This window comes from Thermobifida halotolerans (assembly GCF_003574835.2).
GTDB lineage: Bacteria > Actinomycetota > Actinomycetes > Streptosporangiales > Streptosporangiaceae > Thermobifida > Thermobifida halotolerans.
Map to the genome: position 1 here is coordinate 2,176,350 of NZ_CP063196.1, position 57,118 is coordinate 2,233,467.

52 protein-coding genes, 4 pseudogenes and 1 other annotated feature (2 of these 57 only partly in view) are annotated in these 57,118 nt (G+C 68.4%); of the genes and pseudogenes, 28 read left to right on the top strand and 28 right to left on the bottom strand.

What is annotated here, in order from left to right; translation table 11 throughout:
- Together NI17_RS09790 and NI17_RS09795 are read right to left on the bottom strand one after the other, a co-directional pair.
- On the bottom strand, positions 1 to 392 hold the 5' portion of the coding sequence (locus tag NI17_RS09790) for a hypothetical protein (protein ID WP_234402183.1). Its footprint begins 61 nt before the window's first position; 392 of the gene's 453 nt are visible here — the first part of the coding sequence; the start codon lies at positions 390 to 392; its stop codon lies beyond the left edge, outside the window.
- Between the two features lie 253 nt (positions 393 to 645).
- A complete protein-coding gene (locus tag NI17_RS09795; RefSeq protein WP_199860222.1) occupies positions 646 to 1,053 on the bottom strand; it encodes a hypothetical protein in 408 nt (135 codons plus the stop codon).
- A 280-nt stretch (positions 1,054 to 1,333) separates the two neighbouring features.
- Here NI17_RS09795 and NI17_RS09800 point away from each other — a divergent pair.
- The 3 genes and pseudogenes from NI17_RS09800 to NI17_RS09810 all read left to right on the top strand — a co-directional run.
- Positions 1,334 to 1,777: pseudogene (locus NI17_RS09800) on the top strand (hypothetical protein); the annotation flags it as partial.
- Positions 1,729 to 2,364, top strand: coding sequence for an NAD(P)-dependent oxidoreductase (locus NI17_RS09805; RefSeq protein WP_234402184.1), 636 nt, complete (start codon positions 1,729 to 1,731; stop codon positions 2,362 to 2,364). The pseudogene NI17_RS09800 and the gene NI17_RS09805, both read left to right, overlap by 49 nt.
- Positions 2,361 to 2,627, top strand: coding sequence for a hypothetical protein (locus NI17_RS09810; protein ID WP_068694267.1), 267 nt, complete (start codon positions 2,361 to 2,363; stop codon positions 2,625 to 2,627). Before NI17_RS09805 ends, NI17_RS09810 begins: the two co-directional genes overlap by 4 nt.
- Positions 2,628 to 2,650: 23 nt before the next feature.
- Here the strand turns inward: NI17_RS09810 and NI17_RS09815 are convergent, their stop codons facing one another.
- Together NI17_RS09815 and NI17_RS09820 are read right to left on the bottom strand one after the other, a co-directional pair.
- Complete coding sequence (locus tag NI17_RS09815) at positions 2,651 to 3,028, bottom strand: hypothetical protein (protein ID WP_068694269.1); 378 nt, start codon at positions 3,026 to 3,028, stop codon at positions 2,651 to 2,653.
- A 17-nt stretch (positions 3,029 to 3,045) separates the two neighbouring features.
- Positions 3,046 to 4,605: a helix-turn-helix domain-containing protein gene (locus NI17_RS09820; RefSeq protein ID WP_199860224.1), complete on the bottom strand. Its 1,560-nt coding sequence runs from the start codon at positions 4,603 to 4,605 to the stop codon at positions 3,046 to 3,048.
- 195 nt (positions 4,606 to 4,800) lie between these two features.
- On the opposite strand from NI17_RS09820, the gene NI17_RS09825 reads away from it, so the two are divergent.
- Entirely contained in the window at positions 4,801 to 5,646 is an 846-nt protein-coding gene (locus NI17_RS09825) for an aminoglycoside phosphotransferase family protein (protein ID WP_243597672.1), read from the top strand.
- A gap of 392 nt (positions 5,647 to 6,038) precedes the next feature.
- On the opposite strand, the gene NI17_RS09830 is transcribed toward NI17_RS09825, so the two are convergent.
- The 3 genes and pseudogenes from NI17_RS09830 to NI17_RS24800 form a co-directional block, all read right to left on the bottom strand.
- On the bottom strand, positions 6,039 to 6,974 hold the full coding sequence (locus tag NI17_RS09830; protein ID WP_084012908.1) for an aminoglycoside phosphotransferase family protein: 936 nt from the start codon (positions 6,972 to 6,974) through the stop codon (positions 6,039 to 6,041).
- Positions 6,975 to 7,089: 115 nt separating this feature from the next.
- Entirely contained in the window at positions 7,090 to 7,974 is an 885-nt protein-coding gene (locus NI17_RS09835; protein ID WP_119268114.1) for a phosphotransferase family protein, read from the bottom strand.
- Between the two features lie 92 nt (positions 7,975 to 8,066).
- Positions 8,067 to 9,611, bottom strand: a pseudogene (locus NI17_RS24800) (NsdA family TPR-like regulatory protein); the annotation flags it as partial.
- A gap of 494 nt (positions 9,612 to 10,105) precedes the next feature.
- Between NI17_RS24800 and NI17_RS09845 the strand changes: the two are divergent.
- The 6 genes from NI17_RS09845 to NI17_RS09870 all read left to right on the top strand — a co-directional run bounded on the left by NI17_RS09845 (position 10,106) and on the right by NI17_RS09870 (position 18,315).
- On the top strand, positions 10,106 to 10,342 hold the full coding sequence (locus tag NI17_RS09845; protein WP_243597673.1) for an FxLD family lanthipeptide: 237 nt from the start codon (positions 10,106 to 10,108) through the stop codon (positions 10,340 to 10,342).
- Between the two features lie 79 nt (positions 10,343 to 10,421).
- Positions 10,422 to 13,469: a lantibiotic dehydratase gene (locus NI17_RS09850; protein ID WP_068693834.1), complete on the top strand. Its 3,048-nt coding sequence runs from the start codon at positions 10,422 to 10,424 to the stop codon at positions 13,467 to 13,469.
- Positions 13,466 to 14,695 carry a lanthionine synthetase C family protein gene (locus NI17_RS09855; RefSeq protein ID WP_068693832.1) on the top strand — a complete coding sequence of 410 codons (1,230 nt, stop codon included), beginning with the start codon at positions 13,466 to 13,468 and terminating at the stop codon, positions 14,693 to 14,695. Before NI17_RS09850 ends, NI17_RS09855 begins: the two co-directional genes overlap by 4 nt.
- A complete protein-coding gene (gene fxlM / locus NI17_RS09860) occupies positions 14,692 to 15,900 on the top strand; it encodes a methyltransferase, FxLD system (RefSeq protein ID WP_068693830.1) in 1,209 nt (402 codons plus the stop codon). The genes NI17_RS09855 and fxlM (NI17_RS09860) overlap by 4 nt, the downstream gene beginning before the upstream one ends.
- Positions 15,901 to 16,019: 119 nt before the next feature.
- Positions 16,020 to 17,273 (top strand): methyltransferase, FxLD system, encoded by a 1,254-nt coding sequence (gene fxlM / locus NI17_RS09865; RefSeq protein ID WP_119268117.1) that lies wholly within the window; start codon positions 16,020 to 16,022, stop codon positions 17,271 to 17,273.
- Between the two features lie 157 nt (positions 17,274 to 17,430).
- Entirely contained in the window at positions 17,431 to 18,315 is an 885-nt protein-coding gene (locus tag NI17_RS09870; RefSeq protein WP_068693828.1) for a phosphotransferase enzyme family protein, read from the top strand.
- Positions 18,316 to 18,317: 2 nt separating this feature from the next.
- On the opposite strand, the gene NI17_RS09875 is transcribed toward NI17_RS09870, so the two are convergent.
- Positions 18,318 to 19,865, bottom strand: a complete 1,548-nt coding sequence (locus NI17_RS09875) for a helix-turn-helix domain-containing protein (protein WP_119268118.1) — start codon at positions 19,863 to 19,865, stop codon at positions 18,318 to 18,320.
- A gap of 571 nt (positions 19,866 to 20,436) precedes the next feature.
- On the opposite strand from NI17_RS09875, the gene NI17_RS09880 reads away from it, so the two are divergent.
- Genes NI17_RS09880 through NI17_RS09895 form a run of 4 tightly spaced genes read left to right on the top strand, consistent with a single transcriptional unit; the run spans position 20,437 to position 23,569 of the window.
- Positions 20,437 to 21,042 carry a DNA glycosylase family protein gene (locus NI17_RS09880; RefSeq protein ID WP_147416993.1) on the top strand — a complete coding sequence of 202 codons (606 nt, stop codon included), beginning with the start codon at positions 20,437 to 20,439 and terminating at the stop codon, positions 21,040 to 21,042.
- A complete protein-coding gene (locus NI17_RS09885) occupies positions 21,017 to 22,480 on the top strand; it encodes a B12-binding domain-containing radical SAM protein (RefSeq protein ID WP_068693822.1) in 1,464 nt (487 codons plus the stop codon). The genes NI17_RS09880 and NI17_RS09885 overlap by 26 nt, the downstream gene beginning before the upstream one ends.
- Positions 22,477 to 23,094, top strand: a complete 618-nt coding sequence (tmk, locus tag NI17_RS09890; protein ID WP_068693820.1) for a dTMP kinase — start codon at positions 22,477 to 22,479, stop codon at positions 23,092 to 23,094. Before NI17_RS09885 ends, tmk begins: the two co-directional genes overlap by 4 nt.
- A gap of 22 nt (positions 23,095 to 23,116) precedes the next feature.
- Positions 23,117 to 23,569, top strand: coding sequence for an NUDIX hydrolase (locus tag NI17_RS09895; RefSeq protein WP_084012860.1), 453 nt, complete (start codon positions 23,117 to 23,119; stop codon positions 23,567 to 23,569).
- Between the two features lie 254 nt (positions 23,570 to 23,823).
- On the opposite strand, the pseudogene NI17_RS09900 reads toward NI17_RS09895, so the two are convergent.
- From NI17_RS09900 to NI17_RS09920, 5 genes and pseudogenes are all read right to left on the bottom strand, one after another.
- A pseudogene (locus NI17_RS09900) lies at positions 23,824 to 25,055 on the bottom strand (IS3 family transposase).
- Positions 24,664 to 24,777, bottom strand: a sequence feature (AL1L pseudoknot). It overlaps the preceding pseudogene by 114 nt.
- Positions 25,056 to 25,088: 33 nt before the next feature.
- Positions 25,089 to 25,415, bottom strand: coding sequence for a hypothetical protein (locus NI17_RS09905; RefSeq protein ID WP_147416994.1), 327 nt, complete (start codon positions 25,413 to 25,415; stop codon positions 25,089 to 25,091).
- 224 nt (positions 25,416 to 25,639) lie between these two features.
- Positions 25,640 to 26,941, bottom strand: coding sequence for a helix-turn-helix domain-containing protein (locus tag NI17_RS09910; RefSeq protein ID WP_084012859.1), 1,302 nt, complete (start codon positions 26,939 to 26,941; stop codon positions 25,640 to 25,642).
- 335 nt (positions 26,942 to 27,276) lie between these two features.
- Positions 27,277 to 28,152: a phosphotransferase enzyme family protein gene (locus NI17_RS09915; RefSeq protein WP_068693811.1), complete on the bottom strand. Its 876-nt coding sequence runs from the start codon at positions 28,150 to 28,152 to the stop codon at positions 27,277 to 27,279.
- The gene (locus tag NI17_RS09920; RefSeq protein WP_147416995.1) at positions 28,149 to 29,552 is read right to left on the bottom strand and encodes a helix-turn-helix domain-containing protein; all 1,404 of its coding nucleotides are present in this window, start codon (positions 29,550 to 29,552) and stop codon (positions 28,149 to 28,151) included. The genes NI17_RS09915 and NI17_RS09920 overlap by 4 nt, the downstream gene beginning before the upstream one ends.
- Positions 29,553 to 29,789: 237 nt before the next feature.
- On the opposite strand from NI17_RS09920, the pseudogene NI17_RS09925 reads away from it, so the two are divergent.
- Positions 29,790 to 30,559, top strand: a pseudogene (locus tag NI17_RS09925) (transposase family protein).
- A gap of 48 nt (positions 30,560 to 30,607) precedes the next feature.
- Here the strand turns inward: NI17_RS09925 and NI17_RS09930 are convergent.
- On the bottom strand, positions 30,608 to 31,039 hold the full coding sequence (locus NI17_RS09930) for an NUDIX domain-containing protein (protein WP_234402144.1): 432 nt from the start codon (positions 31,037 to 31,039) through the stop codon (positions 30,608 to 30,610).
- 620 nt (positions 31,040 to 31,659) lie between these two features.
- Here NI17_RS09930 and NI17_RS09935 point away from each other — a divergent pair.
- Complete coding sequence (locus NI17_RS09935) at positions 31,660 to 32,139, top strand: C40 family peptidase (RefSeq protein WP_234402143.1); 480 nt, start codon at positions 31,660 to 31,662, stop codon at positions 32,137 to 32,139.
- A gap of 82 nt (positions 32,140 to 32,221) precedes the next feature.
- On the opposite strand, the gene NI17_RS09940 is transcribed toward NI17_RS09935, so the two are convergent.
- Positions 32,222 to 32,803 (bottom strand): HD domain-containing protein, encoded by a 582-nt coding sequence (locus tag NI17_RS09940; protein ID WP_068693808.1) that lies wholly within the window; start codon positions 32,801 to 32,803, stop codon positions 32,222 to 32,224.
- Between the two features lie 229 nt (positions 32,804 to 33,032).
- Between NI17_RS09940 and NI17_RS09945 the strand changes: the two genes are divergently transcribed.
- The 10 genes from NI17_RS09945 to NI17_RS09985 all read left to right on the top strand — a co-directional run bounded on the left by NI17_RS09945 (position 33,033) and on the right by NI17_RS09985 (position 43,752).
- A complete protein-coding gene (locus NI17_RS09945; protein ID WP_119268121.1) occupies positions 33,033 to 34,238 on the top strand; it encodes a helix-turn-helix domain-containing protein in 1,206 nt (401 codons plus the stop codon).
- Positions 34,239 to 34,471: 233 nt separating this feature from the next.
- Positions 34,472 to 34,729: a roadblock/LC7 domain-containing protein gene (locus NI17_RS24545; protein WP_234402142.1), complete on the top strand. Its 258-nt coding sequence runs from the start codon at positions 34,472 to 34,474 to the stop codon at positions 34,727 to 34,729.
- The gene (locus NI17_RS24550; RefSeq protein ID WP_234402141.1) at positions 34,711 to 34,893 is read left to right on the top strand and encodes a roadblock/LC7 domain-containing protein; all 183 of its coding nucleotides are present in this window, start codon (positions 34,711 to 34,713) and stop codon (positions 34,891 to 34,893) included. Before NI17_RS24545 ends, NI17_RS24550 begins: the two co-directional genes overlap by 19 nt.
- Positions 34,890 to 35,759, top strand: a complete 870-nt coding sequence (locus NI17_RS09955) for a DUF742 domain-containing protein (RefSeq protein ID WP_147416996.1) — start codon at positions 34,890 to 34,892, stop codon at positions 35,757 to 35,759. Before NI17_RS24550 ends, NI17_RS09955 begins: the two co-directional genes overlap by 4 nt.
- A 5-nt stretch (positions 35,760 to 35,764) precedes the next feature.
- A complete protein-coding gene (locus NI17_RS09960) occupies positions 35,765 to 36,973 on the top strand; it encodes a styrene monooxygenase/indole monooxygenase family protein (protein ID WP_119268123.1) in 1,209 nt (402 codons plus the stop codon).
- A 53-nt stretch (positions 36,974 to 37,026) separates the two neighbouring features.
- Entirely contained in the window at positions 37,027 to 37,692 is a 666-nt protein-coding gene (locus NI17_RS09965) for a class I SAM-dependent methyltransferase (protein ID WP_068693803.1), read from the top strand.
- Positions 37,689 to 40,694, top strand: a complete 3,006-nt coding sequence (locus NI17_RS09970; protein ID WP_119268124.1) for a type I polyketide synthase — start codon at positions 37,689 to 37,691, stop codon at positions 40,692 to 40,694. The genes NI17_RS09965 and NI17_RS09970 overlap by 4 nt, the downstream gene beginning before the upstream one ends.
- A 344-nt stretch (positions 40,695 to 41,038) precedes the next feature.
- Entirely contained in the window at positions 41,039 to 42,160 is a 1,122-nt protein-coding gene (locus NI17_RS09975) for an IS630 family transposase (protein ID WP_068693801.1), read from the top strand.
- 57 nt (positions 42,161 to 42,217) lie between these two features.
- Positions 42,218 to 42,715, top strand: coding sequence for an ATP-binding protein (locus NI17_RS09980; protein WP_084012857.1), 498 nt, complete (start codon positions 42,218 to 42,220; stop codon positions 42,713 to 42,715).
- A gap of 566 nt (positions 42,716 to 43,281) precedes the next feature.
- Positions 43,282 to 43,752, top strand: a complete 471-nt coding sequence (locus tag NI17_RS09985) for a hypothetical protein (RefSeq protein WP_199860192.1) — start codon at positions 43,282 to 43,284, stop codon at positions 43,750 to 43,752.
- Positions 43,753 to 43,997: 245 nt separating this feature from the next.
- On the opposite strand, the gene NI17_RS09990 is transcribed toward NI17_RS09985, so the two are convergent.
- Complete coding sequence (locus tag NI17_RS09990; protein WP_068693797.1) at positions 43,998 to 44,249, bottom strand: hypothetical protein; 252 nt, start codon at positions 44,247 to 44,249, stop codon at positions 43,998 to 44,000.
- Between the two features lie 189 nt (positions 44,250 to 44,438).
- On the opposite strand from NI17_RS09990, the gene NI17_RS09995 reads away from it, so the two are divergent.
- Entirely contained in the window at positions 44,439 to 45,491 is a 1,053-nt protein-coding gene (locus NI17_RS09995) for a tyrosine-type recombinase/integrase (protein ID WP_068693795.1), read from the top strand.
- A gap of 18 nt (positions 45,492 to 45,509) precedes the next feature.
- On the opposite strand, the gene NI17_RS10000 is transcribed toward NI17_RS09995, so the two are convergent.
- The 6 genes from NI17_RS10000 to NI17_RS10025 all read right to left on the bottom strand — a co-directional run bounded on the left by NI17_RS10000 (position 45,510) and on the right by NI17_RS10025 (position 49,328).
- Positions 45,510 to 45,758, bottom strand: coding sequence for a hypothetical protein (locus NI17_RS10000; RefSeq protein ID WP_068693794.1), 249 nt, complete (start codon positions 45,756 to 45,758; stop codon positions 45,510 to 45,512).
- Between the two features lie 15 nt (positions 45,759 to 45,773).
- A complete protein-coding gene (locus NI17_RS10005) occupies positions 45,774 to 46,139 on the bottom strand; it encodes a VOC family protein (RefSeq protein ID WP_211329495.1) in 366 nt (121 codons plus the stop codon).
- 77 nt (positions 46,140 to 46,216) lie between these two features.
- Positions 46,217 to 47,293: a DUF4158 domain-containing protein gene (locus NI17_RS10010; RefSeq protein ID WP_068693792.1), complete on the bottom strand. Its 1,077-nt coding sequence runs from the start codon at positions 47,291 to 47,293 to the stop codon at positions 46,217 to 46,219.
- A 461-nt stretch (positions 47,294 to 47,754) separates the two neighbouring features.
- Complete coding sequence (locus NI17_RS10015; protein WP_147416997.1) at positions 47,755 to 48,288, bottom strand: hypothetical protein; 534 nt, start codon at positions 48,286 to 48,288, stop codon at positions 47,755 to 47,757.
- A gap of 183 nt (positions 48,289 to 48,471) precedes the next feature.
- Positions 48,472 to 48,903, bottom strand: a complete 432-nt coding sequence (locus NI17_RS10020; protein WP_199860199.1) for a transposase — start codon at positions 48,901 to 48,903, stop codon at positions 48,472 to 48,474.
- Complete coding sequence (locus NI17_RS10025; protein ID WP_084012856.1) at positions 48,813 to 49,328, bottom strand: winged helix-turn-helix domain-containing protein; 516 nt, start codon at positions 49,326 to 49,328, stop codon at positions 48,813 to 48,815. Before NI17_RS10025 ends, NI17_RS10020 begins: the two co-directional genes overlap by 91 nt.
- Positions 49,329 to 49,485: 157 nt before the next feature.
- On the opposite strand from NI17_RS10025, the gene NI17_RS10030 reads away from it, so the two are divergent.
- On the top strand, positions 49,486 to 50,115 hold the full coding sequence (locus NI17_RS10030) for a hypothetical protein (protein WP_119268125.1): 630 nt from the start codon (positions 49,486 to 49,488) through the stop codon (positions 50,113 to 50,115).
- Between the two features lie 141 nt (positions 50,116 to 50,256).
- On the opposite strand, the gene NI17_RS10035 is transcribed toward NI17_RS10030, so the two are convergent.
- The 6 genes from NI17_RS10035 to NI17_RS10060 all read right to left on the bottom strand — a co-directional run.
- Positions 50,257 to 50,721 carry a hypothetical protein gene (locus NI17_RS10035; protein WP_068693724.1) on the bottom strand — a complete coding sequence of 155 codons (465 nt, stop codon included), beginning with the start codon at positions 50,719 to 50,721 and terminating at the stop codon, positions 50,257 to 50,259.
- Positions 50,722 to 50,745: 24 nt separating this feature from the next.
- The gene (locus NI17_RS10040; RefSeq protein WP_243597675.1) at positions 50,746 to 52,683 is read right to left on the bottom strand and encodes a hypothetical protein; all 1,938 of its coding nucleotides are present in this window, start codon (positions 52,681 to 52,683) and stop codon (positions 50,746 to 50,748) included.
- A 175-nt stretch (positions 52,684 to 52,858) separates the two neighbouring features.
- Positions 52,859 to 55,360 (bottom strand): hypothetical protein, encoded by a 2,502-nt coding sequence (locus NI17_RS10045; RefSeq protein ID WP_068693727.1) that lies wholly within the window; start codon positions 55,358 to 55,360, stop codon positions 52,859 to 52,861.
- Positions 55,361 to 55,693 carry a hypothetical protein gene (locus tag NI17_RS10050; protein ID WP_068693729.1) on the bottom strand — a complete coding sequence of 111 codons (333 nt, stop codon included), beginning with the start codon at positions 55,691 to 55,693 and terminating at the stop codon, positions 55,361 to 55,363.
- Positions 55,690 to 56,799 carry a DUF4417 domain-containing protein gene (locus tag NI17_RS10055; protein ID WP_068693731.1) on the bottom strand — a complete coding sequence of 370 codons (1,110 nt, stop codon included), beginning with the start codon at positions 56,797 to 56,799 and terminating at the stop codon, positions 55,690 to 55,692. Before NI17_RS10055 ends, NI17_RS10050 begins: the two co-directional genes overlap by 4 nt.
- Positions 56,796 to 57,118 carry the end of a ParB/RepB/Spo0J family partition protein gene (locus NI17_RS10060; protein ID WP_234402135.1) on the bottom strand. It continues 919 nt past the right edge of the window, so 323 of the gene's 1,242 nt are visible here — the last part of the coding sequence; its start codon lies beyond the right edge, outside the window; it ends in the stop codon at positions 56,796 to 56,798. Before NI17_RS10060 ends, NI17_RS10055 begins: the two co-directional genes overlap by 4 nt.

Here is a 57,118-nt window from a genome sequence, read left to right on the forward strand (position 1 = left end):
GTTCGGCGATCCGCGGCCCCAGCACCACACCGGAATCGAAACCGTACACAGAGGTGGGCGGCCAGGGCCGGGGTGCGGGGCGATCCGAACAGCAGCCGGTAGTGCACCAAAGCGGGGTGGGCGGCCAAGGTCTTCTCGATGGCCTCCAGATAGGGGACGTCCCGGGAACGGGAACCGGTCACCGCCAGGAACACGCGGGCGTTCTCGGCCACCTGCACCACCGCCTCCCGCAATTCCCGGGGGTCGGTGAGCAGCCGGGGCAACTCGTCTGCCTCGGCCGCCTTGTCCTGGTGGGCGAACAACTCCTCGACCGGCTGGCCGTAGTAGTCGGCGAGCAAGGTCCGGTAGCGGCGGGTAGTGGTGTGACGGCCCAACTCCCACCCCGAGAGCATGGACGGAGTGACACCACTGGAACCGGCGGGGGAAGCCGCGTCAAGGTCGGCGCACACCTGCTCCAGTGTGGCGTCTCGATCGAGTCGGGCCTGACGCAGCGGGCTTGGGCGGGGGGCTGGGGACCTCAACGCACCACGTCCTCCGAAAAGGTCAGGGAGCGGGCTGGGGAGTAATCGTCGTTTCACGCACCACGGGCATGGACAGCAGCTTGTCGCACACCGCCCGCCACGCGAGGTAGCGGTTGATGAGGACCTACCCCTGCGGCGGGTGGAACCCATCAAGCATCTGCTTCAACTCCGCGGCGGCGAATCCCTGGAATTCCCGTACCCGCCGGATGGGCATCGCATACCCCACCCTCCGGCCCTCGCGTGCCAGATACGGTTCCACGGTCGCGCCGTTGCCGGGGCGCATTCGTTCGGCGATCCGCGCGATCTTCTCAGGGGTGTCCTCGATCGCCACGTCCAGGTCGATCACCGCGCACAATCGGCTTTCGGGAGCGGTCAGGTATACGAACCACTGCGCGGGCGCTCCAGTGAAGAACCGGCGCCGGAACTCGTGGGTCTTCTCCCCGGTCCACACCAGCTCGTACCACTGGGTGTCCAGGCACATCACCACCGGCACCGGAGTAGAGACGGGGATGTCGAACAACGGCTGCTCCACTGGGGCTCCTCGTATGTCAAGGGATGGGTGGGGCCACAGTAACCACCCGCTTTCCGGGTGCGCAGCCGCTTGTCCAACTCCTCCCAGCCCTTGTTCACCGTGTGGACAACCAGACGGGCAAACGGTGGACAACCACCTCGACAACGCTTGATCTGGCTTTGGGCCGCGCGACGGGTGAACCTGACAGCACGCACCTGTCGGAGGTCCCCGTGCACCCTCGAACGATCGGCTTCCCTCGTGAAAGCGACGCCGCGGAGCGTCGCACCCTGCTCACCCCCACCTAGCCCACACTCTGGCACGCGCCGGGTTTCACCTACTCACCGAGCCCGGTACCGGGTCCGGTATCGGCCTGGACGACCAGGAGTTGTACGAGGAGGGCGTGGAGTTCACCGACTCCTCCCGGGTCTGGTCAGCGCCTCTAGTCCTGCGTTACAAATCCGGCCCCTGCCACGACCTGCACCGCCTTACCCCCGGACAGGCGATCGGGGCCATCTTCCATGCCGAAGGCGATCCGCACATGCTCACCGCCCTCACCCGAAGCGAGGTGAGCGCGTACAGTTACGAGTTCCTGAACGAGGACGGCCGCTTCCCCTGGCGGCAGCAGGAGGGCGTATCGCCGGAACGCTGGCGGTACACGCCGGCGCCCAGGCATTGCGCCACCCGCGCGGCCGAGGGGTGCTGCTGGACCACATTCCGGGTGCCCCGCGGGCCAGGGTCGTGGTGATAGGCAACGGCAACGTGGGGCACGCCGCAGCGACCACCGCCGCTGCGCTGGGAGCGCACGTCACCGTCCTGACCCGTACCGCAGACTCCGCCGCCGCCTATACGCACCGGGCACCGGCCGGGACCGTGGTGGCGCCCAATACCCCCGACCAGCTCGCTCGGGTACTGGCGGGCGCAGACCTGGTCATCGGCGCCATCCTCATCTCCACCTACACCACCCCCGCCATGATCAGCCGTGCCCACCTGGCGGCCATGCAGCCCGGCGCGGTGATCGTCGACGCCACCTGCGGGTACGGCCCCGGTTACCTGCCCACCGCCGGTGGCGTCCAACAACCCGGGGACGCACCGCACATCGTGGACGGCATCCTGCACCTCAAGCACGACGCCCTGCCCCGGCTGGTGCCGCGCACCGCATCCCACGCCTACACCCGCGCCGCCGCCCCCTACCTGCTGAGACTGGCCCGCCACGTCCTCGACCAGGTTCCGGACGAGGCCGTGGCGACCGCCCGCATCGCCCACCGCGGAGACCTGACGCACCCGGTGGTACGCGAGCACGCTGACCTCTACCACACAGGACGGGCCGCATGATCACTCGCCACAGTCCTGCGACCGTGGGGAAGCGGGTGGTCGCCGGCTACCGCGACCGCGCCGCCTTCGCCCGAGCCGAAGCCCGCCCCATCGTCCCCCACCTGCTCACCCGGGCGTTGGGCGGGGTGGAGGAGGTGGTGGAGTTCCCGTGCGGGACCGGCCACTTCCTCACTGCCTACGCCCAGGCCGGGGTATGGGATGGGCCGTTGGTGGGCGAGACGCCGGTCTCGGGAAGGCCCTCAGGAGGCTGTCGCGCCCCCTGAGGGCTCTGCACCGCTTGCACCTGTCATGCGGTCTTGTCGGCTCTGACGTGTGTTTCGATCTGTTCGAAGATGTCGGCGTCGGTTTCCTGTTGCCAGGCCGGCAGGTCGTCCCAGTCGGCGACATAGGAAGGCTTGGGTTCGGGGAAGTGCTGGTAGATCTGGCCGATCCAGCACAGGGCGACGAACCGGCCCTTCTGGGATCGGGTGAGTTTGGCGGTGGCGCCGTTGGTCGTCTCGACGAAGGCGGCGACCTGGTCGTAGACGGCGGTCGCGGCGGCCCGTTCCCAGTCGGGGGTGTCCTCCCAGGGAGCGATGTAACCCGGTTTGGGGTCGCCGGGATAGTGGTTCTTCACCCCGGTGATCCACGCGTCACGAAACAGACGGCCTCGCTCGTCGTGCACTTCAACTCCTCTGTCGGTTATCCGGAAACTGCAGGTCCGGTGAGGGCGGTGATGTCGTCGTTGAGTCGACGGATGCGTCCATCGTGGAGCAGCGGCAGCAGATGCTGCTGAAGCCCTCGCAGCTTGCGGTTGATCACGCCCGATCCGGTCTGGCGGGCCGCCTCCACCGCCTCGGCGGTGAAGGCCACCACCTGCTCTGGGTCTCGACGCTGGACGCCGAGGAGCGCGAGGTCGGCGAGTACGCCGGCACGGCGCCGCACCGTAAGGGTTCCGGTCAGGGCCTTGGTGAGCGCTGTCTCGGCGAGATCAGACCGGCCCAGCGCGACATAGCAGGTGCCGCGCTCTTCAGCCAGACGCGAGCCGTCGAAGCGCAGCCAGCCACCGTTGTGGACCTGGCCGGGCAGGTCCAGGACCTGCTCCGCGGTGTCCAAAGCCCGCTGGCAGGCGTCTTGGTCTCCGAGACCGGCGAAGGTCTCAGCCTGCACGGCGGCGACCCAGTGACGGGTGGACAGTTCCGAATCCCCGCGGCGTGCGAGGACCGCGGCGAGCTCCAGCAAAGGGACCGCTTGGGGGAACTGCTGTTCATAGACCGCAACGAACGCGTGCCGTGTCAGTGCACACGCCCAGAGGTCGAACGCTCCGGCCTCTTTAGCTGCAGAAGCGGCGAGGGAATAGCAGTGGGCGGCGTCGGTGTAGTGGTTGCCGTCGAAGAAGATCTCTCCGGCCAACTGGAACAGGTCCGCGGTCAGAAGACAGAGACGCTGGTGAGCGGCCTCATCGTGGGGCTGTTTGAGCTTGTCGGTCAGCACGTCGAGCTGGGTGCGCACCAGGGGCAGCACCTGGCTTTTGGACGGGGCCAACCCGAAGACGCGCCACAGGTTGCTGTTCAACTGCGTGTACTCGTCCAGCGCGGTGGCATCCAGGTGCCCCGACCGTCCTGGTACGGAACCGGTCGCTTGGTCGATGCCCGGTACGAACCCGGCAGATGGCAGGGCCAGCAGTGTGCCGGTGACACTGAACAGGCGCAGCAGTTCACGGCGGTTCATGTCGTCATTCTCCGGAGTGCCCGCCTGACCGGGACACACCGGGGTCAGACCGCGGTCGTTTCGCCGGTCCGGGCCTGCCGTCCCGAAGGGGGAGTTCTGGGTGAGTGCCCGTACCACGGGGCTGTTCGAGTTGGATCTCTCAGTGGCGGGTGTGGTGCAGGTAGGTGCTGAGATGTCCTCGGCATCCGATGCGCTGAGCGGTGCGCCCGCACTCGATGATCCCGCGCCCGTGTTGGAGGTTGGAGGGAGGATGCCGAGCCCTTCCAGTGCTCTGCGTTTCTTGGCCGCATCGCGCAGGGAGCGCTTCCCGGACTCCATCTGCGAGACCATGCCCTGGGACAGGCCGGTCATGTTCCCGATGGCCTCTTGCGTCAACTCCGTGTGGATACGCAGCAGGCGCACGATCCGCGTCACGTCCGAACGCGCCACCGCCTCACCGACGTCACGACGCTGCCGGAAGGCGCCGGGAATGCACTCGCATCTCCCCTCGGCACGGTCGTGCCCGCAGTGGCCGCAGATCATGGAGGCCATGATCTCCTACAGAAGACGTGCACTCCATAACAGATTATTACGGTCCGCAATCCGGTGCTCAGGCTCCTCATACACCGCGGACCAGCGCGAGCAGACGGTGTGAGCACACAACAGGTTCCTGCTTCAGTGGACGAGGACCGGATCGAGTCGGGGAGGCCCCATGTCTGCCGCTGTCGAATTCGCGGAAGTCGCTGTGTGTGCGGCGGTCGAGGCTGCTCGGGCGCGGGGATCACGACCGACACGCCTGAGTTGCTGCGGCTGGGGGAACGCGCGGTGCTCACCCTTGCCGACGGACGAGTGATCGCTCGGGTGGAGCGCGGCGCGGACCGCTATGAGACCGCCGCGCGCGAGGTGGCGGTGGCCCGCTGGCTGGACCGGGAAGGCGTTCGTGTCGGCCGTCCGCTGGGCGGAGAGCAACCGTATCGGGTTCGGGGCACCGTGGTGACGCTGTGGGAGAAGGTCGACGGCAAGTGGACCGTTCCTGCCGAACTGGCCGCGATCCTGGCCCGGCTGCACAGGCTCGCCCCTCCGCCATTGCTGTGCCTGCCCGACCTCGACCCGTTCGACCGCACCGACGAGCGGATAGCCCACGCCGCCCTGGCACCTGCGCACAAGGACACACTGCGAAGGATCGCCGAACAGTTGCGCGGAGAGTACGAACAGGTGCGTCCGGTACTGTCCCGCTGCGTCATCCACGGGGACGCCAACATCGGCAACGTCCTGGCCACCCCTGATGGCGTGGTCCTGTTCGACCTGGACGGGGTATGCCTGGGGCCGCCCGAGTGGGACCTGGTGCTGACCGCGCTCTACCGCGACCTGGGCTGGCACACCGACACCGAGTACGCCGCCTTCTGCGACGTCTACGGCTTCGACGTGAACGCCTGGGACGGCTATGCGGTGTTCAAACGGATCCGGGAGTTGCGCATGGTGTCCTGGCTGGCCCAGAAAGCCGGAGAAAGCCCCAGGATTGATGAGGAGATCCACCGCAGGATCGCCGACCTGGCCGACCCGAGCCGTCCCCGCCACTGGCACCCCTACTGAACCCGCCGTATCGGCAGCCCGCCGACAATCAGGGGCGAGCGGTCCAGGAACTCTCGCACCGCTAGGTGGGAAGAGGGTCGTGCCGAGTGCGGCGAGGTCGAGGGCACAGAGGCAGTGGGGGGAGTTTGTCGGTGAGCTCGCAGGTGTCGAAGTAGTCGACGGGATTCTCATTCGGCCTGCTGCGGACGGACTCTGGCTCGGTCGCGGTTATCGTCCGGGTACAGGCTGCGGGTGGATCTTCGTCATGGATGGTCGCGCTGGGTGTCGATGTACCGGTCCTGTCCAGTGGGTGCTGTGCTCGCGTGCTCGTCTTGTTCCGGCGTGGTGGGTGATCCTGCGTTGAGTAGTGGAAAGGTCTCTTCTTCTGCGGGGTACTCACTTGGCGTACGCGGTTACTGGAACTCGTCGTTTAAGAGAGCGTGGACGCGTCGTGTCTGGTGTTCGAACTCGTCGGTGCGTGTGTATCGGCTTTTCCACAGCACGCTGAGCCAGCGCAGTGCAACGGTTCGCCTGGCAGAGAGGAAACGCCGTCGGCTGGCGTTGTCGGTGATGCCGAGGTCAGGGAGCAGAGCGGCCCACACCTCGTCGTCGATAACGCGGGAGCTCAGGTGTTCGACGAGTTCGGCCGCGTCGTAGGCCGTGTCACTGTGGCCAGAGAACTCCCAGTCCACCGCGGTGACGGTAGAGCCGTTCCAGAGCCAGTTGAGTAAGTTGGAGTCCCCTCGGGAGAAAACTCTCGGCACCGGTTCGTCGAGCACGATGGCGTCGCCGCGCTCATGCCAGATGTCAAGCAGACGGCGCATCTCAGTGGTGAGCGGATCGTTGGGATGTTCGTCGAGTTGGCCAGGCCAAATCTTGGTGATACGGGTGATGTAGTCCGCGGCTGAACCAATACGCGCCAGGGTGGCGAACGGCCCAAGCGGAATCTCACGGAGCTGACGGAGAACAACAGCCACAGCACGCACAGCTTTGACGGGATCACCCAAGTGGGAGATGGGTCCACCAGTTGCCAAGGTCATGCCGACCACGGGAAGTTCGAGATCCGGGGCGTGCCACAGCGGTTGCGGGGTAGCGGTGATACCGCAGGCGGTGACATGGGCGAGGGCTTGGTACTCGTAGGCCGCGCGGTCGCGTTTGTCGGTACGGTACAGCTTGATGACCACCTCACCGTTGGGGCTGTCCCAGACGAACACTCGGTTGTTGTAACCCCCGCTCAACGGTCGAAGCCGCAACCTTGGAAGGGCGTCATCCAGCAGGCTCGGGTCCTGCCGGTGCAAGCTGCGCAGCTCATTGAGCAGACTGGTCGGTACCGAAGCGTCGTGAGCCAAGACGGGTCCTTGTTCGGATCATCGATGCTGGATCAGGTTTGTGGAGGGCGGTTTCCCTGTCCTGGGCGGCTTCGCTGATCGCATCCCGACGACCAGCCCTTGCAGACAACCTGGGTCAGGGGGCGGGGGTCCATGGCCAGGGGCGGGGGCCCCGGCGTCCGCGCAGGCAGTCGACGCGCAGCCGCGCTTCGGTGTGCATGGCCGGATCGTGGGGGGCGTGCTGGGCGAAGTACAGGGCCATGCGGAGTTCCCGGATGTCGCGCAGCACCTCGTAGCCGTCCCAGGCGGTGACGTCGTATCCGTAGAGGTCTGCGAAGCGCGCGTAGTCGTCGGCGCGGACCCAGCCGAAGCTGGTGTGCTTGATCGCGGTGGAGACGAGGTCCCATTCGGGGCGGCCCAGGGAGCAGCGCTCCAGATCGATCAGCCGGGCCTGGCCGTCGGCGCTGCGGGCGACGTTGCCCACCCAGGCGTCACCGTGGACGACGCACTCGGGCAGGCCCGCGGGCAGCTCCTGCCAGGCGGCGCGCAACTGGTCGAGGCGGCCGCGCAGCCAGGCCCGGTCGGCGGGCGGCAGGGTGTGCGCGTCGTCGATCCGCGCCTCCAGGCGCACGAACGGGTCGAGGGCTCCCAGGGCGAGGCCGGGGGGCGGGGTGAGGGCGTGCAGGGCGCGGAGCAGGCGGGCGACGTCGGTGACCGTGCCCGCCTGGTGGGGCGGCAGTTCGTGCCACCAGGTGACGGCACGCCCGTCGACGAGTGCCGACTGGTCCACCTCCAGGGCGCGGACCGCGGGCAGGTCCTCCTCGGCCAGCCAGCGGGCGACGGCGACTTCGCGGGCCGCGGCCTGCTGCTGGCCGGGGCGGGAGATGCGGGCGACCACCTGGCCGGGCAGGCGGATGACGGCGTTCTCGCCGATGCGGACCGCTTCGGCGCCTTCGGTGGCGAGGGCGGCCTGCCGGCCCGCAGCGGCCAGGATCCGGTCGAAGGGCGCAGGGAGGGCCATGGGCAGGTGCCTTCCAGGGCGCGGGTGATCCGGGCACTGACCGCGTCAGCGCCGTCCACCTCGGGGGTCCGGTTGAGGAGGGCATGGAGTTCGCGCAGGTCGTCCTCGGCGCGTCGGGAACGCACCCGCCCGACATCATCAAGGGCCCGGGTCGCGGTGGCCAGTCCCTCCTCGACGTTGCGGCCGTGCAGGTGCAGTGAGGCGAGCTTGATGGCGGAGATGGCCCGCGAGCGCGCGTAGGCGTCCGTGTGGCCGCCGACCGCCTCTTCCAGCCGCCGCAGCGCGCCGGCCGGAGGGTGGACTCCGGCCACCGCCAGGTCCCACAGCGCGTGGGCGGTGTCGCCCGCGTGCTGGGCCGCGTCGTAGTAGGCCATCCACGAAGGAGGCTCGACCGCGGTCGGCGCGGCGAACGCGGCGTCGGCCTCACCGACCGCCCGGAGGGTCTCGGTGCGCAGGCCCGTCTTCGCGTAGGCGCGGGCACGGGCGGTGTGCAGCATGGCTTTCTCCGCGGCGGAGAGCCGCTCGGAGCGCACGAGGCCGAGTTCGGCGTAGGTGATCCCCTGATCGGGGTCTGCGCACCAGACCGCCTGGCGGGCACGGTGGGAGTAGATCTTGGCGCGCAGGTGCCAGTCCCCGGCTTCCTCGGCGCACTCGGCGGCGAAAGCGAAGAGGCGGCGGGCGTCGTCGTGGGCGTAGGCGTCGAAGGCCATGAAACCGGCCACCATGAACAGCTGGGCGACCGCGGAGAAGGCCTCGCCGCGCAGACGGTGCGGACACGGGGCGTGCAGCAGGTCGGCGGCCGCCCGCAGCTGCCCCGCCACAGCGGCGCGCGCCACCTGCCCGCCGTAGGTGTGGTCCCATCCGGAAAAGACCGCGGCCGCCTCCCGGACCTGGGCGATGTCGACAGCGCGCACCTGGTGCGGGCACAGCGTGTCCTGGAACGGCGAGGACAGCGCCAGCAACGGTGAGACGGCCAGACCAGCGGTGGCGGTCCGGAGGAAGTCGCGGCGTTCCACACCCTCCAGCATGGAGGGTTCACCAGTACCAGCGACATGTCCGGTACCCGCCGACGCGGTCTTGTCGGTTTCGGAGGATTCCACCTTCCGTGTGGCGGTGACCAAGCCCTGTGCTCGCGCCAGGACTCCTCCGGTGTCGAGGACTTCGTCAAGACGCCAGGCCAGATCCGTCGGGCAGTGCCGCGCGGCAGCCTCGATCTGGTTGATCACGCTGACATCCGCATCCGTTCTTGTTGCCAATTCGTGTTGGCTCAGTCCGCGAAACTTCCGCCGGTAACGGAGCTTTGTGGCAAGCCAGTCGGTGAGTGAGCGTTCTGGCGGCTCGCGTTGTAGCGATAGGTGACTCGGTGCGCCGAGTCCTTCCATCGCACGGCGCTTTTTCGCTGTGTCACGCAGGGATCTCTTGCCGGATTCCATCTGCGAGACCATGCCCTGGGACAGGCCGGTCAGGTTCGCGATCGCTTCCTGGGTCAGGTCGGTGTGGACGCGTAGCAGGCGCACGATCCGTGTCACGTCCGAACGCGCCACCGCCTCACGGACGTCATCGCGTTGCCAGAAAACAGTCGGGACACACCCACAGCTTCGGGTGTCGCGGTCGCGACCACAGTTGGCGCAGGTCACCTTGCCCCCTTTGGGCGCTGGCCAGTGCTTCCCCCGCAGGGCGCGGGATCTGTCACCAAAATCGGGTGAAACTGACTTTCGGGCGCAGAATCAGCGATTGTTCAACCATGGTAACCATTCTTAGTGGTTCCTTCAGGGCTTGAGGCGATAGGACTATAACACTTTATTGCAGTTATTAGCGGAGGTGTGCTTGTCTGATCCAGCGTCTGGCGGAACGCTGTAGAGCGCCGACAGGACAGTGGCTCCGCTCGGAAGCAAGCATCGTCGCCCATCGTCACGAAAGGTCGAGAACAGATACTCCGCTACAGCCGTGCCGCTGGGCTGTCGAAATGGTCCGTGACAGATCGGTCGGCACTCCTGACGACCGACTGCCCGGCGAGCGGGTCGTGGACAAGAAGCACTGCCGCCTCGCGGTCTCCTGGCCTCCGGCAGTGCCTGGGAAGACTCCCTCTGATTTCTGAGAAAACCACTTCCCGTCGAGGCAGAAGACGACGGTGGTTCTTCTAGAGATCCCAGAAGCCGTCGAAACGATAAGAAACCGTCCAGAAAAGGAGAACGAAGTGAGCATTGCGGTTACTGCTGGACCGTCCACCACCGAAGACCCCTTCGCGCTCGACGTGCAGATCGTCACCGACATTCCGCCGGGAGACCCGATGTTTGCCTGCGGAGACGGAACCAACGACGGCTGCGACCCGAGCTGCGCCTCGGCCTGCCTCACCGGCGGAGTCTGAGACCACTGATCCGCGTGCTGCCCGGGGGAGAGAGTCGGGCTCCGGGCAGCCGCCTCATCCCACCGCTCAGAGAGATGAAATGGGTGCCACCACCAAATCGACACGGCTGTACCGACACACTGGTACGGCGCTGTTGCGGGCCGCTGCCGTGCCCTTGCCCACCTCTTCCCTCAGTTGGCCGGACCTCACCGACACCACAGCAAGCCGAGCCTGGCTGGAACAGGTATGGGACGACCCACGTCTCGCGGAAGCCGTGCGGCAGGCCAGCCCTTCACTGGAAAAGACCGTTGCAGACCTTCGAAGCGGACATCCCGTTCGAGACAAGAAGATCCGCAGCGCCTCCCTGTCCACCGCCCGCTACTTACTTCGCAGCATCGGCCGTCCGACACCTTTCGGACTGTTCGCAGGAGTCGCCCCAGTCAGACTGGGCCCCACCGCACAGGTGTCCTGGGGCCGCGACCACCGGGCCGCCGCCCGCGTCAACACCGAATGGCTGATCGACATCATCGGACAGGCTGAAAGCTGCCCCGAACTGCTGGACCGGCTCTTCGTTGTGCTCTCAGACCTCGCCCACCGCCGCGGCCAGCGACTCGAAATTCCGCGAGGACCGAACCGGGTGACCCTGCACTACACCCGTGTCATCGCCGTACTTCGTGACAGAGCAACCACTCCGATCCGTTTCGCTGCTCTCGTCGACATGCTTGCCGAAGAATTCGCTACCGACCGGGACAGGGTCCGAAGCACACTCACAGAACTGGTGAAACACGGCTGCCTGATTACCAACCTGCGCGCCCCGTTTACAATCACCGACCCGCTCGCCCACGTCGTGGACCAACTCCGCGAGGCCGGCGCCGACACCGTGGTGCACACAGCCCCCTTGGTCAGCGCCCTTGAGGACATCCAAACCGAACTACAACACCACAACCATCCAGCCACCACCCCGCAGAATCAGAGACGCTCCCGAGCAGTGGTCACCAGTGCGATGAGAGAACTGTCCCGGGCCGGACGCATGCCGCTGGCACTGGACCTGCTGCTGGACTGCCAGGTCCAACTTCCCCGTCGAGTAGCGCACGAGATGGAGCGGGCAGCAAGCGCACTGCTGCGGCTGACCCGTCAGCCCACCGGAGAAAAAGCCTGGTACGACTACCATGCGGCATTCGTCGAACGCTACGGCACAGGAACCCTCGTACCACTCACCGATGTCCTCAACCCCGACTCCGGACTCGGCTACCCGGCCGGATACAGCGGCAGCGTGTTCCCCCCACCAGAAGACGGATCCACGGCACGGGACGAACGACTGCTGTCCATGGTCTGGCAAGCTGTGGCCACAGGCGGCCGCGAGATCATCCTCACCGACACAGACATCGACGCTTTGAACAACGGGGACCTCGACCCCCACCGCATTCCTCCACACGTCGAACTCTCCGCACGCGTCCACGCTGCCGATACTGAAGCACTCAGCCGCGGCGATTTCCTCATCACTGTGGCCCCCGCTCGGTCCGCGGGCACACTGACCTCTCGCTTCACCCCCATCGCTACCGGCTTCGGCCTAGCCGAGGTCTACCGGGCCCTGCCCTGCTCGACCAAGGGAGCACTCCGTGCCCAGATGAGCTTCGGGCCGCTGTACGCACACGCCGAAAACGTCTGCCGTGTACCCGCCTACCTGGACCACCTACTTCCGCTCGGGCAGTACCCCGCTTCCGGTGACGGACAGACACCGATCACTGTGGACGACCTGGCGGTCACCGCAACCAGCGATCGCTTGCACCTGGTCAGCCTCACCCACCGCAGGGTTGTGGAACCCCAGGTGTTCCACGCTCTCGCCTTGGACAAACAAGCCCCGCTGCTCGCCCGGTTTCTCGCCCACCTGCCCCGCGCAGGACTGGCCTCCTGGTACCAGTTCGACTGGGGGCCGCACGCCACACTGCCGTTTCTGCCCCAGGTCCGCTACCGGCGCACCATACTGTCCCCGGCCCAGTGGCGCCTGACCAGAGCCGACCTGCCACCACGAGGAGGAGACTGGGAGTCAGTACTCGATCAGTGGCGGCAACGCTGGAACTGCCCGAACGTGGTGGAGTTGCGTGAAGCCGACCGCACACTGCGCCTCACGCTGCAGGAGCCGACCCACGCGTCTTTGCTGCACGCCCATCTCAGACGGCACGGCCAGGCCATCCTCTACCAGGCCACCCCCGTCGAGGAATACGGGTGGCTCGACGGCCACGCCCACGAAATCGCACTGCCGTTGGCCGCCACGTCCCCAGTGGCTCCCAACCCGCTGTGCGGCCCCCTGCCGACGGTGACCAACGCGCATGGGCAACTTCCGGGTGCTGCGGAAGCCACTTGGCTGTCCGCGAAGCTCTTCACCCACCCCGAGAGAATGACCGAGATCGTCACCGAGCAGCTCCCCGCTCTCCTGGCCGAGCTCGACTCTCCTCCGTGCTGGTGGCTGCGTTACCGAAACCCGCGAGAAACCGACCACCTGCGCATCCGCATCCGCACTTCCCCGGACCGCTACGGTCGACAGGTGCGGAAAGTCGCCGAGTGGGCCCATCGGCTGCGGCGGACAGGAGTGGCCGGCACTCTGTCCCTTGACACCTACTCCCCGGAGATCGGCCGTTACGGGGCGGACCCATCGTTGAGTGTGGCAGAAGAGGTCTTCGTTGCCGACGCCGAACTCGTAGCCGCCCTGCTGCGCCAGCAGGCCACAAGCCCTGTGGATCTCACCGCGTCAGTGGTGGCGAACATGGTGGCCATCGTCACCGGCTTCCACGGCGATCCCACAGCAGCGATGAACTGGTTGGCAAAACGCCCAGTTCCTACCGCTCCTGCGATCGACCGCAAGGTGGCCGACGAGGCCATCAGGATCAGCATCGAAACCGGCACCCAGCCTCGATGCGCCCGAAGCCACGAGCTTGATGCGCTGTGGCAAAGGCGCGCCGACGCGCTGAAGGCCTACTGCACGGCACTGTCAGCGGACACGAATACCGACACCGTGGTGGAGTCGCTGCTGCACATGCACCACAACCGTGCCGTGGGCATTGCCCCTGAGCACGAACGCACCTGCCGCCGCCTGGCACGACAGGCCTCCCTCTCCTGGTTGGCCAGGCAAGGAAGCGGCATCCAGTGACCCACGGTCTTCCGCTCGTTCCCAAGCGCGGACTCGACCCCGCTCAACGACAGTCCTTGGCCTTCGGTACTCCGGGCACAGCTCTCCTGCACATCGTCCGTGCCTGCACCAGTGCGGGGGACTGGGATACCGCCCACCAGTGGGTGACCTCCGTAACCCGCGGCCCGGTAGCCGCCCATACGGACGCCAGCCTGTTCCATGGGGCGCCCGCGGTCGCGTTCATGCTGCGCATCGCCGCCAAGCGCAGCTACACGACTGCCCTGGCCACACTCGATGACCACATCACCGCTCTCACCCGGACCCGACTGGACCAGGCCCACGCCCGGATCAGCCGCGGAGAACTTCCCCGACTGGGTGAATACGACTTGATCAGCGGCCTGACCGGGATCGGTGTATGCCTATTCCAGGCCCAAAACACCGATCTGCTGCGGGAAGTACTGGCCTATCTGGTCCGACTGACCGCAACGGTCACCGTCGAAGGCCGCTGCCTGCCCGGCTGGTGGACGCTCCATGGTCCTTCCGGCCGTTTGGACCCCCGGTGGCCGGGCGGCCACGCCAACCTGGGCCTGGCCCACGGCATCAGCGGTCCGCTGGCGCTGCTGGCCCAGACGATGATCCACGGCATCACCGTGCCAGGCCAGACAAGGGCCATCGCCGACATCAACAGGGTGCTGGACCGCTGGCTTCGCGGCCTTCCCCACCGCCCCTGGTGGCCAGGGACAGTCTCCGCTCGTGAATGGGAGAGCAAAACCCTTCACCAAACCGGCCCGCAACGACCGTCCTGGTGCTACGGAACTCCTGGTCTGGCCCGCGCCCAGCAACTAGCTGCTCTTGCCCTGAGCAACCCGGAACGGCAGCACACCGCTGAGACCGTTCTGGCCTCCTGCATCACCGATGAAGCTCAACTCGACCAACTCCGCGACGACTCGCTGTGCCACGGCTGGGCCGGACTCGTCCACACCAGCCGACGCGCCGCAGAAGACGCCCCGCACGGCAGCGCGCTCGTCCTGGCGTTCTCTCGTCTCCAAGACCTCTGGCGCCACCGCCGCCCATACCTGCCAGCCCTTCCCGACCACGGAGGTCTGCTGGAGGGCACCGTGGGGGCCATACTGGCCCACCACAGCGTCGAGCACCCCGTCTCCCCTTCCTTGCCCGCGTCCTGGTGGGACGCCTGCCTGTTGACCACCGCACCCGTAAAGACCACGGATCTGGAAGGAACACGATGACCAACGCCACCGGTACACGTCCCGAGCAGTTGCGCGACCGCATGGTCGACCACATCAGGACCGCAGGTCACCTCCGCTCCCCACGCCTCGAGCAGGTCCTGCGGACCGTTCCCCGACACCGGTTCGTCCCCGAAGCCCTCACAGAAGACGCCTACGCCAACAAGGCCATCACCATCAAACCCGGTGCCGACCGGCCAGCCAGCTGTATCTCCGTGCCCACCGTCGTGGCCATGATGCTCGACCAACTCGACCCGCAGCCCGGCGAACAGATACTGGAGATCGGCGCCGGCACCGGGTACAACGCCGCTCTGCTGGCCGAACTCGTCGGTCCCGAAGGCCAGGTCACCACTGTCGACATCCATCCTGACGTCGTTGAGCACGCACGGCGCGCCTTGGCGGAGACCGGCTACTCCCGAGTCCGGGTGGCTGCCGCGGATGGCGCACTCGGCTACCCGCAGGCCGCCCCCTACGACAAGATCATCGTCACGGTCGGACCGTGGGACCTGCCCCAGACCTGGTTCGACCAACTCCGCGACGGCGGACGCCTCGTGGTGCCGCTGCACTGGCGGGGCCAGTCCCGCAGCATCGCCTTCACTCGCCACGCCGACAGGCTACGTGCCACCAACAGCCGACTCTGCGGATTCATCCCCATGGCCGGAAACAGTGACGGCGAGCGCAGCGCAGCGATCACCGACCACGTGGCCCTGTACTGGGACACGGACCAGGACATCAGCCCCACCACCCTGCACAACGTGTTCACCCACTCGGAAAGCACCGTGTGGTCCGGTGTCACCGTGGCCGCCAACGTACCCTTCGACCACATCTGGTTGTGGCTGAGTGCCACCGAGCCGGGTACCTGCCGCCTCGCCGCGGAACCCGCCGCCATCAACGCCGGTGTCTGCCACGCCGTGTTCCCCCACCGCACTCCCGCGATCGTGGAAGGCGACTCCTTGGCCTACCTGACCAGACCTCGCCCCGTCGACCAGGACGGTAAGCCCCACTACGAACTTGGTGCCACCGGACATGGCCCCGCAGGAACCGACCTCGCCGAGCGCCTCTGCGCAAGCATCCGTCTGTGGAACCGCGACCGCGACGCCCAACCCGTCATCACCGCCTATCCGACTGGTGCTGAGCGCACGGTCCCGCACCACGACGGGCTGGTCATCGCCAAGAAGCATGTCCGACTGGTACTCACGCACCGCTAGCTGTCTTCAGCGCCGGCAGCGCAAGGGCTGGGAGTCGCCCAGGGCAGCGGAACCGGGCACTGCCAGTCCGCTGCCCTGGCACGGTGTTCTTTGTCCGCTCCAACCGCGAGGTTTCTACGATGAGCACTGCCCTGAACCATGGTTTCGCAGAGGCCGCTCGTACCGAGAAGTTGCGTTCCGCCTTGGTCGACCGTTTGTGCGCGGACGGCGTGGTCCGCAGCGCCGCGGTGGAGGCGGCCCTGCGCCGGGTGCCCCGGCACCTGTTCGTGCCCGGGACGTCTCTGGAGGAGGCCTACGCCGATGAGGCCGTCCACACCAAGCACGACCCCGCGACGGGTGTCTCCGTCAGCGCCGCTTCCCAGCCGAGGATCGTGGCGATGATGCTGGAGCAACTCCAGGCCGCACCGGGCATGCGCGTGCTGGAGTTGGGCGCGGGCACCGGCTACAACGCGGCCCTGCTCGCCGCCCTCGTCGGACCCGAAGGCCGCGTCACCACGGTGGACGTGGACGACGACCTCGTGACGGGAGCCCGGGACCACCTGGCCGCCGCAGGCGCACCCAACGTCGAGGTGGTCCTCGGCGACGGTGCCCTCGGCCACCCCGACAGCGCTCCCTACGACCGGATCATCGCCACCGTCGGCGCCTACGAGGTGCCCACGGCCTGGCTGGAACAACTGGCTCCCGGCGGGCGTCTGGTGGTGCCGCTGCGTCTGAGCGGCGCCGTCTCCCGCAGCATCGTCTTCGAGCGCGCCGAGCGCGGATGGACCAGCCGCGGCAGCGAACTGGCGGTGTTCATGCCGCTGCGCGGCATCGGTGACGACGCCCGCCGCGTCATCGACCTCACCGGGGACGGGCAGGTGACCCTGCAGACCCACAAGGACAACACCGACACCGACGCCGGTGCGCTGGCCGGTGCTTTGGACACCGGCCGCTGCGAGGCGTGGACCGGGGTCGGCTTCGTGCCGCGGGAGTCGTTCGAGTGGCTGTATTTGTGGCTGTCCTGCCGCCTGGCCAACCCGCTGATGCGCATGAACGTCGAACCCGCCGCCCGGGACAGCGGACTGGTTGCGCCGATGTTTCCCACCACGGCCATGGCCACCACCCGCGGCGGCGACCTCGCCTACCTCACCATCCGAGCAGCTGAGCCCGGCCCCGACGGCACCAAACGCTACGAGGTCGGCGTCATCGGCCACGGCCCCGGCGCCGAAGAGTTGGCGCACCGTGTGGCCGAGGAGGTGCGGGTCTGGGACCGCGACCACCGGAACCGGCGGGTACGCTTCGAGCTTTCCGATACTCCGGTGGCCTCCGATCCGGAGGCGGGCCGCTTCGTCTTGGACCGCCCCCACCACCCCGTCACCGTCATCTGGCAATGACCGTGGACACCACGGTGCCCTGGTGCGACGAATTCTTCTGGTTTCTGGGTTGTTCACCATGGCTTCGCCGCCCTGGTCCTCCTGCGCTATCCGTGCTGTAGTCGATTCGGTCGGACGGAACAGGGCCGCTGTCTACAGGGAAGGACGGGACGGTCGGTTGGCAGGTCTCACCGAGCGGAAAGCCCGCGGTGCCGCATTCGACGCCGCTCTCAGGTCAGGACTGGATTCTTCCGGAATGCGGATCATGGGGCCTGTGGGGGACAACGCGACACTCCTGCTGCCCCGCGAGGGGGTGGTGCTCCGTGTGACTCCCCGTGTGCACCTCGGCAGGGTCCGGCGGGAACTCGCCATCGCGAGATGGCTGCTGGCGGAGTCGTTTCCCGTGGTGCGTCCCCTCGTGACACAACCGTTGACTGTTGACGGCCATGTGGTCACGGTGTGGGAGGCGATTCCTGATCCGGTTATCGCCTCTCCGGCCGACTTGGGGGCCCTGTTGCGGCGGCTTCACGAGCTTTGTCCCTCCGAGGACCTGGAGTTGCCCGCGTTGGATCCTTTCAGAGGCGTGGAGGGTTATCTCAACGCCGCTGTGGGACTGTCCCTCGATGAACTGCGTCAACTCCGCCACCTGCATGGCCGGTTGCGTACGGCTTTCCAGCACCTGGTGTTCGAACTGCCTTCCGGGCCGGTGCACGGAGACGCACACCGCAAGAACGCGATCCGCGGTTCGGACGGCCGGGTGGTGCTGTTGGACTTGGAGCGATTCTCCACAGGTCCACGAGAGTGGGACCTGATCGTCGCGGCGGTGTACGTGCGGCTGGGCTGGTACTCACCTGCCGACTACACCGACTTCGTCCGTGCGTACGGAACCGACGTGCGCGAGTGGGTCGGCTTCGAGACACTCGCGGCAATACGCGAACTGCGCATGACGGCCTGGCTGTGCGCCCGTACCGGTCGGGAACCTCACCTGCTTCCTGAGGCCCGCAAACGTATCGCCTCTCTCCTTACGCCTTCAGCACCGCGCCACTGGACACCGGGAACCTGACCTCACCGCGTTTGGCCAGCTTTTTCTGTCCGTAGTCGCTCACGGAACTCCCGCACGGCTCTCACATCCGTGTAGGGGGCGAGGCGGCTGCCGAACTTGCGGACATAGGTCGTGACACGGGCCGAACGTAGCGGTCCCGCTCGGTCCAGTACTTCTGCGGCGGTGGCGCAGGCGTGTTCGACGTCGTGGTGGCTGGAGCCGCCGATCAGGTGACTGCCGGCCAGGACCAGTCCGGCGAAGGTTCGACCACGGCGGAACTCTCGCCGGGTCAGTTCAACAGCGGTCCGCGCGTGGTGTTCCGCCGGTCCGGCATGGCCGAGGTCGTGGAAGCAGTGCGCGAACTCGTCGTTGATCTCCGCCTCGTCGAAGTAGTCCATCCACTCCGGTTCCTGGTCTGGGTCGCTGCGTTGAAAAGCGTCCTCCATCTCCCGCAGGGCTCTGGCGCATTCGCGTTCCTCACCGAGTGATGCCAGGGCTCTGGCTTCCATGGCTGCGTACATCGCGTGGACCCGCGGAGTGGCGCGGCCCCGTGCTCCGTTTTTAGCAGCGCGGGCGAAGTCCACTGCCTGGCGGAACTCGCCCAGGAAGTTCGCTTGGTGACTCAGCAGAGCGAGGGCCTTACCACCCAGCGCCCGGTCGCCTCCCAGGTGTGCGAGGTTGAGCGCCAGGATGAAGTAGCGGCGTCCCAGTCCGTGCAGACCCGCGTCGTAACCCATGGCACCGACCTTGTAGGCGAAGCGTGCGGTTGCCGCGAACAGTTGGCGCCCCACCTCCGCGCTGTAGCGGCCTCGCAGGAGGGGAGCCACCTCGCTGTGCAGGTACTGCGCAGCGGCCTTGCGGGCATGGCCACCACCGAATTCATGATCCAGGGTTTCGAACAGTTGGCACGCCCGCCTGACCGCGCTGACATGCTCGGAACTGACTGCGGGAGTGGCGTCGGAGACAGTGGTGAGGGTGGTCGGAGGAGCGAGAAGCCATCGCAGTGTCGGGGGTGCAAGCGCTTCCGCCTCGACCTGGATCCGATGGACCGTGGAGTCTCCGTCGAGGTCGGCCTGCCACAATCGTCGGGCCGTCTCGACCGATTCTGTCGACAGGTCAGCGGTGAAGGACACCGACAATCCCGCAGACACCTGATCCTTCTTCCAGGCGGTGTTCCTCTCCCCTCGTTCCCGGGTCTTCGTCCCGAGGGTTGCAGCATGGTCCCGAACAGAGGAGATCCTCTGCGACACGGTGGCTCCCTCACCACCCTCTGTCTCGGAGTTCTCTCTCCCCGGGCATGCCCCAAGCCCTTCGAGGGCGCGGCGCCTCTTCACCGCGTTTCGTAGGCAGCGTTTCCCCGACTCCATCTGGGAGATCATGCCCTGCGACAGGCCGGTCAGGTGGGCGATGGCTTCCTGTGTCAGGTCGGTATGGACGCGCAGCAGCCGAACGATCCGTGTCACATCAGAATGTGCCACCGCCTCGCGGACGTCAGCGCGCTGCCAGAAAACAGCAGGGATACAGTCGCATTTCCTTTTTGTGCGGTCGTGTCCGCAGTTGCCGCAGATCATGGAGATGATTTTCCCTCATCGGCTGCTCCACGTTCTATAACGGATTATTACGGCTTGGACAGCTCATTAATGGAGCTTCTCCTGTGGAGCCCCGAGAATGGAAGACGTCGACAGGCCACTGAAGGAGCAGAGTCAGTGCAAACCTGATGCGGACGCCAACTGAAACCGGCTCCGGTTCTTCGGGCCGTGCTAGTGACCTTTTGATCAGAGGCCAAGGAAAGCTTGGGAGCGCCCATGGTATCGGGCGGTGCGCTGGCCCTTCGGATGGGCTCTCACACGGGAGCGCCGGTCGTGTGCAGCCCAGGGGGTACCAGTTCTGTGATGTCTTGCTGAAAGCGCAGCACGATATGCCAGAGTCTGAGACCGACTTACCCCGAGCCGAGGAGAGACCGTGTACCTGTTGTTTGAGCACCCGGGCTGGAGCGACTTCGGAGTCCGCGTCGTCCGCATGAGCGGCGGTCCACGAACCGTCTCTGCTGCCACTTTGTTGCCCCCGCCCCGGAACGGAACAGCCGGACCCATGGTCGACGTCTACGATCCCGTACACCTTGGTGAAGGTGTCCCTGAGCGGTTGCGGAAAGTGCTGTACGGACGGGGACCGGTCGCCCGGTTGCGCAACCCCGACCTGTGGGATGCCCTGGCTACCGCGATCATCCGCCAGGTTATCCGCGCCGGCCAGGCCCGTCTCATGTATCAGCGGTTCAGCGCAGCTTTCGGGGAGGGCATCACCCATGGCGGAAACCGTCTGCATGCCTTTCCCGCTCCGGAGACGGTTCTGGCGGTGAGCGACGCCGAGTACACGCGCCTGGGCATGGCGTTCAAACGGCGTCCGCTGCGCGCCGCCGCCGAGGCGTTCCTCGACCTCGGTGACAAATGGACGAGTCTGCCCCCCACCGACCTGGTCACCGAAGTGCAGTCAGTACACCGGATCGGCCCGTGGACCGCCGGTGCCGCTGTCGCCGACCACACCGGCGACTTCTCCCTCTACCCCTGCGGTGACCTGGCGGTCCGTACCTATGCGGCTCAGGCTGCCCCCGACCTGGTCTGGCCCGACAGCGAACCCGAGTTCGCCGCCCGCTGGAAGCGCTGCACCGCCACTCCCCGCGAACTGTCGACCCTCACCGTGCTCACCCTTGCTCTGGGAGGACGCCGTGCACAGGAGTACGCCCCCGACTGACCCCATCCGCGGCCACAACCCCGACCACGCCCTGGACGTCCTGTTCATCAACACCCCGCTGCGCGACTACGCCCAGCGTCCCCGTGTCAACGACTTCACCCTTCCCGTGCTGGGTGTCGGCTACATCGCCACCTACGCCGCCCACCGCGGATTCAACGTGGGAGTGCTCGACGCCGAAGCGCTCGGCCTGTCGGTCGCCGACACCGTCGCCGCGATCAACCGGGCACTGCCCCGCTGGGTCGGATTCAACCTGCTGGCCCCCACCTACGAGATCTCCGCGACCATCGCCTCGGGCCTCGACCCCGGCATCAAGGTGATGGTGGGCGGTCACCAGGCCAAGGCCATGCCCACCCAGATCCTCACCGATGAACGCATGGCCCGCTGTGCGGCCCTGGTCATCGGCGAGGCCGAGACCCGCGTCGCCGAACTGCTGGACGACCACCGCCGCCGCAGCGACCTGCCCGGCGTGATGTGGCTCGACTCCCTGTCGAAGACCCCTGCCATCGGAGGACATGCCGGGCAGGGCCATCACTTGGCCCCGTCCGTCGATGGACTGCCGTTCGTGGACCGTCGCTACCTCGTCCAAGACCCCTACTCTGACGCGGGACGGTGGGAGGCCGCCATGGTCGCAGCGCGTGGATGCCCCTACGACTGCTCGTTCTGCGGTGCCGCTGTCTCGGCCAATCCTGACGTCACCATTCGGGTACGCAGTGCCGAGGGCATCGTCGCCGAGATGGAGCAGTTGCGCAACAGCCTCGGCGTGACGGCGTTCCGCTTCGTCGACGACCTGTTCCTGGGAGCCCGACGCGTCATCGATCAGATGACAGTCTGCTTCACCAAGGCGCGAATCGGTGACTGGGCGGTGTGGGACGCCACCGGCCGCATCAACGTACTGCACCGGCTCGACGAAGCGGCCCTGGACCTGCTGGCAGCCAACGGGCTGCGTGAGGTCGCCTTGGGCATCGAGTCCGGCAGTGAACGGGTGCTGACCTACATCGATAAACGCATCACCCGCGACATGGTCCGCTCTGTGATCGTCCGCCTCCTTTCTCGCGGAATCAACGTCAAGGGCTACTTCATCCTGGGATTTCCCACCGAAACCCGCGAGGAGATGGCCGAGACCGTGGCCCTGGTCCACGAACTGTGGGACCTCGCCGACAGCGCTCCGGGTCGGTTCCGCTCCTCTGTGTTCGAGTTCCGGCCCTACCCTGGCACACCCGAATGGCGCCGACTGCTCGCCACCGGCCGCTACACCCCCACCCAACTGCTCAACTACACGGCGGTGGACCTGACCGATCAGGGAGCGGACGTGGCCCTGCACCACCGCGACGAGTTCAACTTCTCCACCGGCATCCAGTTCGGCGAGCCCACCGTCGAGGAAGTACGCGCCGCGCTGGTGGAACTGTCCCGCAGCGAGTACATGCGGAGGGCGGCGTGAGCGGTCTGTTCGTTGCCTTCGACGGTCCCGGTGGCGCCGGGAAGTCCACCACCGTGAGACTCCTGCGAGAGCGACTTTCCGAGGAAGGGCTGCCGGTGGTCGCCACCACCGAACCGTCGCACTCCGCACTGGGCCGCTTCACCCGTGCCCACACCGGCGACTACCGCGGCCTGTCCTTGGCCTGCTTGGTCGCCGCCGACCGCTACCACCACCTCGACACCGAGATCCGCCCCGCTCTGGCAGCAGAACGGCTGGTGCTGTGTGACCGCTACCTTGCCTCGTCTCTGGTCCTGCAAGCCGGAATCGACGGCGTTCCCTCAGAATTCGTCCGCGCCCTCAACACCCACGTCGATCTTCCCGACCTGAACGTCATCATGACCGCCCCACCGGATGTGCTTCGTGAGCGGCTGACCACGCGTGGCTCCCACGGCCGTTTCGAGGACGATCCCGCCAACACCGGCCGGGAGATCGTCCTCTACCAGGAGGTACTTCCCATGCTGGAGGGCATCGGCGTTTCCACACTGGTGATCGACACCAGTCCTGATGTGGAAGTAACGGTTTCCCGCCTCATCAGAACCATCCAGGCGCTATGGTCACACCGACATCCCCAGTAAGCCGTCCCAGGTGAGGCCAGCCATGCCGGAGCGCTACCGCAGCGTCGTCGACGTCCACGTCATTCTGCAACGAGACGGGGAGATCCTGCTGCTGGAGCGGCAGAACACCGGGTACTGCGACGGCATGCTGCACCTGCCCTCCGGCCACCTGGAGGAGGGCGAACCGCTCCACCACGGTGCGGCCCGCGAGGCCCGGGAAGAGGTCGGGGTCGCCATCGACCCCGACGACCTCGCCCTGGCCGCGGTCCTCCACCACCGCCAACGCCCCGACCTGGCGCGCATCGGCGTGTTCTTCACCGCCCGGAACTGGGAGGGGGAGCCGTACAACGCCGAACCCCGCAAGTGCGGCAAACTCGTGTGGGCCGATCCCCGCCTGCTGCCCGACACCACCATCGACTACCCCGCCCAGGGCATCCGCACCTGGCTCACCGGCACCGGGTACGCGCCCCACAACTGGCCGTTCCCCGTCGGCTGATCCAACAGCCCAGTAGCCAGGAGGGTGGCGCCCGATCGCTGAGGCCAGGATCGCCATCGCGTGCCGAGTGCACTGCGGCGGTGCTGCCCTAAGCGCCTTTTCTGAAGTTCTGCGCGTAACCTCAGCCCAGGACGACAGCGGGCGCATGTTGACAAGGACCCCGCCGGGGGTTGGATCGAGGTTGTAGCCAACGTCCGACCACCCGGCGATGTCATGATCAGTATGCGCCCGCCCACTGTTTCGTGTCGGTTTTTTTAGAGGCTCGGAACTAACGCATCGGCGGATGCCGAAGCGGGGTTGTGCTGGTAGAAGTCGTCTTTGAACTCCGTTGGCGGGACCAGGCCGATCTCGCCGTGCAGGCGGCGGTGGTTGAACCAGTCGATGTACTCGGCCACCGCCAGCTCCAGGTCGTCGATGTTCTTCCACGGGCCGCGGTTGCGGACCAGTTCGGCCTTGAACAGCGAGTGGAACGCCTCAGCCAGAGCGTTGTCGTAGGAGTCCCCGGTGGTGCCGACCGAGACCACCGCGCCGGCCTCGGCCAGGCGTTGGGTGGAGCGCACCGCGACGTACTGCACGCCGCGGTCGGAGTGGTGGATCAGGCCGTCGACGCTGCGGCCGACGTGCTCGCGGCTCCACAGGCCCATCTCCAGCGCGTCCAGGGCCAGGTCGGTGCGCAGCGACTTCGACACCAACCCGGCCACCACGCGGCGGGAGAACACGTCGATGACGAAGGCGGCGTAGACCCACCCGGCGAAGGTGCGGATGTAGGTGATGTCGGCCACCCACAGCTGGTCGGGCGCATCGGCGGTGAAGGAGCGCTCCACCAGGTCCGGGCGCACCTCGGCGGCCGGGGACGGCACGGTGGTGCGCGGCCCCCTGGCGCGGGTGATGCCGCGCAGCCCCGCGGCCTTCATCAGCCGCTGCACGGTGCAGCGGGCCACGCGGTGGCCCTGGCGGTTGAGTTCGGCGTGCATTTTGCGTGCTCCGTAGACGCCGTAGTTGTCGGCGTGCACCTGCGTGATCTTGGCGCTCGTGGCCTCATCGGTGCGCGACCGGGGCGAGGGCGGCCTGGTCTTGGCGGCGTAGTAGGTGGACGGGACGATCTGCAGGGTGTGGCAGATCGGCTCGACCCCGAACTCCTGCTTGTGGGTGTCGATGTAGTCGACTACCTGGTGTGTGGGCGGTCGAGCTCCGCCGCGAAGAAAGCCGACGCGGACTTGAGGATGGCGTTGGCCCGGCGCAGCTCGCGGTTCTCACGTTCGAGGTCGGCCAGGCGCTGGGCCTGGTCGGTGGTGGTGCCGGGGCGGTCGCCGGCGTTGACCTCGGCCTGGGTGACCCAGTTGCGCAGGGTCTCGCGGTTGATGCCGAGCTGGTCGGCGATGCGGGCGATCGCCCCGTCTCGCGCGGCCGGGTTCTGGCGGGCCTCCACGGCCATCCGGGTAGCGCGTTCGCGCAGCTCATCGGGGTACTTCCTCGATGCTGGCATGACTCTCATCCTTCCCAGGCTTGAGAGCCTCCATCAGACCCGGCACGAAACATGGCCTGCGGCTTCGACGGGTTGGTCGATGCCGGGCAGCAAGCGCACGGCGGGCATGCCTTGCCCGGCCAGCCAGCGGGCCACCTGCACCACCGTGGTGATGCTGGCCCTGGCGGCGCGGGAGCCGGCGATGCGCACCACCACCGGAGCCGTGGCCAGCCGCAGTGCGGCGTTGTTGGTGAACTTGATCAACTGGGCGCCGGGCGGATCGAGGCCGGCACGGTCGCACAGGGCTGCCACGACCGCGGGGAGCTCGGCCAGCGTGAGACCGCCTGCGGAAGCCGTCGGCGCAGAAGGGGGTGTGCTCATCGTGTCCGCAGCGCAGCAATCCGCTCCATCCGATCGGCGGCGTCGGTGGTGTGTACTGTCTGTGCCGCAGCAGTCAAGGGGCGAGCCGGTCGATGACCCGGGTCGAGCAGAGGCGCTCGGTCATGTCGACTGCGGCACAGCCAGCTTTCACGCCTTCCGCGGCGTCTCCACCTGTGATGTGGGCGGTGGCCAGAGCAGCCAGTTCGCATGCGGGGCTCTGGCTCTCACGGTTTCGTTGTCGAACCCGGCAACGAGTCGAACAGTTCTTCGACTTCTGGTACTCGGCGGAAGCGTTGCAGGCGGTGGAGGACCACGTGGGTGCGCTGGTCGGTGCGCTGGCTGGCCACTCCCGCGGAGAGGGTGAGCATGCGTGCGGTGACCTGGGCGGCGTGCTCGGGTTCGTTGGCGTCGATCAGTGCGATGGCCAGCCACGACAGGTAGAGGACGAGTTCGCGGGTGTGGGTGGCGTCGTAGCGGTCGAGTACCGCCTGCAGCACCGGCACCGCACGCAGTGGGCGGCGCAGTTCGGTGTAGACCCGCGCGTCCATCACCTCCAACTCCTCCTCCGACACCCAGTACGCCCACGCCGGGGCCTCTTGTGAGGAGGAGGCCGTCAGCGCTTCGTAGGCTTCGCCGAGTGCGCGGATCGCGGCCTGGACATCGCCGCTACGGGCCTGTGCCCAGGCGACGCGGTCCCACGACAGTGCGCGTGCCGTGGGATGGGTATCAGGGCCTGCCTCCTCCAACGCGGCCACGGCCAGTTCCCGGCCCTCGCGTTCTCGGCCGGTGTTGGTCCACTGGTAGGCCAGGCTGCCGGCGAGGTTGCCCGCCAAGGCGGAGTCTCGGGCCTGGCGGGCCGCGCTCAAGCCCAGGCCGTAGACCTGTTCGGCTTCGGCGTGCTGTCCGGCGTCGCTGAGGATCCACCCGACGATCTGGGCAAGTTCCCCGATCCCGACCAGCAGTGCGCGTCCCACCGCGGCACTGTGGACGCTGTCGCGGTGGAGTGCGATGGCGGCGTCCAACTCGCGCCGGGCGGGCACGATGAGGTCTTTCCCGGCGAGATGGTCATCGGCCAGACGCAGCGCGTGTGCCCGAGCGGCCAGAGTTTCGGCTTCGCTGTGTCCGACCCGTCTGCCGCGGGCCGGGAGTGAGGCCCACCTCTCCTCACCGGGCAGACAGAGATCGGTCAACGGCTTTGGTACCGCAGTGCTCTCCAAATCTCCTGGTGGACGCTGCTGCGACACAGGGCACGGCGCGCCGAGCCCTTCGAGGGCGCGATGTCTCTTGGCCGCATTGCGTAGGGAGCGCTTGCCGGACTCCAGTTGCGAGACCATGCCCTGGGACAGGCCGGTCAGGGTGGCGATGACTTCCTGGGTCAGGTCGGTGCGGCGCCGCAGTAGGCGCACCACTCGCGCGACGTCTCCGCGTACTACCGCCGCGCGGACGTCCGCGTGCTTCCAGAATTCGGCGGGGACGCAGTGGCACCTGCCTTCCGTCCGGTCACGTCCGCAGTTTCCGCAGAGCATGCAATCTATTATTCACGATCGAGTTGTCTGCGTCTTATAACAGATTATTGCAGCAACTTGCTGTTCGCTTCCGGGGTCCTCTGGTAGGGGCTTGGAATTGATGGGTGCGTTGATCCGGTTGCTGGGAAAGAAACGAGCCGTACCAGGTCGAAGAGCGGTGGGGCGAGGAACACTCGCTTTTCGGATCGGTCACATACCTCGTTCCTGCTTCCAGGAACACGCGGCGGGTACAGCCGTGCCCCGGGGAAGTCCCCGGGGGTGTCGCGTGGGCGGAAACCCGACAGATCGGCGCGGCCGTAGCTGACTCGTTGTGCCTGCTCAACGTTTGAGGTGCGTCAGTCGAGCAGCCACGAAGCGGTGGCATCGCCGCTGCGCAGAGTGGAAAGCCGGTGGGTGAGATGGGCGGCAGCGGTCTGGTCTCCCGCATCGGCTCGACGGATGTAGGCGCCGAGGGTGTGCAGGTCGCGGAGATCAAGCAGGGTGTGCAGGCCCGGCCAGGTGAGGATGTTTTGTCCATAGGCGGTGAGGAACGCCTGGATCGCCTCAGAAGAGCGGCCGAATCTTCGTCCACCGTGGACGGTATTGGCCAGGTCGAGCTCTCGAGGACCGATCGCGCATTCATCCCAGTCGCCCAGGCGGACGGTGTCGCCGTCCCAGAGTGTGTTGCCAGGATAGGCATCACCGTGGATCACCCCCTCGCCCAAGTGGAGGTCGAGTTGCTCATAGACGCTGAGTAGATGGTTGCGACGGTCCAGCAGCCAAACGCGGTCGTCATCGCTGAGGCAGGTACTGGCCTTGAGCGTGTGGGCAAGATCTGCCAACGGCTGGTAGCGGGGCAGCGGAAGAGGCGGATCACCGAGTGCGTGGATGCGGCGTAGCAGCGTCCCCAGGTAGTGGGCGGGGGGCGTAGGACGGCCGTACTGCGGATAGTAGGTCCAGAAGGTCGCGGCTTGGTCGTTGTCGACCAGCGGCTGGTCGAGTGCCAAAGGCTCGGTGACCGCGATGCCGTGGTCAGCCAACCACCGGGCCACCTGTACCGCGGTGTGGAGTCGGCTTCGGTCGGAGGCCCGACTGACTCGGACCACGACGGATCGATCAGGGATGAGGTAGACACCGGTGGCATGACGGTGGAGTAGGCGGAGTCCGTGGCTGGGCAGCCCGGCGCGTTCGCAGAGGCGGATCACGACGGGAGAGATGAGGCTGATCGTCACTGGGGCAACGGTAGCGCTATTCCCGTCATTGAGACATCCAGAACCCGGTAGCAGCGAATCCGCTCACGCATCTCCCGAACATGGGCATTCCTTCGGAACTGCGGTTGAGACAGAAGCTGGGACAGCGCGGCGAGCGCGGGAAAGAGTTGTTGGATACGTTTCTCCTTCGGTAGTTGCAGCAGCGCCGAAAGTCCACGTTCAGCACCTTCTAAGTCACCAAGGCGCAGAAGGGCGGTGACGAGGTCGACACAGGCGAGGGCCTCGTCACCGTAGCTGCGTTCCTGGGCTGGACCACTGCGGTAGGCCTTCAAAGCCGCCGCAGCATGGTGGCGAGCTGTCGCGGTGTCTCCCAGCAACAGATGCACGCTGCCTCGATAGAACTCTTGCTTGGCCTGGGGAAACGTGAACAGGCCGCCGAAGGTGATCCCGAAATCGTCGTGTGTCCGTTCGATAGCGTCTGCATGTTGGAGACGGTCAAGAGCCTGAAGTGCCCGAGTCCGGTCACCGAGGCGGGCGAAAGCGCGTGCCTCGACCGCTGCGGCACGAATTGCCGTGTGCCCACTGGACATGAGGGTGTAGGAGTGAGACGCGTGCTGGGCGGCTGTGTCAGGTGCGGGAAGCCACTCAGCAAACAGAGCGGCTGAACCGAGCACCCACGAGCGGAGTTGGTCGTGCTCTGCGTACTCGGCGCAGCGACGTGCCGCAGCCAAGTGGGCAGAAGCAGCATACCTGTCGCCCAAGTTCTGTGCGGCATGGGCCAACAGCAGTGTGGAAGCCCCCGCAGCCAGCAGAAGCCGTTGCAAGAGCCGTGGGCGGGCACCAGATCGGCAGTAGCCAAAAGCTCTGTTGCGTAGTGCGACCAGCCGGGGAACCAGCGGCGGCAGGGGATGGTGGACATAGGCCGAAGCCAGTTGACGCAACTCATCGGTGAGCATGCCGACGACCAGATCGTCAGCGGTGTCGGGCAAGCAGTGAAGGAGTCCCAGTGACCCGGCCGAGGAGGTGGGGTCTGAGAAACACGGGTGAGAACTCATTCCATGGGAAGTCGGGTCCATAGGAACGGAGCTTCTCTGGTCAACGTCAGTCCGTGTGTCACCGCAGGCCGATTCCTGGGGAAGAACTTGTGGCACGCCGAGTCCTTCCAGTGCCCGGCTTTTCTTCGTCTGGTTGCGTAGAGAGCGCTTGCCGGATTCTACCTGCGAGACCATGCCCTGGGACAGGCCGGTCATGTTCGCGATCGCCTCTTGGGTGAGGTCGGTGCGGGCGCGCAGCAGCCGCACGATCCGTGTGACGTCCGAGCGCGCCACCGCCTCGCGGACGTCAGCCTGCTGCCAGAAAACGTCGGGAATGCACCCGCATTTCCTTTTCGTGTGGTCGTGTCCACAGTTCCCGCAGATCATGGGTGGATTATCCTCCCCCGGCTGCTGCGCACGCCATAACGGACTATTGCAGTATTGCGCTCCTCCTTTAATGGCGTTCCTCCTGCCGTCTTCTTGAGAATCGGCGGCATAGAGCCTTTTTCATCCTGGTGGTGCTGGTCACAGCCTCGTACCGGTTGCCCTGGTCCCCTTCTGAACAGCAGGAAGCCCCTGGTAGACGGGTTTTCGACCAAGAAGAACCAGCACCAGAGGCTTCACATGCTGGTGGACCGTGCCTGTCTGCCGTTGTCGCGCCGCACCCTGAACCTGACCGCCCGCACCATCCGCACCCACCGCACCGCCAACCAGTCGCGATGGCGCAGGCTGGAACCCGCCGCCCAGGCCCTGCTCGTCCTGGCCCACCCGCGCAAAGGCGAACCCCTCACCCAGTTGGCCGCCGGCTTCGGCGTCTCGACCACCACCGCGTGGCGGTACGTGCGTGAGACCACCCGCCTGCTCGCCCAACCGGCCCCCACGCTGGAGCAGGGGACGGGCCGGACCAAACGGCGAGGCCACGCCTCTGTGGTGGTGGACGGCACGCTCATCGCCGGTGGCCGTCTGGCGGCAGATCGACCGTTCTCCTCGGGCAAGCATCGCCGGCACGGGATGAACGTGCAGGTGGTGGCCGCTCCGGACGGGGAGTTGCTGTGGGTCTCAGGGGCACTGCCAGAGGCGGTGCCCGATACCCGGGCCGCCCGCATCTGGCGACTCGCCGAGCGGATCAAAGCCGCGGGGCTGCTCGTCCTGGCCGACAAGGGCCTGTGTCGGTCTGGCCCCGGGAGCGGTGTCGTGTCCGTTCAAGGGCCGGGGCAAACCTTGGTGGAAGAAGGACGCCAACTCCGCCCACGCCACACTCCGCGCTCCTGGCGAGCGGGCCATCGCCCAGTCGAAGAACTGGCACGTCCTTCACCGGGTGCGGTGCTGCCCGCACCGCACCCGGTGAACTCGTCCGAGCGGTACTGGTCCTCCAACTCCGCGAAGCAGGATGAAGAAGGTTCACTCCTCCTTCAGGAACAAGGTTTCCCGTTTTTCTGAAGTCAGGCGGTGTGGCCGTTGTGGGTGTAGGTGGGGCAGCCGCTGTTCCGGGCTGACAGCGCTTTCTGTGTGCGGTGCCAGATGTCGCCGCGCAGTCGGTTCTGTGCTTCGGTGTGGGTGAAGAAGCCGACATCGGCGATCTCGTCGTCGACCGGATGGACGTCTGCAGCCTCTTCGAGGGTGAGTACGCCTCCATCGAAGACGAACACCAGCAGGTCGTCCCAGGGGCCGTGCGGTGCCACCCAGTCCACGCACAGCAGCGCCATGCGGCCCAGGTCCAAGCCGAGTTCCTCGCGCAGTTCCCGTCGGGCCGCATGCAGGGGCGGCTCGTTGGCCTCGGCCATGCCGCCGGGAATGTCCCATCCGGGCTTGTAGGAAGGATCCACGAGTAGTAGGCGCCCGGCGGTGTCGTGGGCGAGCACCTCGGCTGCCACACGTTTTCGGGGCTGTGTCCGGTTGCCTTCAGCCAGATGCCGGATCCACGCCTGCGGGTCGCGCTCATACAGCGGAGAGTCTTGGCGGGGCGTCATCGTGCCTGTTCGCCCGAGCCCGGATGGAGAGCGCGACGCATACCACCACGGCGGTCTGAGGCGCTCTGTAGCTGGGGTAGTGCCTTGCTCACCGCTTCAGTGTCGTGGAAAGCGGCCAGAGCATCAACAGCGTCGCGGAACTGGTCAGCCACCACTACTGATCCCAGGGTTTCCGTCGCAGTGCCGACCTGCGACACCAGTGCGCATGCCTGTTCGAGGTCGCGTTGTCCGACTGCCGCACGGGCCAAGACGAGGGAAGCGAGAGCGCGGGCCCGTATCCGCTCTGCGGAACGCAGTACCAGGGCATGGTGGGCATGGTCACTGGCCGCCGTGAAGTCCTTCAAATCCACAAGGCGACCATCTGATCGTGAGCGCGCTTGGCGGCGACTCCCGGCTGACCGTACTGACCGGTCCCAAAGCTGATGTGAAGGTCGTGGCCTACCAGATGGTGCTGTGGCCGAGGACGCCGCGCACGTGCTGGACTCCCCGATGCGCGCCGGCACGCCGCGGAAGGGAGCAGCGGCGTGAGCGCCTTGGACATGGCAGCCCGGCGCCCGCTACCCGGCCGGGACTGCCCCGGCGTGCTGGTCATGGAGCACTCCCTGGTACACGCCCACACCATGCCGAAGCTGCCCGAAGGACTGGTGGACGGGGCCGAAGCGCTGTGGCGGGTCGGCAAGCCCTACGTCTGGGGCGGCACCGGCCCGCGCGGCTTCGACTGCTCGGGGCTCACCCAGGCCGCATGGGCCGCTGCCGGATTCAGCATCCCCCGTGTCACCACCGACCAGGTCGCAACCGGCGCCCCGGTCGGGTTGGACGAACTGCAGCCCGGCGACCTGCTGTTCTACGACACCGGCTCCGGCCCCTCGCCCAGCCACGTCACCATGTACGTCGGCGGCGGGCAGATGGTCAACGCCCCGCGCACCGGAACCACCATCCGCGTCGAACCCGTGCACAGCGACTACTACTCGACGCGGTTCGTAGCGGCCCGGCGGCCTGCATGACTACTTGGCTCCTGCGAAGAAACCGGAGAGGGTCTGCTGCTGTGGCAAGGTGCCAGTGGAAGCGGCGCCCGATGACCGGCTGCTACTCGGGCTTCTCCCCGAGTGCGGTGCGCAGCCAGTCCAAAGAGCCGGTACTCAGCACCGCGTCGGCGAGCCGCTGCCCGCTCGGGGTGGTGATGCGGCTCAGGCTGTTGTCGATCCAGCGCTGCGCGTTCGCGTATCCCTGCGCCCGGTACTCGACTCCCTGGATCAGGCACTCCAGCCGATCGGCGTCCTTGGCGCAGCGGGCTTCCAGCGTTTCCTGGTCCTCGTAGTCACCGATTACGCCCCGGACCATCTCCACCACCGGTTCGGGCATGCCATCCACCTGGTCGGCGGCTACCGCTCGCGGGTCCGCTTCAGAACCGAGATACCTCTTGCCGAGGTGGTTGACGTCGCCGGTGCGGGTCTCTGCGGTGTCGTGCCACACGGCCATGAGCGCCGCGCGGGCCGGGTCAGCGCCTTCCAGACGGGCGATGAGAGAAGCGATGAGTGCGGTGCGCCAGGAGTGCTCAGCGATGGACTCGGGATCGCGTACTCCGGCCATCCACCAACCGGTGCGCCGCTGGTTCTTCAGTGTCCCGGCTTCGTAGAGGAACCGCCCAAGGGAGGACAGGTCGTCCATGCTGTCTTCTTCCTACGCCTCGGAGAGGCGGATCGCGTATCGAACGTCATCGAGTTCCCGGCGGGCCCGTTGCGAAAGCCCAGGACTTTCGGCAATAGAGCGGACCGCGGCTGGGTTTCCAGTACAACCATGGCGTTCGGTGGTCTTCACCCAGGAGAAAGGCGGTACCGGTGGGTCTGGCGGCCTTCCACATACCCTGGAGGGGCCCCGTGTTAAAGGAGCACGCTGTATGGACCCCGAGAGCATCGGACGCAAGATCGCCCGCCAGCGCAAGAAGGCCGATTTGACCCAGCAGGAGTTGGCGGATCGCACCCGGCTGCACGGCGGATACGGCTACAGCCGCAGCCACATCGCCCAGGTTGAACGCGGGCACAAACTCGCCACCCCTGCGTTCGTGTCCAGCGTCGCCGCCGCACTCGGTCTTCAAGTCGCGGATCTGTACGGCCAGCCCTACCACGATACGCTCACCAGTGACGGGATCACCACCGTTGTCGGGGCCCTGCGTGACGCCCTGGCCTACGTCGACGTCCCCCCCAGTATCACGTCCCCCCGCCCTCTGAGCCTGCTGGAAGAAGAGCTGCGTATCGTGCATGGCCTCTTACAGCAGGCTCGGCATACCCGACTCGGTGTCCTGTTGCCCGCGCTGATTGAGGAAGCCACCGTGCACGCTCTGGAGGCGGGAGGCGAGCGTGCGTGGCGGGTGCTGCACCATGCCCAGGTCGCGGCTGTCCGCCTGACCAGAAAACTCGGATTCGAAGACCTGTCCGAGCTTTCAGCCGAGCGTGCCCGCGCGTCCGCCGCCGCTGCCCAGGATCCCCATCTGGGAGTCATGGTCTCCTGGCGCCGCACACTGGTAATGATGGCCCGTGCACAGTGGCGTCCGGCTCTGGCAGCGCTTGAGTATGCGGCCCGTCTGGTAGACCTCGACCGTTCCGACAGCAGTGAGATCCTCGGAGCCATCTACCTGCGGTGTGCGGTTCTGGCTGCCCGTTCCGGAGACGAAGCTGCTGCGGACGGCTACCTCGCCCAAGCCGAGGAGATGGACGCACGGGCCGAAAGGCTGCAGCACCCGCGCGATCGCCACGCCACGACCTTTACCTCCGGCAACATCGCCGTTCACCGCGCGGCTGTCGCGGTTGAGGTTCGAAACTACGATGCCGCGCTCCAACGCGACGCCCGGGTCACCGATCAGCAGGTCGCCACCACTTTGATCCCGGAGCGGCACGCGCACCACCACATCGATATGGCCCGGGCGCTGGCTGAACTCGGCAAACCTCGTGAGGCGCTGGAACGGCTGGAGAAAGCCCAGAGGATAGCTCCGCAGTTGACTCTGTACCACCCGCAGGCGCGCCTGGTCACCCAGCACCTGGTGGACACCCAGCGCGCCCTTCCTTCTTCGCTGCGGCGTATGGCCGACCGTATGCGCATCACCTGATGCTGAACCAGAGCCAACAAAGTTCACTTTTCTTCTAGCGTGGATTGTTCCAAGCCATGGAACATTTTGCTGCGGAGTCCTTCGTAGCTTCGTCGTATGGCGTTTCACAGAAATAGGTCGTCGAGCACCGCCCCATCTTGTCATTTGTCCGATTCTTCGGATTTCAGCGAACTTCTGATCCATAGCGGGTTGGCTGTTACCTCCCCTGCTGCAACAATTCGGGGGGAGTACCAGTGAGCGCGCCTTTTGCACCCGATGAGTTCGACTGGCTGGTGTCTCGTCTGGTGGAGGCGGCACCGGGTATCGAGCAGGCGGTGGTGGTGTCGGCGGACGGGCTGCTACTCGCCGCATCCGACGGGTCTTGCGCGGACAGCGCCGAGCAGCTCGCCGCGATCACGGCGGGGATGCAGTCCCTGGCCGAGGGGGTGGCGCGGCTATTCGGCAGGGGGCCACCGAGCAGGTGCTGCTGCGCATGCACGGCGGCCACCTGATCGTGACCGTGCTCGGCGAGGGCTCCCGGCTGGCCGTACTGACCGGTCCCAAGGCCGATCTGAAGATCGTGGCCTACCAGATGGTGCTGCTGGCCGAGAACGCCGCGCACGTGCTGGACTCCCCTGCACGTGTCGGCACGCCGCAGAGGGGAGCGGCAGCGTGAGCATCCCGGACACGACAGCCCGGCGCCCGCTGCCCGGTCGGGACTGCCCTGCGGTGCTGGTGATGGAGCACTCCCTGGTGCGCGTCCGCGCCGCGCGGCAACTACCTGAAGGGCTGGTGGACGGGGCCGAGGCACTGTGGCGGGCACTGGCCGACTCTGATCGGCCGGTGGCGGTGTGGGAGGCGGCGATGCGCCAGGCCCTGCCGGTCGGGGTGGCCAAGGTCCTGGTCAGCGAACTGGTGCACACCGGACTGGCGGAGCTGAGCGATCCGCGCCCCGATCGGGCGCTGCTGGAGGCCACCGCGGCTGGCCCCAGCAGCGAGGGGGTCGGGGCCGGGTTGGACGTGGTCAAGCTGGTGGTCGCGGGCGGCCCACTCGCAGGCAAGACGACGCTGCTGGGCGCGGTCTCACAGATTCCACCCGTAGCGGTGGGGGAGCGTCTCCCGGCACCCGGCGGGCGCGTCATCACGACGGTGCGGGAGTGGGGTCGGCTTCCCCTAGGTGGGGGCGTGCAAGTGGTCCTGGCAGCCGCCCGCGTCCACGGTGGTGTCCGTCCCACCTGGTGGGACGACCTGGGGCTGTGGCGGGGCGCGTCGGGGACGGTGGTACTGGCCCACCCGGCTCGGCTGGAGGAGTCCTGTCCGGCGGTGGACTGGCTAGAGGAACAGGGCCTGCCGTATGCGGTGGCCGTCAACACCGTCGATGGTGCGGTGCTGCCGGACACGTCCTGGGTGCGGGAAATGCTGCAGATCAACGACGGCGTCCCCGTGGTGCTGCTGGATGCGCGCAGTCCGGAGTCGGTCCGGCTGCTGCTGCGCGACACACTGCGGCACGCGGCCCGCACGCTGGCCGGGGGTGTGCGGTGAGGGTCATGGTGGTGGGTGCGGGCCAGTCGGGGCTGCTCTTGAGCCATCTGCTGCACGCTGGCGGGGTGGAGGTGGAGCTGTTCAACCACCGCACGGTGGAGGAGCTGCGTGGTGGTCCCGCGCCGCTGGCCCAGTTCACGCTGCCGTCCACTCTGGCCGCGGAGCGCGCTGCCGGGTTGGACTTCTGGTCTTCCGAAGCGGTGGCGTCCGGGGCCTCGTATGCGGGGGTGGCCGCGCCGGCGTTCACCTCCGTCCGTCTTGAGGCGCGCCCCGAGGGCGGTGATCTCCTGGGGTTTGCCGGGCGCCTGCCCGGTCCGGGGGTGGCCGTGGATCCCAGGGTGAAGCTGGCCGACTGGCTGGCGGCGTTCGAGGACCGCGGGGGGCGGGTGCATCCCTACGGGGTGACCGTGGGCGATCTGGACGCGTTCGCCCGCATGGGCCGCTACGACCTGATCGTGGTGGCGGTGGGCTCAGGCGAGCTCGGCCGCCTGTTCCCGCCGGACCCCGCACGCCGCACCTCGACCCTGCGCGAGCGCGCCGTGGCCCAGGTCCACCTGGCCGGGGTCGAACCGGGCCAGGCCGATGCCGACGTGGTCACCACCCCGCACGGGGAGGTCTTCTGCGTGCCGGTGCTCGGGCCGCAGGGTCCGGCGCACGCCTTGCTCGTGGTCGGCGCCCCGGGTGGGGCGCTGGACTGCGTGCCTGATCTGTCGGCGCGCCGTGTCGATATCGCCGCGGCGCTTCTGGAGCGGGTTCGCGCCCATGCGCCCGGCCTGTACGAGCGCTGCCGCGCCGCCGAGGTGGTGGAGGCCGGGGTGCATGGGCGCATCTATCCGGCGGTGCGCCGTCCGGTCGGCGTGCTGCCCTGCGGTGGCCGGGTTTTGGGGTTGGGCGACACGGTGGTGACCGTGGATCCGGCCTCGGGGCAGGGGTGGGCGGCCTCCACCCTGGCCGCCACCGCCTACGCCCAGCAGATCCTGGCCCACGACGGACCGTTCGACGCGGCGTTCCTGAACGCCACCTTCGACGCCTACTGGCGGGCCCACGGCCGCCACGTGGCCGCGTTCGTCGACATGGTCAGCGCGTTCTGGACGGGCACGCTGCCCGAGACCGTCACCGCCCGCTTCGCCCGTGCCGCCGCCGAGGCCGCCGCGGCCGACGCCTGGATCGCCGCCTTCGACACTCCTGAGGCTCTGGCCCGACTCACCGCCTGAACCCCCGCCACCGAACCGCACGTCGTTCCTGTCTTCTTCTGGGAGGCTTCCGCATGCCCACACTCCCCTCATCCCCGACACCCGGCCTGTACAGCCGGTTCAACCTGGACTGGCTCTACACGCCCTACGTGATCGGCCTGTCCCACCGCCTGGCCTGGGGCGTGCCCAACGCCGCGCTGCACCGCATGTACCGGGAGACGGTGGGCCCGGTGCACGTGGAGGTGGGGCCGGGCAACGGACACTTCCTGCACCGGCTGCCCGCCACCCGGCCGGTCCGTTCCCTGCACCTGCTCGACCTGCACGAAGGGCCGCTGCGGGTGGCCCGGCGCCGCCTGGAGGGCCGGTGGCCGGTGCACGTCCACCAGGTTGATGCCCTGGACAGGTGGCCGGTGCCCGATGCCTGCGCCGACTCGGTGATCGCCTCCATGGTGGCCCACACCATGCCCGGCGCGGGGATCGGTGGCAAGGCCGCACTGTTCGACCAGGCCGCGCGTGTGCTGCGGCCCGGCGGCGTCTTCGCCGGAGCCACCGTCCTGGCCCGCGGCGTGGCACCGAACCGGCTGGCCCAGTACATGATGTGTGCCTACAACGCCCGGGGCTGGCTGGCCAACGAAGGCGACTCCCTGGCCGATCTGGAACTCGCCCTGGCCGAGCGGTTCACCGACGTGCGCATCAGAGTGCACGGCTGCACCGCGCTGTGGCGGGGGGAGGCCCGATGAGCCCCGCCGTCTCGATTCCTGTGGAGGGCCGCGCCGCGATCACCGGCATCGGCTGCCGCCTGCCCGGCGGCGTCTACAACCCCGACCAGTTGTGGGACGCCCTGATCAACGGCCGTGACCTGACCGGCCCCGTTCCCCCGGCACGGTGGGAGCGCATGGTCGGCCTGCTGCACCCCGACCAGGTCCCCGAGCAGCCGTGGACCGTCGGGATGCTGGAGGAGGTCGAGGCCTTCGACCACGGCTTCTTCGGTATTTCCGCTCACGAGGCCGCGCGCATGGACCCCCAGCAGCGCCTCGCCCTGGAGGTCGCCGCAGAGGCACTCGCCGACGCCGGAATCCCCCTCGACTCGCTGGCGGGCACCGCGACCGGCGTGTGGGCCGGAGTGGCCGCCCCCGACCAGGCCGCCCTCGCTCTGGCCCCGGGCAGGAGCGCGCGGATGGCCGACCTGTCCGGGCTGACGTTCTCGATGCTGGCCAACCGCCTCTCCTACCACCTCGACCTGCGCGGTCCCTCGATCACGGTGGACACCGCCTGCTCGGCGGCGGGCACCGCCCTGCACTTGGCCCGCCGCGCCCTGGAGGCCGGAGAGGTCGATACCGCGCTTGTGGTCGGCGCCAACCTGCTGCGCCACCCCGCCATCACCGCCGGATTCGCCGACGCTGGAGTCCTGGCCCCCGACGGGGTGTGCCGCCCCTTCGACGCCGACGGGCGAGGCTATGTGCGCGGCGAAGGCGTGGTGGTGCTGGTGCTGCACCGGCTCATCGACGCCCGAGCCCACCGCGACCGCGTCTACGCCCTCATCCGCGGTAGCGCCGTCAACGCCGACGGCCACTCCCCCGCCGGGCTGTATGCGCCCAGCACCCAGGCGCAGCGGGCCCTGCTGCGCGCCGCCTGCGCCGATGCCGGACTCGACCCGTCCCACCTCGACTACGTGCACGCCCACGGCACCGGAACGGCGGCCGGGGACGCCGCCGAGGCCCGCACCCTGGCCCACGTGGCCGCGGCCGCCCGCGCCGACCGACTGCCCGTCGGCTCGGTCAAGTCCCTGTTCGGCCACACCGAAGGCGCCTCCGCCCTGCTCAGCACCGCCGCCACCGCCCTGGCCATCTGGCACGGCGTCCTACCGCCCACCCCCAACCACACCCGCCTGCGCCCCGCCCTGACCCGCCTGCCGCTGCGCGTACCCACCACCCCCGAACCCTGGCCGCAGACCTCTCGGCCGCGTACCGCGGGCGTGAGCGCCTTCGGCCTGGGCGGCTCCAACGTCCACCTCCTCCTGCAACAAGCCCCCGGCAACGAGCCCGCGCCCACCCCGCCCCTGGCAGTCGACCACCGGGCAGAAGAGACAGACCGCCAGAAGCAGACCAGCAGCCCCGGCCAGGAGGTCGGCGGTTACCGGATCATCCCGGTCAGTGCCCCCAGCGAGGTGCGGCTGCGCGGCACCGCCGCGGCCTGGGCTCCGGTGGTGGCCGACGCTGATCTGGGTGTGGTGGCCTCCACCGCGCAGCACCGCCGCGCCCACGAGAGGGTGCGGGCCGCCGTGGTCGCCACCACCCCCGGGCGGGCGTCCGAGGCGTTGCGTGCGCTGGCCGAGGGCCGCACCCATCCGGCCCTGGTCGGCCCGGCCACCGCGCCCGAGAGGCCTGGGCGGCTGGTGTGGATGTTCGCCGGGCATGGCTCCCAGCACGCCGCCATGGCCGCCGCCTGCTATGCGGCCCTGCCGGTGTTCCGCGAGGCGCTGGAGGAGGCCCGTGCCGCGCTGGCCGCCCACCTGGACCGGCGGCCGTGGCGGCCGGGCGAGCCGATCACCGGGTTCGAGACCGCCCAGCACGCCATCTGGCTCACCCAGACCGCCCAGACCGCGACCTGGCGACACTGGGGATATGCCCCCGACGCGGTGATCGGCCACTCCCTGGGCGAGGTCGCCGCCGCCCACGCCGCCGGAGCACTCACGCTGGACGATGCCGCCCGCGTGGTCGCCGCCCGCTCCGCCCTACTGGCCGAACTGGAGCCGTTCGGTGGGCTGCTGGTCACCGATCTCGACCCGCAGCGGGCCGAGGAGGCCATCGCCGCCCACGGCCACGCCGACACCCTGGTGGTGGCCGCGCGCAACGCTCCTGACGCCACCGTCGTCAGCGGCCCCACCCGCCCCCTGGAAGAACTCCGCGAAGCCCTGGACGCCCGAGGCGTGTTCGCCCGCCGGGTGGCCCACGACGTGCCCGCCCACTCACCCGCCGTCCACCCCCTGCTGCCCCGCCTCACCCAAGCACTACGCGGACTCACCCCCCGCGACGGTGACGCCGTCTTCCACTCCACCGCCGACGCGGCCCCCCTCGACGGGACACGGTTGGACGCCGCCTACTGGGCCCGGCAACTACGCGCCCCGGTCCGCCTCACCGACACCCTGCCCCTCACCGCGACCACCGGGACGACCGTGCTGGAACTCGGCGGACGCTCCACCCTGTCCCGCGCCGCCACCACCACCCTGACCCACCACCAGATCCCGGTCACCGTCATCGCCGCCGGAACCACCGACCGCGACGACCACGCCGCCCTACTCGACCAACTCGCCGCCCTCCACACGAACGGACACACCCCCACCCACTGGCCCGAACCCCACCGCACACCCGTACGCCTGCCCATGCCCTGGCAGCACGGACACGGCACCGCCCCCGGCGCGGCCAGCACCGCTCCTGGCCTGAACGCCGCCCTCACCGGACTCGATCCCGATCCCGGCCGGATCACCCGCGCCGTGGCGGCCCTGATCGCCGACACCCTGGGGGCTCCTGCGGAGGACGTCGCGCTTGAGGCGTCCCTGGTCGATCTGGGCTTCACCTCGGTCGCGGTGATCGGACTGCGCGACTCCCTGCGCGCCGCCCATCCCGCCTTGGCCCGGCTGTCGGTGCGCACTCTGCTCGCCGAGACCACCACCGTGGCCGGCCTGGCTCGGGCTCTCACCGCGCTGGCCGCGCCCGCGCAAGAAGGAGAGGATTCCCGATGACATCCCGGCACCGCACCGACCACGCCTTCCTCCGCCGCCCCGGCTGCTCGTACCGGCAGGGCACGGCAGCAGGCCAAAGCGCTGCCTGTCCAGGGGGCTCCACCGCATCGGTACACCGACGGCGGTGCGCACTCAGGGCCGCACCGCTGTCCCGCGGCGGGACCAGCATCTGCCGTGCCTGACACCGCCTGGTGCGGGGGCGCCCACGGTCCTGGGCGGCCCCGCACCAGAGAACAACGCCCACGGCGCGCCGACGCGCTCTAGTGCTGTGGCCGGGAACGTTCGCCCGGGTGCGTGATCGGTGCCAGGGTTGACCACGACAGCAGTCGACCCCGGGAGCCGCGGTGTCCGCACCTCTCAAAGCCCGCAGACTCACCGATCCTGAGGGCCAAAAACTCCAACGCATCGTCCGCCGGGGCAGTACCAACACCGTGCGCTACCGGCGGGCGATGATCATCCTGGCCTCCTCCAGCGGCAACACCGTCCCGGTCATCGCCCGTCTGGTCGCCGCTGATGAGAAAACCGTCCGCGAGGTCATCCACGCCTTCAACACCCAAGGGCTGAGCTGCCTGGACCCTGAGTGGGCGGGAGGCCGTCCCCGCCTACTCACCCCCGAGGAGGAAGCCCTCGTCCTGCAGACGGCCACGACCCGCCCGACCAAGCTCGGCCGGCCCTTCACCCGCTGGTCGCTGCGCAAACTCACCGACCACCTGGCCCACAGGCCCAAACCGGGCCTGCGCATCGGCCGCGAGACCCTACGGACCCTGCTCCACCGGCACGGTGTCACCTTCCAACGCACCACGACCTGGAAGGACTCACCCGACCCCGAGGCCGATGCCGAACTCGACCGCATCGAGCACGTCATGGAGCACTTCCCCGACCGGGTCTTCGCCTTCGACGAGTTCGGTCCGCTCGGCATCCGCCCCACCCCGGGCTCGGGCTGGGCTCGCAAGAACCTGCCGGACCGCATCGCGGCCACCTACCGGCGCACCCACGGCATCACCTACTTCCACGGCTGCTACTCGGTGGGCGATGACACCCTGTGGGGCGTCAACCACCGGCGCAAAGGCGGCGCGAACACGCTCAAGGCCCTGAAGTCGATCCGCACCGCACGCCCGGACGGCGCACCCGTCTACGTGATCATGGACAACCTGTCCGCGCACAAGGGCTCCAAGATCCGTGCCTGGGCCCAGCGCAACAAGGTCGAGTTGTGCTTCACCCCCACCTATGCCTCCTGGGCCAAGGTGATCGAGGCGCACTTCGGGCCGCTGCGCCAGTTCACCATCGCCAACTCCCACCACCCCAACCACACGGTGCAGACCCGGGCGCTGCACGCCTACCTGCGGTGGCGCAACGCCAACGCCCGCGACCCGGACGTGCTCGCGGCCCAACGCCGCGAACGGGCCCGGGTACGCAGCGAGAAGGGTGTTCGTTGGGGAGGCCGACCGCTACACCTCGCGGCGTGAGAACACCCGGGCGAACCTTTCCGGCCACAGCACTAGCATCGTCCGACAAGGCCTCCCATGACCGACGAACCCCTCTCCGCTCCACCCGTCGACGCCCTCGCGGCGGTTCCGCGCGTGTTCGGCCACTGTCCGCGGCCCCGGCCGCCCCTCCTCCTGTCCGTGGTGCTGCCCGGACTTCCCGAGCAGGCCGCGGTGCTGCGCTGCCGCCTGCGCGACCTGGGGGCGCTGCCCGCTGATCTGGTCAGCACGGTCGAACTGCTGGCGACCGAACTGTTCGCCAACGCTGTCCGCCGCACCCGCTCCGGTCGGCCCGGCGGCACGGTGCTGGTGACCGTGTGCCGGATGGCCGGGTACGTCCAGGTCGGGGTCACCGACGACGGTCCTCTTCCCCACGCCGTGGACACGCCGCACGTGCGCTCGTTCGATCTCGGCCGGGAGGGCGGTCTCGGACTGCTGACCGTGCATCGGATGGCCGCCCGGTGGGGCACTGTCCACGGCAGCGGCCGCACCACGGTCTGGTTCGATCTTGACGCCCCGTCGCGTCCGGCCGCCTGATGGGGAGAGGTGGCGGTGTCCGTGGTCGAGTACGCGCTGCCGCTGTGGACAAGGGTGTTTCGTGTCCGGTGTCGCCGCTCGCCCGTGGCTTCGGTTCGTCGTGTGGTTTCGGGCCCGATCGTCGGGGCCAGTTGGTCGTCGCATTCACCGTTCTTTCCGCGGCTGTGGCCCGGGGACTTCGCCGGTACCGGCGGGGTGTGCTTGGTGCCTTTCCTTGCCGGGATGCCGCGGAATGGGTGTTCGAAAAACGATCGATTCTTGGACGGGCGGGAGCGAGCGGAGAGACACCGAAACGGGATCCAGCGCTTGCACGCTCAATGACCGAAACGGCCGGAGCCACCGGGAACACCGGTTAGATCAACGACTCCTGCCAGCAGAGCGGCCGCTACACCGGTCCTCCCACAGTTTTTCCCCCTCCCCGGACCCCCCCCTTTACGCTGAGGCGCGTGGATATTCTCACCGCCCTCGCCATCCCTCTAGCCGCTCTGGCCGTCGGCGCTGTCAGCGCGTACGCAGCCCTCGCTGGCCTGCGCTGGGTTCGCTGCTCAGGGCAAAGCTCCGCACGCATGGCGGTCAATGACGCCGACCGTCGCTACGCTGAACTCACTCCCGCTCTCGATCTGGAGTGGCGTGCCCAGTACGGGCGCCGCGGGGTGCTGGTAGTAACCATGACCGGGCCGGTGGGCCTCGAAAGGCTGGATCGTGTCGAGGTCACCGTGGCTGACCCGATCCCAGATCGTGCGCCAGTCATCGCCGGGGGTCCAACCCAGCAGGAGTTGGATGCCCAGGTGTGGGGCCCCTACCGGTTCGTCACCTCCACCGCCCATGTCGCTAGCCACCGCACCGCCCAACTCGACCAGGTGCGGGTCAACATCCCGGTGCATCTGGCGATGGAGCGCGCCCCGGCCCCACATTGGGTCGCCGATTTCGCCGGGTGGGAGGAGGAGCGGGCAGGCGACCCCGTGCTTATCACGCTGGTGTGCCACCACGCGGATCACCAGTCGTGGACGCTTCACAGGTCGGTACCGGTGCGGTGACCGCAGGTCTCGCCGGTGCGGTCCGGGTGGAACTGGGCGTTCCCGCCACTCGTTCCATGCCGGTTCTGTCCTAGTTTCTGGCCGTTGGTAAGGTTCACTTACCGCAGCTCGGGTGACCGGTTGTGGCTAGAAAGACTGTTCGGTCGGCGTTTGCTCGGACGGGGACCGCGCCGTGTCGGACACGACGAGGCCCCGCCCCTCTGCGGTGGAGGAACGGGGACATCCGGCTTGAGGTCAGACGCTGCTCACAGACGCGGCAGGAAGTAGTCGAGGTCTGTGCGGAATGTGGCCCCGGCGTGGTGCGCGGCCTGGAGGATGTACTCCTCGTCGTGGCCCTTCTCGATGGCGTTGACGATCTGCTTCACGACCTCTTCGAAGTGCCGGTCCACGGGGTTGCCATAGGATGTCTCCTCCGCGAACGACTCCCAGGTCTTCTCCCAGACCTGGAGGACTTCGGTCTTGAACGCGGTGGTGTTGAGGTCCTGGTGGTGGGTCATCGGTCGGCCTCCGTGGTCGTGGCGATGCTGTCATCATGGCCCGCACCGTGGACCGGTTCCGGCCGGGTACATCTAGGTGGCCACCCTGTTGGCCATGGCCAACAGGGTGGCCACACGCCCCAAAGGCCCAGGAACAAGCGGTATCTGCTGGCCGAATGACATCGGCTGGTGGTTGGATCTACTGCCGGGATGACTTCTGGAAACACGACCCCCGGTCGAGAACAACCCGTCGAATCCACTTCTGGAAACACACGGACCGGGCGTCCCCGCCGCACCATCGACCTCCCCGGCGATCTGGCGGCCGAGCTCGCCGCCTTCACCGACCGCCTGGCCTCGGCCACCGACCTGGGCCCGGCCACCCGAGACAAGTACCGGCGCAACACCGCCGCCTTCCTCACCTGGCTGGCCCAGGCCCGCGAGGCCGACGCCGTGGACGGCGACCCCCTCACCGACCCGGCCGCCCGGGACTGGGCGGTGCGCGACTGGCGTCGGCACCTGAAGAACACCCGCACGACGCGGGGCACCCACCTGGGCGCGGCCACCATCAACAACCGCCTGGCCGCCGTGGACGCCTTCTTCGCCCTGCGCGGTTCCGGCCGCCCCCAAGTGGTGCGCGAACACCTGGCTCGCCCCTCCGCACCGCGTGCCCTGGACCAGCGCACCCTGTTGCGGTTCCTACGCACCGTGGCCCGCGACGCCTCACCGCGGGACCGGGCCATCTGTCACCTGGCCTACTACGCAGGCCTGCGGGTGGCCGAGATCGTCGCCCTGGACGTGGCCGACGTGCGCCTGTCGGCCCGCAAGGGGAGCGTGCGGGTGCGGGTGCGGGGCAAGGACCGGTTGGGCGGAAAGGACCGCACCGTGCCCCTGCACGCCCAGGCCCGCGCCTCGGTGGAGGCGCTGCTGGACGAGCTCGGCCGCCCCACCACCGGTCCACTGATCCGCAACCGCGACGGCGGGAAACTCTCGACCCGGGCCGCCAACACGATCGTGTCCGCGCTCGGGGCCGCGGCGGGAATCGGCCCGGCCGACGACGGCGAGGCCTTCGGCCCACACGTACTGCGCCACACCTTCGGCACCGACCTCGTACGCAGCCGCGGCGACCTGACGACCGAACCGGTCGACGTGGTCCTGGTGGCCGAGCTGATGGGCCACGCCGACCTCAACACCACCCGCCGCTACGCCCTACCCACCGACGCCGACAAGACCCGCGCCCTGGAGGCGCTCACCACCGACCGGTGAGCCGACGAAGGCCCACCGCTAAATCCTGTAGCAATCCTCCTCGACCCCCGGTCCCCCCGTACAGGTCGGCCGCGAGGGCTCCCAGTCGACCCAGGCGGCGACCTCCTCCTCCCTGGACAGGATGTACTCGGCGACGAACGCCTTGTCCTCCAACCAGGCGCGGGTCTCAACGAGCAGCTCGACAGCGGCCCGGTGCGGGCCGTCGTCGTCGCAGCCCGCGAGCAGCGCGTTCGCCAGGTCCTCGAAGCTCTCCAGGTCCACGGTCATATCGTTCCTCGTTGGTCAGGGGCCTTCCAGGCCGAACACGGTGCCGAACGGGTCGGCCAGTTGGGTGATGCGGCGCCCCGACTCGGCGGTGATCGGGCCGCGGTGGTGCGTGCAGCCCGCAGCGAGAAGCCGCTTTCGGGCCTGATCCAGGTTGGCGACCTGCCAGTACACGACCGGGCTGCCGCCCTTGGGGTTGCGGTCGGGATCGGCGGGATGGAAGCCGAGTTCGACGCCGGCGACGTTGAGCCAGGCGTAGACGGCACCACGCGGATCGACGTGGCGGTGGACTCGGGCGTTGAGCTGGTCGGCCCACCACCGGGCGGACTTGTCGGGGTCGTCGGCGAACACCATGACGGTGCCAACACGATCGAAGGCGAGCACGGGTTTCCTCCTGGGCTCAACGAGGTGGAGGAGAGACGCTACCCGCTCGCGAGGATTTCGTGGGGCGTGACGGCGAGTTACGGGGCCAGGCCGTGTGAGCTGTGCAGTCCGGCGGTGGCCTGCGGGGTGTGGATGAGCACGTCCACGGCGGCCGCCATCTTCTTCGCGGCGCTCTTCAGGCCCGGCAGGGCGCGCAGCCGGTCCTCGTTGCCCTTCCGCTGAGCCCGGTTCAGCAGCTTGGAAGTGATCAGCACGTCCAACACGTCCAGGGCGTCATCGACCGAGGCCGTCTCCAGGTGGCGGACGGTGGCCAGCAGGGTCGCGGCCTTCCGGTCGGGGGTCAGATCGGCCAGGGCGGGGGCCTTGGCGCGCATGCCGTAGCGGGCCAGCGCCTCCAGCTTGGCCTGGGGCACGTCGGCGACCTCGACCCTTCCCGCGCCGATCCCGGCGATGCGGCTGGTACGGTCCAACGCTTGGATCAGGCCGGGGCTGGAGACGCGGTCGGGTTCGGTGCGCAGCAGCTCCAGTTCGGAGAAGCGCGCGCCCTCGTGCACCCGCAGCAGTCCGACCAGGTCGGCGTGCACGGGGGCGGGGATGCGCGCGGCCAGGTGCGTGTGCAGGCGCGCGTTCTCCTCCCGGCGGACCTGGCGCACCAGCCGGGACAGCACGCTCAGATCGGGCAGCAGGATCTGGTGTTCGAGGAGGTGGAGCAGGGCCCGGTCGAACAACGCCCGGGGGCCTTCCTCGCTGGCCCACACCCGGGCCGCGAGGTAGGCGCGCAGGTCCTCTTCCCCGGCGGCGAACTCGCGGTAGCCGAAGGTGTCGCGGATCTGCCAGGCGTGCTCATAAGCGGTCTGGGCCCGGGCCCGGTACTCGGGCAGGCACCCCGGGTCGAGGTCGAGCTGGTCGGCGACGAAGGCCACCGCGCGCTCGGGCACCCGGGTGGGATGGTCGGGCTGGAACACCCCGAGCATGCGTACCGTGCCCCACTGCACCGCCCACCCCAACCGGGTAGGCGGGGTGCGCTTGCTGCGGGCCAGGGCCAGAGCGTCAGGGGTCAGACGGAAGCACTGTTCCAGATCGGCCGCCGACAGCTCGTCGGGGAAACGGCCGTAGCGGACGATCTGCTCGTCGGAGAGGTACTCATGCGGCATGGCCACGAACGTAGGGGCCGCGAATCGGGCAAACCGGTGCCGTCACCGAACCGTCGCCCAGGTCACGGCTCTACCGCTAAATCCTGTAGCAATCCTCCTCGACCCCCGCGTCCTGGCGTGGGGGTCGAGGCCTGGACAGCAGCTGGGGTGGGGGTTGGGCTGTAAGGGGTTCGGTCCGGGCGGGGTTCTCGCGCGAACGGGCCTGTACCCCAGGGCATCGGGTGCGCGCGAGGTTCCCGCCCGGGGTGCGGGGGTCCCGGGGGCGGCAAGCCCCCGGGTACCACAGAGGCCAGCCCAGTACATGCTGTGTACGGCTCAACGGCCAAGCTCGGCCAGGCTGAGGTCGAAGCGCTACGAGCCGCGAACGGGACTGTTAAGCCGTACGGCCCCGCCCCACATCCACCCGCCACCACCGCCGCAGGCATGCCGCTTCCGCGGGGGAAAATCTCACTGAACGGCTTTCAGGTTTTCGTGGTTACGGAAGTCTTCGGCCACAGGTCGATCAGGTACTGCTCGGTGCCGTCCAGGGTGTGGAGCCGAGTGACTCTTTCCCTCGGGGACGCCTCGGTTTCATAGAGCTCCTCACGCAGCTCATCGATCCGCCGGCGTGCCGTGTCGCGGCCGCGGTGGCGGACCCGCACGCAGAAGATCCCCGTCACCGGAAGAGTCCACTCGGCCGACGGTCCCATCGTCCACCGGTCCACAAGCAGCACCCCCGACGGGCACAGAAGCTCCGTCGACTCCCCCTCAGACCACGCCTCCCCTTCCTCTGCCTCCCCGGGTCCTGGGTCCTGCTCCCACAGCCGCAGGCGAACACTGACACGCACGATGTCATCCACGCACTGCAGATACAGCCGACGCAGACTCCCTCCGACCACCTCGCGGTAACCAGGCAGTGGGAGCGGATCCTCATCGGTCCCGTAGTCTTGGTCGTGGAGGTCGACGATGCGGTAGCTCGCATCGGTGAGCGTGTGGAACTCGGCCAGAGGAGTCATGGTCATCTCACTCAGGTTTGATTATTCGTTTCTGACTTGGAGTCCGGTGTGAGCGAGGAACCCGTCCAACAGGTCCGGGCGGTACCGCAGCCGGCGCAGCCCCGACCGGACCGCCCCACTCAGCTCCGCGAAGGACAACACCGCCAGATTGGCCAACCCCGTGCCCTTGAGATGGGACCAGGCCTACTCCACCGGGTTCAACTCCGGAGCACAACAGGGCAGGTACTCCACCTCCAGCCACTTCCGGGCCTCGATCGCCGCGCGCATCCGCCCACTGCGGTGGGCAGCCAGGTTGCCCCACACCAAGATCACCGGCGCGCCCAGCACCCGGTGGACACCGTCCACGAAGGCGACCAGATCGCGGTCGCGGTACCACCCCGGGCGGGTGCGAAACAGCATCCGCGACACATGGCCGCGCCGGTAGCAGCACACCGCGGCCATCGACATCTTCACCGGACGGCCCCTGACCACGTGCAGCACCGGCCTCTGGCCCACCGGCGCCCAGGTGCGGGACCAGGCCCCGGTCAGCCCCGCCCCCGCCTCGTCGGCAAAGACGATCCAGGCCCCGCTCCGGGCCCCCTTTTCTCGATCCGCGGCCAGGCCTGTTCGACCCAGGCGGCGATGGCCCGCTCATCGCGCTCCAGGGCGCGGCGGGCCGGGACCTGCACCGACCACCCCATCGCCTTCAACAAACGCCACACCCCCGAGGGGTCGGCGTAGGCGGCCCCGAAGGCCTCGGCGATCACCCGCCGCACCCGGTTCAAAGTCCAGGCATCGGTGGCAAAACCGTAGTCCTTGGCGCCCCGGCGCAGGAGCTGGCGCAGCCGCAGGCGCTGGTCGGGGTCCAGGTAGCCCTGGGGGCCGGTGCGGCCCTTGCTCATCAGCGCGTCGGTGCCGCCCTGGTGCCAGGAGCGCCGCCAGTTGTTGACCGCGCGGGCGGTGACGCCGAGCATCTTGCCGATCCGGGCGTCGGACATCTGGTCCTGCTCGAACAGGGAGGCTGCCATCAGGCGGCGTTGCTGCTTGTCGTGGGCGTCCATGACGCCCCTCCTCGGAGAGAAGTTCCAGGTAGAAGGGCATGTACCCGCCCGGGAAACAAACAATCAAACCTCAGTCAGGTCCGCGACCCTCTCTTGACGCTGGGGGCCGATGCTTCGAAGATGGCGTCGGCTCTCGCCCCGTTTGGAAGGCAGACCCGTGATGCGCGTGGTGGCCGAAGTTGTCCTTGTCCTGCTCACCGTGGTTTGTGGGGTGGCGCTGCCCGCCCTCGCCTTCTTCTTCGGGGGTGTGGTCACGTTCCATACTCTGCGGCTCACCGGTGCCGGTTGCGCCCGTCGGCCCGGCACCGATCCGCCCGAGTACAGTTGCGACCACATGGGCTATGTGATTCCCGTCCTCCTCGGCGGGTTCCTTGTCGGCCTGGTGGTGCTTGTCGTCTACGTCCTGCTGCTGCGGCGGTTCCGCGGTCGGCCTCTCACGGAAGCCACGGCCGGAGTGCTGGTGGGTATGCTCCTCACCCTGGCAGGGGTAGCGCTGTTCGCCGCGACCTTCTATCTAGGGGGCCAAACGAGCCTCACCATCGTCCAAAACTTCGACATCGTCTGCGTGAACTCCTGGACGGAACCGGTACCGCCAGAGAACGCCTGCCGAAACACCGACCATGTCACGCCCGTCCTGTTCGGCGGGCTCGTGACCGGTGCCGTCACTGCCGCCGCCTATGGACGAGGGCTCCGATGGCTCCACAGAAGGAAGGCAGAAGCCAGCCCTCGCTTCCGCCAGGGACGGACAGTCCCGCAACGGAGGCGGGGATTGAGGGGACAGGGGTAAGAGCACGCCCGCCCCCAGTGTCTCTTCCAGCAAGGCGAACCTCCCAAGGAGAAGGTCCCGAAGCAAGGAAACAACCGGAACCGCGGCGGGCGCTCCGGCGGTACCGGCCTACGGGGGGCCTGGTTTTCGTTAACGGCTTCTTCAGGAGAAACGTCCGATCCAGGAGTCCTCCTCCAGTGCCTCCAACGCCCGCTCTTCCTCGGCGGTGAGGAGTGTGAGGGTGAAGTCGTCCCAACGGCGCAGTTCGGCGAGTTCGTCGCCTCGCGCCGGTTCCACCCGCGCCACCTGGCCGCTGACGAGCCTGAACACCAGGCCACCACCGGGCCCGTCGGTGACACTGGCCCAGTGCAGGCAGCGGCGGCGCGCCAGGTTGAGGTTGAAGACATACCATCCGGTTTCGGGATCGACGGCGCCGCGCAGAATCGGGCGGATCCACACCAGGGTCGGGTCGTCCTCTTCGACACGGAAGCAGCGGGCCAGCGCGGACCGGAAGACCTCGCCCCCGTCGGGATCGGTGACCACGAGTTGCGCCCCATGCTCCAGGGGGTCCTCTGACGGCGTATGGGTTCCGTCCAGTAGACGGGTGAACGACTGCTGCCACTCCACCGGCTTTCCTCTCCTCTGCCGCCTCTACTGCACGATCTGGTCGACGGGTTGTCCGTTCAGGTGGGTGATGCCCTTCTTCGCCAGCAGCGCCAGAACCTCTGTGCGCTGCGCGCTGTCGTGGCAGAGGATTCGGGAGGGGGCCTGGGCGCCCAGCAGGTCCAGGCCGTGGCGGAACATGACCTCGTTGTTCTTGGCGCTGAAGTGCGCCATCTTCACCGGGTCGGTGGTCATGCCCTGCACCGAGTGGTTCCCCTTGGGGTTGAGCGCGCCGAAGTGGTCGCCGTCGTATCCGTAGACACCGGTGTTGTCCAGCAGCCTGACCGGGTCGTCCCACACCAGCCGCGGGCCTTTGCCGACCGATGAGCTGGCGCGTACGCGGGTGAAGACGGCGTTGGCGCCCCCGGAGTACTTGTCGCTGCTCTCACTCATGCCCTTGCCTGCGGGGATGCCCATGACCGCGCGGCGTTCGGTGGAGGCCAGCACCCCGGTGGCGAGCAGGTCGGTGAGGTTGGCGCCGGTGACGTGGTGGACCAGGCTCCTGCCCTGCCACGCGGCCTCCACCGCCGAGTGCTGGTTGCCCACGTCGAACCGGCTCCAGGTGAGCCATCCGCCCGAGGCACGCGGGGCGGGGTCGTAGCCGGGGCTGGCGGCCAGGGTCGCGCCGTCGGCGTGTCCGGTCGCGGTGGCGACCGCTTCGCGCACCATCCGCACCTTCTTGGGCAGGCAGGCCGCGGCGGCCTCGATCTGCCATTCTTTGGCCAGTGCGGCCAGTTGCTGGTCGTCGAGGCCGACCGCCTGGTGGGCGTGGGTGTGGTAGAGCTCCTGCAGTTGCAGTTCCTCCAGTTCACCGGCGTGGGTCAGGGCCGTCTTCACCGCGGGGTGCTCGCCGAGGCGTTGGGCGTCGATGTTGGCGGCCAGGTAGGTCCACTCGCCCTCGGCGTGGGTCATCGCCCGGTTCACCAGGTTCAGCTCGCCGAGTCGGCGGACGAGTTGGTGGCCGTGCCCGGCCCCTTGGGGTGCGTGGACCTCCAGTTGCCCGCGCAGCGAGTACTCGTGTTCGGCGGGGTCGTTGGCGCTGTAGGGCCGGTACACCGCCTGCCAGCCCTCGCCGAGGTCGATGGCGTACTCCTTGCCGTCCGCTGGGGAGCGGCTGGTGCCGTCCCAGGTGGCGGCGCCGGTGGCCGGGTCGATGTGGGCCTGGATGCGGCTGGCGTCGCGCAGGGTCGCGGCCAGCAGTCCCGGCCCGGGCTCCTCCTGCGGGGCGGGCACCAGTTTGGTGATGGTGGCGACTCCTGTGTGCAGGTAGGGGTGGACGTGGGGAACCTTGCCGCCCTCCTCGTACGGTTGGGCGGCGGGGTCGGCGACGCGTGCGGCGATGGCGTCCAGGTGGGCCTGGTAGTGGGCGGCCATCGTCTGCTCGTCGGCGGTGGTGTTGGGGTCGTCGAGGACTTCCTGCACGGCGGCCTGCGCGGTGGCCAGGTACTGCTGGGTGTGCGGGGGGATCGGCAGTGCGTGTTTGAGTTTGTGGTTGACGCTCTTGGCGGTCTTGGCCACCAGTTCGTGCAACTGCTTGTGCTCGTCCGCGGGAAGCCGCCCGTTGATCTCCTCCTGCACCTGGACGGCCACCAGGTGTTCTGCGTCCAGGGCGAGGGCGTCGGTGAGTTTGGCCTCGGCCTCCTCGGTGAGTGTGGCCAGCAGCACCTCGCGCGGCCCTCCCCCGTCGGGTGAGGTGTAGGAGATCAGGGTGGCGGTGGCATCGGCCAGGTCCGTGCCCCCGACCAGCACCGGAACACCTGCCGCCCGCCCCTCGGGCGGGGTCTGGGGGATCGGGGTGACCACGTCGCCGCGGGGGTCGGCCCGTGCGGTGGTCGCAGTGCCGTCCTCCTCGTCCACGGCGTCGGGGGGCACGGGAGAGGAATCGTCCGGCTCCGCGCCCGGTGGGGGCGGGGTGCTCTCGCTCACCGGTTGTGTGCCGGTCCCTGCTGTACCGGCGAAGTCGACGGCGGCGTCTGGTGGCATGTCCTCAGCAGGAAGAAAGTTCACCGTTTCCGCTGCCGGTTCCCCGAGCACGGGGACCGGCGGGGTGGTGGGTGCGGTGGTGTAGGTCTCGTGCTTCTTCGATCCGCCGCTTCCCATGTCAGGCCCCGTACTTCAGGGCCGCCGCGCCGGCGAGTTCGAGCTCGCTGGTGAAGAAGTCGGCGAAGGTCTCGCGCAGGGTGTTCTTGCGTTCCACCGCGTGGTCCAGGAACGCCTCAGCGATCTGCGCAGGAGTCACGGCGGATTCGGGGATCGTGTGCTGGTGGGCAGCACGTTTGCGCATGGTCGCCACCCAGTGCACGCCCGTCCCTCGCTGGGCGCCCTCGTAGGCGGTGGAGCGCAGCATGGCCCGCCACTGCGCGTCCGGGATCGACTCGATCTTCTTGATGACCGGGTGCGCCGCGGCCGGGCGGATCCGCACCCCCTTGGCCAGGTGGTGGGACAGGGCCGCCTGGTAGGCCTTCTGGTAGGCGGCGGGGGTCGGGTTGGGGGCGTATTTCAGCGACAGCGTGTCCTGCCCGTAGTACTTGAACGCCTGTCCCGCGTCGATGGGGATCAGGCCGCCGGAGGGGGTTTTGAGGATGTTGTCGACGTGGCCGTCGTGGTCGCCCATCACCCAGGCGGCCACGTGGGTGCGCACGAGGGCGTCCACGTCGGCCTGGGACCAGGACTTGACGTCCCCGGACAGCGGTTTGGCGCCCTTGACCATCGGCTGGACCACGCCCTTCTTGCCGTCCACGGTCGCGGTGTAGACCGGGACCGCGGGGATGCCCGCGGCGTCGTAGATCGCCGAGGCCGCGGCTTCTCCGTGCGCGCGGGCACCCTGGGCGGACTGGTCGGGTTTGAACAGCCACTGGCCGCCGTCCGGGCCGGTGTGCAGGCTCTTGGAGTGCATGCCGCCCAGCCCGTGGGCGGCGACCCCCTTGCCGAAATCGTGTTCGTTGACCACCGCCGGGTCGAGCCGTGGGGGGAGGGCCGAGGCCGCCGCCCCGTGCTGCTTCAACGCCTGCACGAGCGCGGCGTGCTTGCCCAGGAACCCGGTCCTGCTCGAGGAGGGCTTCGCGGCGGGCGGGGGGTTCGTGGAAGCGGGCACGGCAGCGCTCTGGGACGCTGCTGCCTGGCCGGTCTGCGCTGCCTGGGCCGCCTTGGCGTCGACCTGCGCCTGGATCGTGTTCTTGTCCAGGTGGGGATCCCAGTGCGCGGCGATGAACTTCTTGGCCAGCGCCTTGTTCGCCGCCTCGGCGTTGTGCAGTCCCAGTTCGGCGGCGACCTGCTTGAGCGCCCCGGTGTTCTTGCCGACCGCCCACGCCTCGAACTTCGGCGTGAAGTATCCGCTGCCGACGTCGTTGATGGGCACCGAGGTCAGCGCCGCCCACGAGCCGCCGGGCGTGGTGTGGTCCCACACGGCGATGTCCGATTCGGCCTGGGTGTAGACCTGGGCGGCCTGGGCGAAGGCCGCCACCTGGGTGAGCGTGTCCGGATCCTTGACCGGGTGCAGGTGGGACGGCAGCACCAGTCCGTCGCCGTCGCCGAGGAAGGGGTGGAGCGCGGTGTAGGAGGACTCAAGGTCGGCGAGCTGCTGGAGGCGCTGCTCCGCCAGTTCCGCGGTCGTCTCCTTGAGCTCTGCGGGAACACCCTCGCGGACCAGCAGCAGGGCCGCGGCCCGGTCCAGCACCGTGCGCTGCTGCGCGGTGATCAGTCCGGCCTGCTGCGCCTGGTCCAGCGCCTTGTCCGGAATCGCGGACCCGACGGGCAGGGCGTTGATGATCTCGTCGAGCTGCCCCTGGGCCGCGCCCTGGCTCGCGGCCACCGCGTCGGCATCAGCACCGGGCACTGTGGCGGTGCTGATCCGGTTGCCGGTGGCGACCAGGTCGGCCAACACGTCCGCGCGTCCTTCGGTGTCGCCGAGGGCGAGGGCGTGGTAGGCGGCGACCTGGATGTTGAAATGGGTGTTCAGCGCGGAGAACTGTGCCGGGTCGGCCTGCCACGTCCCACCCGAACCGGCGGGTGGATCGGCGTCGGCCAGCGTCACCCCGGGCACGTCCTGGCCCGCGCACAGGGCGTGGTAGCGCTCCAGTGCTTTGGCCTGGATCTTCGCCTTGGAGACACTGTCGCCGGGATAGACCGGATCAAGCCAGTGCGCGAGCGCATGGGGCTGACCGGGCTGGTGGTTGAGACCGACCAACCCGGCATGCTGGAACCCGTGGGCGGCGGCGAGCTGCTGGAGTTCTTCGGCGGTGAGTGAGGCCAGCGCCGCCGAGGAGGCCTGCTTCAACTGGGCGCGCACAGCGGCGACCGCATCCGCGGGAGCTCCGCTTTCCTCAGCCAGGATGAGCGAGGTGTCGGCGTGGGCGACCGCCTCGCTCACCGCCGCGTACCAGTCCTCCAGGTCACTGGTGGGGTGGTCGACGGCGTAGGCGGCCGGCCCTTCGCTGAGGACGCCGTTCACCATGTCGATGGCCTCGACCGCCGCGGCGAGGTCGTCCTCCCCGGCAGCCTGCCCACTCGCCACCACACCGCCGCCGGTGCCGGCGTCGAGGACCGCATCGGCGGTGGGCGCGGTGGCATACGTGGTGTGCTTGTGCGACCCTCCGGACCCCACTCAGACCTCCCCGAGGCCGACGAGGATCTGCTCCAGGACGCCTTCGACCAGGTGGGGCAGGCTCGGCGCGGGCTGCGGGTCGAGTTCGGCGAGCTGGACCGTGCCGTTCTGGGCCAGCCACTCCTCCACCTTTTCCGCGGTGAGCGGCGTGTTCTCGGCGAGCCGCTGCCGCCACGGCCAGGCCGCGCCGTGGTCCAGCGGCACCCACGACACCGCCGTCCGCCACCCGGCCGGACCGTCCTCGGTTGCGAGGACACCGACCGGATCAAGGGCCGCCCCCAGGGCGGGGCTCCACACCAGCAGCACGAACAGCCGACGTCGGGACGGGTTCACGTGGTCTCCTTCGGGGTGTGGTCGGGCAGCAGCGAGGCCATGTAGCCGACCGTGGAACGGAAGGCATCAGCGGTACGGGCGTGCACCCGCCGGCGGCCTTGGGGGCCCATGACCTCGCCGTGCAGGCCGTAGGCCTGGGCGGTCTGGTTGATCAGGTGCAGCCGGGTGCCGAACAACTCGACGGCGGCGCCGATGCGGTCGGGCCGCGACAGGCCGGTGAGGATCACCGGAAGCCCGGGCGGGAGTTCGGCGGCCAGCCAGTGCAGGCCGGGCAGCAGCCACGACTCCCAGTCCTCACCCGAACGCATGGTCTGGGCGTTGACCGCGATCGCGGGAGGGTGGGTGTCGGCGATCCACTCGCCCCACCGCGCCAGGTCCTCCAACCGGAACCAGTACACGTTGGGCACGGTGAGCAGTCCGGCTTCGGCGAACTCGGCGGCCAGGATGAGGGAGCGGCGCAGGTTGAGCAGGTGCTCGGAGCGGGGCCAGTTGCCGTACACGCTGTAGTTGCAGGCCAGCACCAGATCCCAGCCCTGGGCCGCGATCCGTTCCACCAGCCGGTCGCGGCGGCGCGCCGTCCACAACGCCTCCACCAGCGGGTCCGTGCCGTAACCGGACAGCACCGCCAACTGGCCCGGGCGCAGCCCCAGGAGTTCGTGGGCGTCGGCGCCGTCGCTCCATCGCGGGTAGAGGCGGTGGCTGTCCGCAGAGAACACCCGGCGCAGCCCCACCGCGTAGGCGGGCCAGTCCAGGTGCGCGTCCAACTCGGGAACGCCTGTGCCGTCCACCTGGGGAATGTAGGCGGGCAGCCCTTCGGGGAGTCGGCCGTGGAGTTCGATGTCGTCGAAGGTCAGTGTGCCGCCGACGTCGGCCATCCACGCGCGGATGTTGTCGCGCGAGCCGCAGCGGATCGGACAGGTGCCGCACGCCCCGCTGCCCGTGGCGGCCTCGGCGCGGGCGCACCCGCAGTAGGAGCAGTCGGAGTTGCAGCCCGAGCACAGCGGCTCGACGGTGGCGGGGCCGCCACGGCCGTCTGGTCCCGTCCAGAACGCGCACGTCGAGCAGTCGCAGCCCCGGCCGGGAAGGGGAAGGCCGGTGCGGCTCATGTGTTCGCCCCCTCCTCCAGCAGCGGACGCAACTCTTCCAGCAGCAGCCGCAGCGACCCGGCGGCGTAGCGGTCGAGCCTTCGACCCGCGCGGAGTCGTGCCACCAGGCGCCGCAGCGCCTCCACGGCCTCGTCCGCCTCGACGTACTCCGGTGCGGCCGACTCCCCACCGGGGACAGGCGCGTAAACCGACGAGGGTCTGTCTTCGTTCCGGGAGCGCTGATCGGACGTGGTGTCGCCGGAGGAACGCATCGCGTGGACGAGTTCGGACGGGCGGCCGGCCTCCTCGCGGCTGAGCTTGGCCGTCCGGGACTGGTTGG

What these genes read in the sequence shown, in the direction of transcription:
- NI17_RS09810 (WP_068694267.1), top strand. Translation starts at nt 2,361, where the DNA reads ATGATCACTCGCCACAGTCCTGCGACCGTGGGGAAGCGGGTGGTCGCC.
- NI17_RS09820 (WP_199860224.1), bottom strand. Translation starts at nt 4,605, where the DNA reads ATGGCCTCCATGATCTGCGGCCACTGCGGGCACGACCGTGCCGAGGGG.
- NI17_RS09835 (WP_119268114.1), bottom strand. Translation starts at nt 7,974, where the DNA reads ATGGCCCTCCCTGCGCCCTTCGACCGGATCCTGGCCGCTGCGGGCCGG.
- NI17_RS09850 (WP_068693834.1), top strand. Translation starts at nt 10,422, where the DNA reads ATGGGTGCCACCACCAAATCGACACGGCTGTACCGACACACTGGTACG.
- fxlM (WP_068693830.1), top strand. Translation starts at nt 14,692, where the DNA reads ATGACCAACGCCACCGGTACACGTCCCGAGCAGTTGCGCGACCGCATG.
- fxlM (WP_119268117.1), top strand. Translation starts at nt 16,020, where the DNA reads ATGAGCACTGCCCTGAACCATGGTTTCGCAGAGGCCGCTCGTACCGAG.
- NI17_RS09875 (WP_119268118.1), bottom strand. Translation starts at nt 19,865, where the DNA reads ATGATCTGCGGCAACTGCGGACACGACCGCACAAAAAGGAAATGCGAC.
- NI17_RS09895 (WP_084012860.1), top strand. Translation starts at nt 23,117, where the DNA reads ATGCCGGAGCGCTACCGCAGCGTCGTCGACGTCCACGTCATTCTGCAA.
- NI17_RS09905 (WP_147416994.1), bottom strand. Translation starts at nt 25,415, where the DNA reads ATGAGCACACCCCCTTCTGCGCCGACGGCTTCCGCAGGCGGTCTCACG.
- NI17_RS09910 (WP_084012859.1), bottom strand. Translation starts at nt 26,941, where the DNA reads ATGCTCTGCGGAAACTGCGGACGTGACCGGACGGAAGGCAGGTGCCAC.
- NI17_RS09920 (WP_147416995.1), bottom strand. Translation starts at nt 29,552, where the DNA reads ATGATCTGCGGGAACTGTGGACACGACCACACGAAAAGGAAATGCGGG.
- NI17_RS09940 (WP_068693808.1), bottom strand. Translation starts at nt 32,803, where the DNA reads ATGGACGACCTGTCCTCCCTTGGGCGGTTCCTCTACGAAGCCGGGACA.
- NI17_RS09945 (WP_119268121.1), top strand. Translation starts at nt 33,033, where the DNA reads ATGGACCCCGAGAGCATCGGACGCAAGATCGCCCGCCAGCGCAAGAAG.
- NI17_RS24550 (WP_234402141.1), top strand. Translation starts at nt 34,711, where the DNA reads ATGCACGGCGGCCACCTGATCGTGACCGTGCTCGGCGAGGGCTCCCGG.
- NI17_RS09960 (WP_119268123.1), top strand. Translation starts at nt 35,765, where the DNA reads ATGGTGGTGGGTGCGGGCCAGTCGGGGCTGCTCTTGAGCCATCTGCTG.
- NI17_RS09965 (WP_068693803.1), top strand. Translation starts at nt 37,027, where the DNA reads ATGCCCACACTCCCCTCATCCCCGACACCCGGCCTGTACAGCCGGTTC.
- NI17_RS09970 (WP_119268124.1), top strand. Translation starts at nt 37,689, where the DNA reads ATGAGCCCCGCCGTCTCGATTCCTGTGGAGGGCCGCGCCGCGATCACC.
- NI17_RS09980 (WP_084012857.1), top strand. Translation starts at nt 42,218, where the DNA reads ATGACCGACGAACCCCTCTCCGCTCCACCCGTCGACGCCCTCGCGGCG.
- NI17_RS09985 (WP_199860192.1), top strand. Translation starts at nt 43,282, where the DNA reads ATGGCGGTCAATGACGCCGACCGTCGCTACGCTGAACTCACTCCCGCT.
- NI17_RS09990 (WP_068693797.1), bottom strand. Translation starts at nt 44,249, where the DNA reads ATGACCCACCACCAGGACCTCAACACCACCGCGTTCAAGACCGAAGTC.
- NI17_RS09995 (WP_068693795.1), top strand. Translation starts at nt 44,439, where the DNA reads ATGACTTCTGGAAACACGACCCCCGGTCGAGAACAACCCGTCGAATCC.
- NI17_RS10000 (WP_068693794.1), bottom strand. Translation starts at nt 45,758, where the DNA reads ATGACCGTGGACCTGGAGAGCTTCGAGGACCTGGCGAACGCGCTGCTC.
- NI17_RS10010 (WP_068693792.1), bottom strand. Translation starts at nt 47,293, where the DNA reads ATGCCGCATGAGTACCTCTCCGACGAGCAGATCGTCCGCTACGGCCGT.
- NI17_RS10015 (WP_147416997.1), bottom strand. Translation starts at nt 48,288, where the DNA reads ATGACTCCTCTGGCCGAGTTCCACACGCTCACCGATGCGAGCTACCGC.
- NI17_RS10025 (WP_084012856.1), bottom strand. Translation starts at nt 49,328, where the DNA reads ATGGACGCCCACGACAAGCAGCAACGCCGCCTGATGGCAGCCTCCCTG.
- NI17_RS10055 (WP_068693731.1), bottom strand. Translation starts at nt 56,799, where the DNA reads ATGAGCCGCACCGGCCTTCCCCTTCCCGGCCGGGGCTGCGACTGCTCG.